At 49.9% G+C, this 56078-nt stretch carries 61 protein-coding genes, 1 tRNA gene and 2 rRNA genes (1 of these 64 running past the window's edge); 12 read left to right on the top strand and 52 right to left on the bottom strand.

What is annotated here, in order from left to right:
- Both WC490_04225 and WC490_04220 read left to right on the top strand, forming a co-directional pair.
- On the top strand, positions 1 to 494 hold the 3' end of the coding sequence (locus WC490_04225) for a chloride channel protein (GenBank protein ID MFA5097815.1). It extends 853 nt beyond the left edge of the window; only the last 494 of its 1347 coding nucleotides appear in the window; the start codon falls outside the window, past its left edge; it ends in the stop codon at positions 492 to 494.
- 5 nt (positions 495 to 499) lie between these two features.
- A complete protein-coding gene (locus WC490_04220; GenBank protein MFA5097814.1) occupies positions 500 to 757 on the top strand; it encodes a bacteriophage holin in 258 nt (85 codons plus the stop codon).
- A gap of 14 nt (positions 758 to 771) precedes the next feature.
- On the opposite strand, the gene WC490_04215 is transcribed toward WC490_04220, so the two are convergent.
- The 3 genes from WC490_04215 to WC490_04205 all read right to left on the bottom strand — a co-directional run bounded on the left by WC490_04215 (position 772) and on the right by WC490_04205 (position 4416).
- The gene (locus WC490_04215) at positions 772 to 993 is read right to left on the bottom strand and encodes a hypothetical protein (GenBank protein MFA5097813.1); all 222 of its coding nucleotides are present in this window, start codon (positions 991 to 993) and stop codon (positions 772 to 774) included.
- Between the two features lie 268 nt (positions 994 to 1261).
- Positions 1262 to 1377, bottom strand: a 5S ribosomal RNA gene (gene rrf / locus WC490_04210).
- Between the two features lie 117 nt (positions 1378 to 1494).
- Positions 1495 to 4416, bottom strand: a 23S ribosomal RNA gene (locus WC490_04205).
- Between the two features lie 326 nt (positions 4417 to 4742).
- On the opposite strand from WC490_04205, the gene WC490_04200 reads away from it, so the two are divergent.
- On the top strand, positions 4743 to 5090 hold the full coding sequence (locus WC490_04200; GenBank protein ID MFA5097812.1) for a hypothetical protein: 348 nt from the start codon (positions 4743 to 4745) through the stop codon (positions 5088 to 5090).
- On the opposite strand, the gene WC490_04195 is transcribed toward WC490_04200, so the two are convergent.
- Positions 5080 to 5349 (bottom strand): FmdB family zinc ribbon protein, encoded by a 270-nt coding sequence (locus tag WC490_04195; GenBank protein ID MFA5097811.1) that lies wholly within the window; start codon positions 5347 to 5349, stop codon positions 5080 to 5082. The two genes, WC490_04200 and WC490_04195, sit on opposite strands and share 11 nt — an antisense overlap.
- Before the next feature lie 90 nt (positions 5350 to 5439).
- On the opposite strand from WC490_04195, the gene WC490_04190 reads away from it, so the two are divergent.
- Entirely contained in the window at positions 5440 to 6486 is a 1047-nt protein-coding gene (locus tag WC490_04190) for a DUF692 family multinuclear iron-containing protein (GenBank protein MFA5097810.1), read from the top strand.
- Here WC490_04190 and WC490_04185 read toward each other — a convergent pair.
- The 7 genes from WC490_04185 to fusA form a co-directional block, all read right to left on the bottom strand.
- Positions 6464 to 6826 carry a DUF1667 domain-containing protein gene (locus WC490_04185; GenBank protein MFA5097809.1) on the bottom strand — a complete coding sequence of 121 codons (363 nt, stop codon included), beginning with the start codon at positions 6824 to 6826 and terminating at the stop codon, positions 6464 to 6466. The two genes, WC490_04190 and WC490_04185, sit on opposite strands and share 23 nt — an antisense overlap.
- Positions 6823 to 7896 (bottom strand): FAD-dependent oxidoreductase, encoded by a 1074-nt coding sequence (locus tag WC490_04180; protein MFA5097808.1) that lies wholly within the window; start codon positions 7894 to 7896, stop codon positions 6823 to 6825. The genes WC490_04185 and WC490_04180 overlap by 4 nt, the downstream gene beginning before the upstream one ends.
- A complete protein-coding gene (locus tag WC490_04175; GenBank protein MFA5097807.1) occupies positions 7883 to 9289 on the bottom strand; it encodes an NAD(P)/FAD-dependent oxidoreductase in 1407 nt (468 codons plus the stop codon). Before WC490_04175 ends, WC490_04180 begins: the two co-directional genes overlap by 14 nt.
- Positions 9282 to 10760: a glycerol kinase GlpK gene (gene glpK / locus WC490_04170; GenBank protein ID MFA5097806.1), complete on the bottom strand. Its 1479-nt coding sequence runs from the start codon at positions 10758 to 10760 to the stop codon at positions 9282 to 9284. The genes WC490_04175 and glpK overlap by 8 nt, the downstream gene beginning before the upstream one ends.
- A complete protein-coding gene (locus WC490_04165; protein MFA5097805.1) occupies positions 10757 to 11572 on the bottom strand; it encodes an alpha/beta fold hydrolase in 816 nt (271 codons plus the stop codon). The genes glpK and WC490_04165 overlap by 4 nt, the downstream gene beginning before the upstream one ends.
- Before the next feature lie 45 nt (positions 11573 to 11617).
- Complete coding sequence (locus WC490_04160) at positions 11618 to 12673, bottom strand: hypothetical protein (protein ID MFA5097804.1); 1056 nt, start codon at positions 12671 to 12673, stop codon at positions 11618 to 11620.
- 62 nt (positions 12674 to 12735) lie between these two features.
- Positions 12736 to 14817 carry an elongation factor G gene (gene fusA / locus WC490_04155; protein MFA5097803.1) on the bottom strand — a complete coding sequence of 694 codons (2082 nt, stop codon included), beginning with the start codon at positions 14815 to 14817 and terminating at the stop codon, positions 12736 to 12738.
- Between the two features lie 117 nt (positions 14818 to 14934).
- Here fusA and WC490_04150 point away from each other — a divergent pair, with 117 nt between their 5' ends.
- Positions 14935 to 15801, top strand: coding sequence for a hypothetical protein (locus WC490_04150; protein ID MFA5097802.1), 867 nt, complete (start codon positions 14935 to 14937; stop codon positions 15799 to 15801).
- A gap of 65 nt (positions 15802 to 15866) precedes the next feature.
- On the opposite strand, the gene WC490_04145 is transcribed toward WC490_04150, so the two are convergent.
- Positions 15867 to 16508, bottom strand: coding sequence for an SUMF1/EgtB/PvdO family nonheme iron enzyme (locus WC490_04145; protein MFA5097801.1), 642 nt, complete (start codon positions 16506 to 16508; stop codon positions 15867 to 15869).
- A 134-nt stretch (positions 16509 to 16642) separates the two neighbouring features.
- On the opposite strand from WC490_04145, the gene WC490_04140 reads away from it, so the two are divergent.
- The 3 genes from WC490_04140 (at position 16643) to WC490_04130 (ending at position 19835) form a co-directional block, all read left to right on the top strand.
- The gene (locus WC490_04140) at positions 16643 to 17188 is read left to right on the top strand and encodes a peptidylprolyl isomerase (protein MFA5097800.1); all 546 of its coding nucleotides are present in this window, start codon (positions 16643 to 16645) and stop codon (positions 17186 to 17188) included.
- Positions 17189 to 17262: 74 nt separating this feature from the next.
- Positions 17263 to 18720, top strand: a complete 1458-nt coding sequence (locus WC490_04135) for a saccharopine dehydrogenase C-terminal domain-containing protein (GenBank protein MFA5097799.1) — start codon at positions 17263 to 17265, stop codon at positions 18718 to 18720.
- The gene (locus WC490_04130) at positions 18717 to 19835 is read left to right on the top strand and encodes a type III PLP-dependent enzyme (GenBank protein MFA5097798.1); all 1119 of its coding nucleotides are present in this window, start codon (positions 18717 to 18719) and stop codon (positions 19833 to 19835) included. The genes WC490_04135 and WC490_04130 overlap by 4 nt, the downstream gene beginning before the upstream one ends.
- Here WC490_04130 and WC490_04125 read toward each other — a convergent pair.
- The 4 genes from WC490_04125 to argS form a co-directional block, all read right to left on the bottom strand.
- Positions 19832 to 20878, bottom strand: a complete 1047-nt coding sequence (locus WC490_04125) for an AI-2E family transporter (protein ID MFA5097797.1) — start codon at positions 20876 to 20878, stop codon at positions 19832 to 19834. The two genes, WC490_04130 and WC490_04125, sit on opposite strands and share 4 nt — an antisense overlap.
- 62 nt (positions 20879 to 20940) lie before the next feature.
- The gene (gene acpS / locus WC490_04120) at positions 20941 to 21291 is read right to left on the bottom strand and encodes a holo-ACP synthase (GenBank protein ID MFA5097796.1); all 351 of its coding nucleotides are present in this window, start codon (positions 21289 to 21291) and stop codon (positions 20941 to 20943) included.
- A complete protein-coding gene (locus WC490_04115) occupies positions 21291 to 22202 on the bottom strand; it encodes a branched-chain amino acid transaminase (GenBank protein ID MFA5097795.1) in 912 nt (303 codons plus the stop codon). The genes acpS and WC490_04115 overlap by 1 nt, the downstream gene beginning before the upstream one ends.
- 2 nt (positions 22203 to 22204) lie before the next feature.
- A complete protein-coding gene (gene argS / locus WC490_04110) occupies positions 22205 to 23770 on the bottom strand; it encodes an arginine--tRNA ligase (GenBank protein MFA5097794.1) in 1566 nt (521 codons plus the stop codon).
- Between the two features lie 67 nt (positions 23771 to 23837).
- Between argS and WC490_04105 the strand changes: the two genes are divergently transcribed.
- Positions 23838 to 24980 carry a hypothetical protein gene (locus WC490_04105; protein MFA5097793.1) on the top strand — a complete coding sequence of 381 codons (1143 nt, stop codon included), beginning with the start codon at positions 23838 to 23840 and terminating at the stop codon, positions 24978 to 24980.
- Positions 24981 to 24993: 13 nt separating this feature from the next.
- Here the strand turns inward: WC490_04105 and WC490_04100 are convergent, their stop codons facing one another.
- From WC490_04100 to nikR, 26 genes are all read right to left on the bottom strand, one after another.
- Positions 24994 to 26139: an ASKHA domain-containing protein gene (locus WC490_04100; protein MFA5097792.1), complete on the bottom strand. Its 1146-nt coding sequence runs from the start codon at positions 26137 to 26139 to the stop codon at positions 24994 to 24996.
- Positions 26132 to 26347: a YtxH domain-containing protein gene (locus WC490_04095; GenBank protein ID MFA5097791.1), complete on the bottom strand. Its 216-nt coding sequence runs from the start codon at positions 26345 to 26347 to the stop codon at positions 26132 to 26134. The genes WC490_04100 and WC490_04095 overlap by 8 nt, the downstream gene beginning before the upstream one ends.
- Complete coding sequence (locus tag WC490_04090) at positions 26334 to 26726, bottom strand: hypothetical protein (GenBank protein ID MFA5097790.1); 393 nt, start codon at positions 26724 to 26726, stop codon at positions 26334 to 26336. Before WC490_04090 ends, WC490_04095 begins: the two co-directional genes overlap by 14 nt.
- 7 nt (positions 26727 to 26733) lie before the next feature.
- Complete coding sequence (locus WC490_04085; GenBank protein ID MFA5097789.1) at positions 26734 to 27054, bottom strand: YtxH domain-containing protein; 321 nt, start codon at positions 27052 to 27054, stop codon at positions 26734 to 26736.
- A gap of 1 nt (position 27055) precedes the next feature.
- A complete protein-coding gene (gene pheA, locus WC490_04080) occupies positions 27056 to 27895 on the bottom strand; it encodes a prephenate dehydratase (protein ID MFA5097788.1) in 840 nt (279 codons plus the stop codon).
- Positions 27892 to 28167 carry an acylphosphatase gene (locus WC490_04075; GenBank protein MFA5097787.1) on the bottom strand — a complete coding sequence of 92 codons (276 nt, stop codon included), beginning with the start codon at positions 28165 to 28167 and terminating at the stop codon, positions 27892 to 27894. Before WC490_04075 ends, pheA begins: the two co-directional genes overlap by 4 nt.
- Positions 28167 to 28658, bottom strand: coding sequence for a cytidine/deoxycytidylate deaminase family protein (locus WC490_04070; protein ID MFA5097786.1), 492 nt, complete (start codon positions 28656 to 28658; stop codon positions 28167 to 28169). The genes WC490_04075 and WC490_04070 overlap by 1 nt, the downstream gene beginning before the upstream one ends.
- Positions 28658 to 29608: a transketolase family protein gene (locus WC490_04065; protein MFA5097785.1), complete on the bottom strand. Its 951-nt coding sequence runs from the start codon at positions 29606 to 29608 to the stop codon at positions 28658 to 28660. The genes WC490_04070 and WC490_04065 overlap by 1 nt, the downstream gene beginning before the upstream one ends.
- Positions 29605 to 30438, bottom strand: coding sequence for a transketolase (locus tag WC490_04060; GenBank protein MFA5097784.1), 834 nt, complete (start codon positions 30436 to 30438; stop codon positions 29605 to 29607). The genes WC490_04065 and WC490_04060 overlap by 4 nt, the downstream gene beginning before the upstream one ends.
- Positions 30439 to 30491: 53 nt before the next feature.
- Positions 30492 to 31400 carry a UDP-N-acetylmuramate dehydrogenase gene (gene murB, locus WC490_04055; GenBank protein MFA5097783.1) on the bottom strand — a complete coding sequence of 303 codons (909 nt, stop codon included), beginning with the start codon at positions 31398 to 31400 and terminating at the stop codon, positions 30492 to 30494.
- Entirely contained in the window at positions 31390 to 32820 is a 1431-nt protein-coding gene (gene murC, locus WC490_04050; GenBank protein MFA5097782.1) for a UDP-N-acetylmuramate--L-alanine ligase, read from the bottom strand. The genes murB and murC overlap by 11 nt, the downstream gene beginning before the upstream one ends.
- The gene (gene murG / locus WC490_04045; GenBank protein MFA5097781.1) at positions 32807 to 33898 is read right to left on the bottom strand and encodes an undecaprenyldiphospho-muramoylpentapeptide beta-N-acetylglucosaminyltransferase; all 1092 of its coding nucleotides are present in this window, start codon (positions 33896 to 33898) and stop codon (positions 32807 to 32809) included. Before murG ends, murC begins: the two co-directional genes overlap by 14 nt.
- Positions 33895 to 35013, bottom strand: a complete 1119-nt coding sequence (gene ftsW, locus WC490_04040) for a putative lipid II flippase FtsW (protein ID MFA5097780.1) — start codon at positions 35011 to 35013, stop codon at positions 33895 to 33897. Before ftsW ends, murG begins: the two co-directional genes overlap by 4 nt.
- A complete protein-coding gene (gene murD / locus WC490_04035) occupies positions 35003 to 36385 on the bottom strand; it encodes a UDP-N-acetylmuramoyl-L-alanine--D-glutamate ligase (protein MFA5097779.1) in 1383 nt (460 codons plus the stop codon). Before murD ends, ftsW begins: the two co-directional genes overlap by 11 nt.
- A gap of 4 nt (positions 36386 to 36389) precedes the next feature.
- Entirely contained in the window at positions 36390 to 37337 is a 948-nt protein-coding gene (mraY, locus tag WC490_04030) for a phospho-N-acetylmuramoyl-pentapeptide-transferase (protein ID MFA5097778.1), read from the bottom strand.
- 285 nt (positions 37338 to 37622) lie between these two features.
- Positions 37623 to 38288, bottom strand: a complete 666-nt coding sequence (locus WC490_04025; GenBank protein MFA5097777.1) for a hypothetical protein — start codon at positions 38286 to 38288, stop codon at positions 37623 to 37625.
- Between the two features lie 127 nt (positions 38289 to 38415).
- Entirely contained in the window at positions 38416 to 38961 is a 546-nt protein-coding gene (locus tag WC490_04020; GenBank protein ID MFA5097776.1) for a hypothetical protein, read from the bottom strand.
- A gap of 72 nt (positions 38962 to 39033) precedes the next feature.
- Positions 39034 to 39693, bottom strand: coding sequence for a hypothetical protein (locus WC490_04015; protein MFA5097775.1), 660 nt, complete (start codon positions 39691 to 39693; stop codon positions 39034 to 39036).
- 17 nt (positions 39694 to 39710) lie between these two features.
- Complete coding sequence (secG, locus tag WC490_04010) at positions 39711 to 39932, bottom strand: preprotein translocase subunit SecG (GenBank protein MFA5097774.1); 222 nt, start codon at positions 39930 to 39932, stop codon at positions 39711 to 39713.
- Between the two features lie 49 nt (positions 39933 to 39981).
- Positions 39982 to 40827 carry an SPFH domain-containing protein gene (locus WC490_04005; protein ID MFA5097773.1) on the bottom strand — a complete coding sequence of 282 codons (846 nt, stop codon included), beginning with the start codon at positions 40825 to 40827 and terminating at the stop codon, positions 39982 to 39984.
- 74 nt (positions 40828 to 40901) lie between these two features.
- Entirely contained in the window at positions 40902 to 42290 is a 1389-nt protein-coding gene (locus tag WC490_04000) for a hypothetical protein (protein ID MFA5097772.1), read from the bottom strand.
- A 27-nt stretch (positions 42291 to 42317) separates the two neighbouring features.
- Positions 42318 to 43253: a family 16 glycoside hydrolase gene (locus WC490_03995; protein ID MFA5097771.1), complete on the bottom strand. Its 936-nt coding sequence runs from the start codon at positions 43251 to 43253 to the stop codon at positions 42318 to 42320.
- Positions 43254 to 43318: 65 nt separating this feature from the next.
- Positions 43319 to 44065 carry a ZIP family metal transporter gene (locus WC490_03990; protein ID MFA5097770.1) on the bottom strand — a complete coding sequence of 249 codons (747 nt, stop codon included), beginning with the start codon at positions 44063 to 44065 and terminating at the stop codon, positions 43319 to 43321.
- Positions 44066 to 44096: 31 nt separating this feature from the next.
- A complete protein-coding gene (locus tag WC490_03985) occupies positions 44097 to 45083 on the bottom strand; it encodes a PDGLE domain-containing protein (protein MFA5097769.1) in 987 nt (328 codons plus the stop codon).
- Entirely contained in the window at positions 45080 to 45781 is a 702-nt protein-coding gene (locus WC490_03980; protein ID MFA5097768.1) for an energy-coupling factor ABC transporter permease, read from the bottom strand. The genes WC490_03985 and WC490_03980 overlap by 4 nt, the downstream gene beginning before the upstream one ends.
- Positions 45781 to 46197 (bottom strand): nickel-responsive transcriptional regulator NikR, encoded by a 417-nt coding sequence (gene nikR, locus WC490_03975; protein MFA5097767.1) that lies wholly within the window; start codon positions 46195 to 46197, stop codon positions 45781 to 45783. The genes WC490_03980 and nikR overlap by 1 nt, the downstream gene beginning before the upstream one ends.
- 110 nt (positions 46198 to 46307) lie before the next feature.
- Between nikR and WC490_03970 the strand changes: the two genes are divergently transcribed.
- Together WC490_03970 and WC490_03965 are read left to right on the top strand one after the other, a co-directional pair.
- A complete protein-coding gene (locus WC490_03970) occupies positions 46308 to 46853 on the top strand; it encodes a YbhB/YbcL family Raf kinase inhibitor-like protein (protein ID MFA5097766.1) in 546 nt (181 codons plus the stop codon).
- A 76-nt stretch (positions 46854 to 46929) separates the two neighbouring features.
- A complete protein-coding gene (locus WC490_03965) occupies positions 46930 to 47577 on the top strand; it encodes an ORF6N domain-containing protein (protein MFA5097765.1) in 648 nt (215 codons plus the stop codon).
- Between the two features lie 5 nt (positions 47578 to 47582).
- On the opposite strand, the gene WC490_03960 is transcribed toward WC490_03965, so the two are convergent.
- The 5 genes from WC490_03960 to WC490_03940 form a co-directional block, all read right to left on the bottom strand.
- A tRNA-Ala gene (locus WC490_03960) sits at positions 47583 to 47653 on the bottom strand.
- Between the two features lie 132 nt (positions 47654 to 47785).
- A complete protein-coding gene (locus WC490_03955) occupies positions 47786 to 48298 on the bottom strand; it encodes a nucleoside-diphosphate kinase (protein MFA5097764.1) in 513 nt (170 codons plus the stop codon).
- Positions 48299 to 48310: 12 nt separating this feature from the next.
- The gene (locus tag WC490_03950; protein ID MFA5097763.1) at positions 48311 to 49504 is read right to left on the bottom strand and encodes a phosphoglycerate kinase; all 1194 of its coding nucleotides are present in this window, start codon (positions 49502 to 49504) and stop codon (positions 48311 to 48313) included.
- Positions 49505 to 49569: 65 nt separating this feature from the next.
- A complete protein-coding gene (gene gap, locus WC490_03945) occupies positions 49570 to 50637 on the bottom strand; it encodes a type I glyceraldehyde-3-phosphate dehydrogenase (protein ID MFA5097762.1) in 1068 nt (355 codons plus the stop codon).
- Entirely contained in the window at positions 50627 to 51166 is a 540-nt protein-coding gene (locus WC490_03940) for a hypothetical protein (protein MFA5097761.1), read from the bottom strand. The genes gap and WC490_03940 overlap by 11 nt, the downstream gene beginning before the upstream one ends.
- Before the next feature lie 54 nt (positions 51167 to 51220).
- On the opposite strand from WC490_03940, the gene WC490_03935 reads away from it, so the two are divergent.
- The gene (locus WC490_03935) at positions 51221 to 52324 is read left to right on the top strand and encodes an LptA/OstA family protein (protein ID MFA5097760.1); all 1104 of its coding nucleotides are present in this window, start codon (positions 51221 to 51223) and stop codon (positions 52322 to 52324) included.
- On the opposite strand, the gene rodA is transcribed toward WC490_03935, so the two are convergent.
- From rodA to WC490_03910, 5 genes are read right to left on the bottom strand one after another with little or no spacing between them, the layout of a single operon-like run.
- Positions 52325 to 53584, bottom strand: coding sequence for a rod shape-determining protein RodA (rodA, locus tag WC490_03930; protein ID MFA5097759.1), 1260 nt, complete (start codon positions 53582 to 53584; stop codon positions 52325 to 52327).
- Positions 53581 to 55038: an anthranilate synthase component I gene (gene trpE, locus WC490_03925; protein MFA5097758.1), complete on the bottom strand. Its 1458-nt coding sequence runs from the start codon at positions 55036 to 55038 to the stop codon at positions 53581 to 53583. Before trpE ends, rodA begins: the two co-directional genes overlap by 4 nt.
- On the bottom strand, positions 55022 to 55396 hold the full coding sequence (locus WC490_03920) for a sulfite exporter TauE/SafE family protein (protein ID MFA5097757.1): 375 nt from the start codon (positions 55394 to 55396) through the stop codon (positions 55022 to 55024). The genes trpE and WC490_03920 overlap by 17 nt, the downstream gene beginning before the upstream one ends.
- Positions 55393 to 55680: a sulfite exporter TauE/SafE family protein gene (locus WC490_03915; protein MFA5097756.1), complete on the bottom strand. Its 288-nt coding sequence runs from the start codon at positions 55678 to 55680 to the stop codon at positions 55393 to 55395. Before WC490_03915 ends, WC490_03920 begins: the two co-directional genes overlap by 4 nt.
- 35 nt (positions 55681 to 55715) lie before the next feature.
- Positions 55716 to 56066, bottom strand: a complete 351-nt coding sequence (locus WC490_03910) for a 2-C-methyl-D-erythritol 4-phosphate cytidylyltransferase (GenBank protein ID MFA5097755.1) — start codon at positions 56064 to 56066, stop codon at positions 55716 to 55718.
- Positions 56067 to 56078: the final 12 nt, after the last annotated feature.

Raw genomic sequence — 56078 nt, 5'->3', positions numbered from 1 at the left:
CGATCCAGGCTAATCTAGGGGGAACGGTTTCCGTGTGGTATTCGTTCCTGATGAAGATGGTCTTCACCTCCATTACTCTTGGATTTGGCGGAAGCGGAGGCATAATTACCCCGATATTCTTTATCGGTTCAACGGCCGGCGCCCTTTTTGCCAACATATTCAGGCTTGATGTGGCAACATTTGCGGCAATCGGGCTAGTAAGCCTTCTGGCCGGAGCGGCAAATACTCCCATAGCAGCCAGCATAATGGCGGTGGAGTTATTCGGTCCTGTCGTGGCTCCTTATGCAACCATAGCCTGCATAATAAGCTTTCTCATGACGGGACACAGGAGCGTATATCCTTCGCAGATATTGTCGATAAAGAAATCCCAGTCTATCCAGGTTAAGACAGGAGAGATCATGGAAAATCTTAATATCGCTTTTATGCCTAGGAAGAAAAGCATTACAGGCACCATTTCCAACTTGATACGGAAAATAAAAGACAAAGGGAGGTGAGTTAAATGAAATTGGATTCTGTTAAGTTTGGGCTGACTTTGGGTATCATATGGGCCGGAGCGGTGTTTGCTCTGGCATTGATGAGCACTTACTTGAGCTGGGGAACGGGACTTATGAAAGGCCTGGGCTCCTTATATCTGGGCTATAAGCCTACTCTTATAGGAGCTTTAACCGGGATGATCTGGGCATTTTTTGACGCCGGCATCGGAGGATGGCTGGTTGCGGTCATTTATAACTGGATGCTGGATATGGGAAAGAAATAGGTCTTTGCGAAAGTTCATCTTTTCCAGAATGCGATCAATGTTATTGGTACCAGCAAAACCAGATTAAGCCATCCCGCAAGGGGCATCATCGCCTGAAAGTTTGCAGCGGCAAGCATAAGTACTCCGACAGTATATAGAGCCATAAATCGCAAGCTTATCTCCCGGTTGCCCCTATATACTTTCCACAACTGCATAAGCCAGCCCGCCAAAAGGAACAATAAGCCTAACTCTGCCATAAAATGGGGCCTCCTCCCTATTATTGATTATCAAGCCACGGAAGTATTATAGCATCCGGATGGTTTGGAATTTGTTATTTTGAATTTGCTTGGGATTTGGAGTTTGTGATTTGGGGTTTTGAAACCTGGGGAGAACTTAGAGCTTAGATCATAGAACACAGAACTCAGATCACCGAGCACCGATCACAGGCGCTATACTATTAACTATTTTCTTAACTGTGTTCTGTGGTCTGTGTTCTAAGTTCTGTGCTCTAAATAAATAATAAGGTCCTGGCATCTTCCTACTCTCCCTAGCCGCAAGGACTAAGTACCATCGGCCTCGGAGGGCTTAACTGCTGTGTTCGGAATGGGAACAGGTGTGACCCCTCCAGTATAAATACCAGGACCGCTTCGACTCTCACTCGACTCGCTCACGCTCGCTCGTGATCGCTCAGCGTGAACGCTCTTGATAACTAAATAAGGTGATCCACTACAGATCTTTGCTGCGCTAATATGTGGAAGTGGAACAAGACCTCGGGCGATTAGTACTGGTCAGCTGAATCCCTTACGGGACTTACACCCCCAGCCTATCAAACTCGTATTCTTCGAGTGCCCTTACTCCCGGTAAACCGGGATGGGAAATCTAATCTTGAGGTGGGCTTGACGCTTAGATGCTTTCAGCGTTTATCCCTTCCCGACATAGCTACCCGGCATGTGCCACTGGCGTGACAACCGGTACACTAGAGGTCAGTTCGTTCCGGTCCTCTCGTACTAGGAACGACTCCTCTCAAATTTCCTCCGCCTGCGCCGGATATGGACCGACCTGTCTCACGACGGTCTGAACCCAGCTCACGTACCGCTTTAATGGGCGAACAGCCCAACCCTTGGGACCTTCTACAGCCCCAGGATGCGACGAGCCGACATCGAGGTGCCAAACCTCCTCGTCGATGTGAACTCTTGGAGGAGATCAGCCTGTTATCCCCGGGGTAACTTTTATCCGTTGAGCGATGGCCCTTCCATTCAGAACCACCGGATCACTAAATCCTACTTTCGTATCTGCTCGACATGTACGTCTCGCAGTTAAGCTCCCTTATGCTTTTGCACTCTACGCTTGATAACAACCAAGCTGAGGGAACCTTTGAACGCCTCCGTTATCTTTTAGGAGGCGACCGCCCCAGTCAAACTGCCCACCTAACTCTGTTCCCAGAATTCAACATTCCGGGTTAGAATTCCAACGAGACCAGAGTGGTATCTCACTGACGACTCCCCCGAACCTGACGGCCCGGGATCAAAGTCTCCCACTTATGCTGCACGGATCACATCGAAACTCAAAGCTAGGATACAGTAAAGCTCCACGGGGTCTTTCTGTCCTGGCGCAGGTAAACCGCGTCTTCACAGTCATCTCAATTTCGCCGAGTCCCTCTCCGAGACAGCGCTTCTATCATTACACCTTTCGTGCGGGTCGGAACTTACCCGACAAGGAATTTCGCTACCTTAGGACCGTTATAGTTACGGCCGCCGTTCACCGGGGCTTCGATTCAAACCTTGATATGATCGCAGCTCTCCTCTTAACCTTCCGGCACTGGGCAGGTGTCAGCCCCTATACATCCCGTTACCGGTTTGCAGAGACCTGTGTTTTTGTTAAACAGTTGCAGAAGCCTGATGTCTTAGACCCCGACCTAAGTCGGGGCGCCTCTTCTTCCGAAGTTACGAGGCCATTTTGCCTAGTTCCTTAGAGAGGGTTATCTCGCGCGCCTTGGCTTATAAGCCAATCCACCTGTGTCGGTTTATGGTACGATCACCCTATGCAAACAGACATGGCTTTTCTCGTCAGAACGATTCGACCGCTTCCCCTTTGACAAGTCAAAGGATCGATGCCCCTTGCGGGACAAACAACAATCCAATAAGCTGCCGGTCTATCCTTCCGCGTCCCCATGAAAGTTAACTGCATAAGGCGGTACAGGAATATTAACCTGTTATCCATCGCTTGCCCCCGACAACCGTCGGGGATGGGCTTAGGTATCGACTTACCCTGGGCGGACGAGCCTTCCCCAGGAAACCGCAGATTTTCGGCGGACAAGATTCTCACTTGTCTTTTCGCTACTTATGCCGACATTCTCACTTCTATTTCGTCCACCCTTGCTTACGCAAAGACTTCATCCTACAATAGAACGCTCCCCTACCAATTTACCCTGATAAATCAAGGTATAGTCCGTAGCTTCGGTAATAAGCTTTAGCCCCGTGTATTTTCGGCGCGGAATTCCTCGACCAGTGAGCTGTTACGCACTCTTTAAAGGGTGGCTGCTTCTAAGCCAACCTCCTGGCTGTTTAAGGAACTCCACTTCCTTATCCACTTAGCTTATATTTTGGGACCTTAGCTGACGGTCTGGGATGTTTCCCTTTTGCCCACGAAGCTTATCCCTCGCAGACTCACTCCCGAGTAAAACTCTGCGGCATTCGGAGTTAGCCAGGATTTGGTAAACCTTCCGGTCTCCTAGTCCAAACTGTACTCTACCTCCGCAAAGATAACCTCGAGGCTGGCCCTAAAACCATTTCGGGGAGAACCAGCTATCTCTGGGCTCGATTAGCTTTTCACTTCTATCCTCAGGTCATCACATGACTTTTCAACGTCAACGTGTTCGAGCCTCCCCCCGATTTTCATCGGGGTTCACTCTGCCCAAGGATAGATCGCTCCAGTTTCGGGTCTACTACCAGCAACTATGCGCCCAAACACTTAGGACTCGCTTTCGCTGCGGCTCGGCTTTGAAGGCCTAACCTTGCTGCTGACAGTAAGTCGCCGGCTCATTCTTCAATAGGCACGCCATCAGGCCGACAAGTCGGCCCTCTGACTGCTTGTAGGCACACGGTTTCATGTTCTATTTCACTCCCCACCAGGGGTTCTTTTCACCTTTCCCTCACGGTACTAGTTCGCTATCGGTCTACTTGTAGTATTTAGCCTTGGATGATGGTCCACCCGGATTCCCACAGGATTTCTCGTGTCCCGTGGTACTTGGGAACTCCCCAAAAAGTCCTTACCTTTTCGCTTACATGGCTATCACATTCTATGGCGTCTCTTCCCAAAGACTTCTGCTAGGATAAGGATTTGTAACTTTTCTTCCCGTTTGCAGCCGGAAAAAGGGGGCCCCGCGACACCTCGTAAAAAACGCCTGCAGGCTATGATCTTACAAGGTTTAGGCTGTTTCCATTTCGCTCGCCGCTACTCTGGAAATCTCGGTTGATTTATTTTCCTCGGATTACTAAGATGTTTCAGTTCGTCCGGTTCGCGATTGTGACGCTCCGTTATTAAACGGAGCAGGTTGTCCCATTCGGAGACCTCCGGATCAAAGCTTGTTTGACAGCTCCCCGGAGCGTATCGCCGCCACACGCGTCCTTCTTCGCCTCAAGTAGCCTAGGTATCCTCCATGTGCCCTTAATATCTTGTCCCACAACCACATATTAACGCCCGCCTGCCACCGCTACGCGTAGGCGTTGCGGGCAGGCAGTTGTAAATAATCTGTATCTATCACACACAAAAATTGCGCGGATCACCTTATTTAGTTTTCAAGGTTCAAAGCCATCTGAAACGTTGAACTCCGTTCTCGGCTTCAGGACTTTTTGGCGAAGAAAAAGCGCCTCACGGCGCGTATTGCTGTCATCGGTCTGCCCGTGAGATCCTGAATTGTCAGGTGCTGTTTTTCACCATACAGATAATAATTTACTACATATCAGAGGACTTGTCAATAGACAATGCAAAAAAGTGAAATTCGGCAGTGTTTGAAGCGATATACGGCAAAGAGGTGGAGGCCATGGGCGAAGATATATTAGAGGTCCATCTTGAGGGAAAGTCGGCGCAGGCCAGGACGGTGGAGCCTCCCAAGAGCGGAGGCAGAAAATGCCTTTACTTTGACGAGGTTATCTGCACATACCCCTCCGATAGATATTTTTTCTGCAGAGGGTGCCCGAGAGCCCTTCTGTCAATAGCAAGGTCGGCTTTTGAAATTAACGGCAAATATGTGAACGCCGTAACAGGACTTGCAGGTCTTGTTATTGTAATAATTTTGCAGTTGCCTAATATAACAGCTTTCCTGGACAGGCTCTTTCCGGGTATTATTCCTTGACAGACGGCTTTACCGCTAGAGAAGCAGGTTTTGAGGGTATATTACTTTTACCGGAAGGAACGCTTTTAGAGGAGGCCGCGCTCTTTCTGCTGTCTGTCACATAGAACCCAGATCCCTTAAATGAGATCCCTACCGTAGAAAAAAGCTTCTGAAGCCTTCCCTTGCAAACGGGACAGTATTTAAGCGGCTTTTCATGGATACCCTGGAACTCCTCAAATATCTTGTCGCATTTTCTGCATTTGTATTCGTATATTGGCATTTCATTATTATTATAACAGATATGAAATCTTCTTAAAATGTCTCCGATAGATGTTTGTATTTGCATCGTTGAACAGATAAAGGGGAAAGCTTGAGAATTGCACGATCATACACGACAAAGCCGCTCAAAACAGGGTTTTTAGAAGCGCTGGCCTCAGCCAACATCAGGTTCAGTTTTACCAGGGACCTCAGGATGGACCTTAACCTTCCCGAGAACCGGGGAGCAAGGACAGCAGCACAAAAGTTTTCCCGACTTTTCGGGGATGACCCAAGGATAGTCCACAGGGAGATAGTCAACTGGAACCTTGCAGAAGATCCCGAACCCGGACCTCATTTTCTGCCGGATGACCAAACCAGCGTGCATGCCGTGTTCCTCTTTGATAATGAAGGCACCAGGTTCATGCCAAATCTTTGCTGCCCGCTAACTGCGGATTATCTTGGCAAGCCGCAAAGCCGTCTTTACAGGTTTTTGGAAGGACGGGACCTTGCAGCAATTTCATTTCATCTGTGCGATGCCTGCGAAACAACAAGGCTTGACTACGATCTTGGCATTTCTTACCCTGAATGCGCTATTCTTGACCAAAATGAGGTTTTCTTGAGATTCATTGACGCGCTGGAGGCTCTCAATAGCAATCTGCCCACTTCAGCGGGTTTTCCTATATTACTGGAAAATATGGATTATAAAACTCCAGCCGGATCGGGAGCCTGCTCATACGAACATGTAACACAACCTTCTTTTATCGCTTCGATCCTCAAAAGATCGGGGTGTTCCTTTTTGTTTGACATAGGGCACGCAATGGTAACGGCCAACAATGTAGCTGCAAGAGGAGGTTCCGTTAAATACGCTGAGGATCTGATAGATCTGATCGGAATAGAGCGTTTCAGGGAACTCCACATCGCACTGCCAGTAAAAGAAGATGAAGGCGTCTGGATCGATTGCCACAGGCCGTTGAGCAGCGCGCTTGATTCTCCCGAAGCTTTAGAGCTTCTTTCTGTGGTTAAACTTATTATTACTGAAAGGCACAGGGCAGGTAATCCATCGCCTCTGACCGTTAACTTTGAGGCTGCCGACAAAGCATCGGTCCACCGGGATGCCGAAGTAATGGCGACCTTTTTCAGAATGGTCCTGGGGTTCTAGTCGCAACCAGATCAACTCCTGAGATCACAAAATCCTTTTCTAAGACCTCTCCGGCTTTTATCGGCTTTATTAGCTTCATTTTCTTTATCCTCTCCATTGCCTCGAAAAGTTTGGACTTTGGAATAGGTTTATTGGTCCTGACAGGCACCATTCTTAGCTGAAGGCCTTCCGCCGAAACTACAGAGGTCAGTATCCTCTCGGGGTTTTCGACCTCGCTTTTCCCGTATTTGCCGCCTTTTGCACATTGATTGCCTGTCACTTTTACAGCTTTACCATTCTCCACTTCAACAGAAAGTCTGCAGCCCTTTGGGCATTCTATGCATGTCAATGTTTTTATCATCTCTTAGCCCCCTGAACCCTATACCCTTGCCCCTTGCCCCTGCTCAGATACTCCGCCGCCGTTCTGCCGCATTCATAGCTGTCTTTTGTGACGGAATCCACTATGTCATAGACCTTATACGAATTGCCGCAAACAAATATTCCGGGAACAGAGGTCTGGTTAAGTTGTTTTGAGACCGGGGAATTAGTTTTCTTGTCTATTTCAACGCCAGCCATTTCTATTAATTCATTCTCGGGAATTAATCCTACCGAAACGAGAATGGTATCACAATCTATCGTAAAGCCGCTGTTTGGAACCTCTCGCAAATCATCACCCACCTTAATAATATCAACACCTTCCACCCTGTCCTTGCCGTATATCTTTGCGACCTTATGGCGGTAATAGATAGGTATGTCAAAGTCTTCCACACACTGAGCGATATTTCTTGCAAGGCCTCTGGATCTATTCTCCACCTCTATAACAGCCTTTACCTGCGCCCCTTCCAGGGTTAACCTACGGGCCATTATCAGCCCGATATCCCCTGAGCCGATTATGATGACCTGCTTCCCGGGCAGCCAGCCCTCTACATTTATCATCTTTTGAGCAAGGCCCGCGTTAAAGATGCCCGCGGGGCGCGTGCCGGGGATATGGATCATCTCTCTTGTTCTCTCCCTGCACCCGGTAGACATTATAATAGCCTTAGCCCTGATCTTTTCCCTCTTTCCCGGTTTAATATAGGAAATAACTAGATCCCGACGCTGAAGCGTCGGCTCCCGTTCAGACCGTTGGAGCCGAACATTCATGTTCGGGTCACAAACTTTCAAACCCACAACAAATGTCTTAAGACTGACCTCGATATCCGCGACCGCTTTGACTTTGTTAATGAATCTGTCCGCGTATTCCGGCCCCGTAAGAACTTCCTTAAAATATTCCAGTCCAAATCCTGTGTGAATACATTGGTTCAAGATCCCTCCCAGATACTGGTCGCGCTCAAGTATCAGGATATCTTTGATCCCGTTTTCATATGCGGACAGGGCAGCGGCCATTCCCGCCGGCCCTCCGCCCACTATTACAAGGTCACGCTCTCTCATCTTTTATGACCTCTGACCCTTTGCCTCTTTTAGTTATCTGCTGCAAAGGGATCCCCGTTTCTTCGGACAATATCCGCATCGCTCTTGCTGTGCAAAATCCTCCGTGGCATCTTCCTGCCTGACACCGCGTCCTGAACTTTATCCCATCAAGCGTTCTTGCGCCCCGTTTTATCGCATCCTTTATTTGGCCGGCAGAAACCGTCTCGCACCTGCAGACAATGTCTCCGTCCGAACGCGGGACCGGCCTGCGATGTTTTTTAAAGAAGAGCTTTTTCTTTAATCGCAATCCGTTCTTTTTGAGCAATTCTTTTACCGTCAGAGCTATTGCGGGAGCCGCAGTAAGGCCGGGAGATTGTATCCCTGCCACATTAATAAAGCCGGGCACTTTATCCTCATGCCTGATAATAAAATCCTCTCCCGCAACGGGACGAAGCCCCGCAAAATATGCAATGATATCGTTCTCCTCAATAGAGGGCATCATTTTTTTCACATTTTCCAGAACGGTCTCAAGGCCTTTGGAAGAAGTTGAAAGATCTTCTTTATCCTCAACCTCTTCTGCCGTGGGGCCTATCATAGGATTGCCGTCAGAGGTCTTGATGATGAGAACGCCTTTTGAATGCCTGCCCGGCAGGGGAAAAAGGAGATGATTTGCCATATGCTCCTTTTTCTTATCCAGAAGAAATTCCTGTCCCTTTCTCGGCTTGATCGTAAAATCATCTATCCCGACCATGCGGGATATCTTGTCCGCAAACAAACCGGCACAATTTATGACATATCGCGACCTGTATTCGGCAAACGGGGTGGATATGATGAATTTATATTGATCTGGCGTACGGGCACGCGGCCGCGTGCCCCTATAATCAATGCGCACAACCTTGGCATCTGCGAACACCTCCACCCCGTTTGCAGCCGCGTTTTCCGCCAGAGCATAAACCAGCCGGTAAGGACTGATGATGCCCGCGGTAGGCGCATACAGAGCCGCAAGTACATTTGAAGAAAGATTGGGCTCGTTCTTATCAAGCCACTGCCGATCCACTATCCTTAGTCCCGGAACGCCCAGTTTTTCCGCTTCCTCTTTGATCTCTAAAAGTTTAGGGGCATCCGCCTCATCAAATATTACGATCAACTCCCCTACTTCCTTAAAATCCAGGTCCAGTTCCTTAGAGAGTTTTCTTGTCAATTTGTTGCCCAAGACACAGAGCTTTCCCTTGAGTAAGTTTGAAGGGTTCTGGGTTCCGGGGTGGATTATACCGCTGTTTGATTTTGAAACGCCGAAAGCAGGCTCAATCTCCTTTTCGAGCACAGCGATACTGAGTTTATATCTTGACAGTTCGCGGGCGATAGAGGTTCCGACAACGCCTGCTCCGATGATGACAACATCAAGGTCACTCATTTATTGTTCTGCTCACAGCGTTAATCCAGCCGCCATAAAGCATCTTAGCATTAGATCTATTCTTAGCCTGGTTAAAGACCTTTCCCTTTATCCAGCATTTTTTGATCTCATCCGTGTTTTTCCAATATCCAACCGACAGGCCCGCCAGATACGCGGCTCCCAGCGAAGTGGTCTCGATAACTTTTGGCCTTACGACCCGGCAGCCGAGGATATCAGCCTGGAATTGGCAAAGGAAGTCGTTTGCAGCCGCTCCACCGTCTATCTTCAATTCTTTTATTTTGAGGAGCGAATCCTTTTGCATTGCGGCTATAACATCTTTTGTGCTGTAGCACATGGCTTCAAGAGCGGCCCTGACCAGATGTTCCCTTTTTGTTCCTCTTGTTATCCCGGTTATAAGCCCTCTTGCATCCGGCCTCCAATACGGCGCGCCAAGTCCCGTCAGCGCAGGAACAAAATACACGCCTTCATTGTCTTTAAGAGAATGAGCCATTTTTTCTGATTCTGAAGATCTATTAATGATCCGCAGTCCGTCGCGAAGCCACTGGATAGCGGCGCCAGCTATAAAAATCGAGCCCTCAAGAACATAGCACGGTCTTCCTTTTGCATCACAGCCAAGCGTTGTTATGAGGCCGTGTTTTGAGTTTACCCGTTTCTTTCCCGTGTTCAACAGAAGAAAAGCCCCAGTCCCGTATGTGTTCTTTACCGAACCGGGCTCAAAACAGGTCTGTCCGAACAATGCCGCCTGCTGGTCACCCGCGATCCCGGATATCGGCACACCCGCAGGAAGCCTTCCGATCTTTACTGTATTTCCGAATAGACCGGAAGAGGGCTTGACTTCAGGAAGCATGCTTTTGGGGACCTTGAATAATTTCAACAGCTCTTCATCCCACTTTAATGTAGTAATATTAAACAGCATCGTCCGCGACGCGTTCGTATAATCCGTCGCGTGGACCTTTCCCCCCGTCAGCTTCCACAATATCCATGAGTCTGTTGTGCCAAATAAAAGATTTTCACTCTGCACCCTATACCCTACACCTTTGACCCTGTTTAGGATCCACTCTATCTTCGTCGCCGAAAAATATGCATCAATAGGAAGCCCGGTTTTGTCTTTGACCTTCCTACTTATGCCTTCAGCCTTCAGCTCTTCAGCTCTGCCCGCCGTTCTCCTGCACTGCCACACTATCGCGTTATAGACCGGTTTTCCTGTTTTCTTATCCCAGACAACGGTGGTCTCTCTTTGATTGGTGATGCCTATAGCCTTGATCGAGGACGGGTCGACCTTTTTCAAAACAGCCTGAATGGACTTGTTAACGCTTTCCCATATCTCTTCGGGATCATGTTCGACCCAGCCGGGCTTTGGAAAATACTGCGGGAATTCGTGGTATGACCAGGCCACGCTCTTTCCTTTTTTGTCATAGACAACCGCACGGCTGCCGGTGGTCCCCTGATCTATTGATAAGATGTATTTCATAAAACCCTCGCCCACCCCAATATATCACCAAAGACCTTTTCCCTTCCTTCATCTATAGAAAGCGCGTGCAGCATCTCGGGATACTGGATGAATTTGTTGGCAGGATCGTTCTTCTTTAACAGGCCAAATATCTTCTTTTCTGCGGCAACGCTCACCAGTTTATCCCTAATGTCCCCCGCAGCCAAAAACAGCACCGGGAGCTTGAGCCTTCTTGCGGCAAAAGGCGCCATGAGCTGAGCTTTAACTATCTCCCAGAGCGTGCCGGAAGTAGCGAACCGGTGTTCCCTTGGATCATTGTCCATGGCCTTTTGATAAGCCTCATCGCGCGTGCACATCTTCGAGGTAAAAGGCATCACAAAACGCTTTTTCTTGTTATAGAACAAGGACATGATCATCCTTAAGTAATCGGACAAGGAAATTGTCATGCCGTTGCCAAAGGCAGGAGAGATACAGATAAGGCCGCTAAAAAGGCCCTGATGCCGCGATGCAAAGATGAATGAGATCAGGGCCCCCATGCTTTCGGCAAGTATGCACACCTTTTTGCCTGGATTCTCGTTCTTAATGATCTGACAAAGGGCTAAAAGGTCCTTATAGTATTCCTTAAAACTGTCTATATGTCCCTTTGTCCCTTCTGTCTGCCCATAGCCCTGAAGTTCGATGGAATAAGATGAAATGTTGTGCTTAAGAAAATAGTCCGCGGCAAAATCCCATCTTCCGGAATGCGCCCCCATTCCGTGAACGAGGAGAAGGACAAAGTCAGGATCTTTAACTCTGCGCTCAAAATAGACCGGAACGCTAAGGCGGGTTTTCATGAAGGGATTATAACACAGGCGAGATTTTTGACAAATACAGCACTCTTAACGCATATTGTTATTAAAATGGTCCATGCCTACAACAGCGACGGTCATATTGGTATCCACATTGCCTGCCAGGGGAACGAGCCCCAACCTAAAGGCCGGGAACCGATCGCTGATATTCTGCAGGGCATTTGCATATCTGCTCACATGATTTGATTCAATTATAAAAACTCCCCGTTCCCTGTTCAACACTCTTACGGCTTCAAACATCAGGCGGCTCATGTCATCCAAGGACATCGCGAATTCCGAGTCGCCAAGCATCAGAATCACATTGAATGTTTCGTCCTCAAAAGGGACCCCGTGAAAGCCGGCCCGGGCATCTGAGAGGCACAGCCTGTATGTGTTAGGAGCCGATGTCCTTTCCCTGAAAGCTTTAACCGCGTCAAAATATCCCTGAAAGTCCGTGCTGATCATATTCAGACTTTGATCGGCGGACAGCGGCAATGGAGAGATTATCCCTGCAGCCGTTATCTCTGTACTGCAGCGCAATCCCGGTTCCTCCTCCGCAATTATGCCGCAAGAACCCTTGTCAAAGATATCAATAGCCCTGCTAATGTTGTCCGCATTTGCGTCAAGCAATACCATGTTTGACGATGAAAAGAACGGATCTACTTTTAGCAGGCCAAATCCGTAGCCTCCGCAAAGCGCCAGCACATCAGCCCCCGAAACAATCGGAGCAAATCCAGTCCGAGTCAAACACTGTTTTAGGTCCATTGCTCCCGATCTTGACCAACTTGCCCCGTTATTTACAGGATACCCGCGAAAGAACCTTTCATGGATCTCTCCGGAGTACATCGGCCTGTTCTCCAGTTCGTAGGAAAATGAATCGGGATCTATTCCAGCTCTTAGAATATCCGTCTCCAGTCCCAACAGGCACGACAGGTTATAAACCGTTATTTTTGGCAGGGACGCAAGGCTGTCAAAACGCTCCGTGCCGCTTGTAAGGATCCTGTCTATGTGGCGCGCTCCGCCGGCCGTCTCCCTTGGCGTAAATACACCCATCCGCTCTATTTGCCTCAGACGCGCAGTCAGGTCGATCCCCTTTATTGTTGTCATGCATATCTATCGAGGGATCTTGCGGATAATTTCAAGAAAACCTATTCGATTAATGGTGCTGTTCAGCTTCTTTCAGAAAGCTCCCCTGCCGCTTTTAATGCGGCATATTTTGATATAAGGTCCGCCTGCGTTTTTGCCGGGACTTCCTCATAGTGGGAGAACTTTGAGGAAAAATATCCTCTGCCTCTTGTGATAGAGCGCAGATCGGAGGCGTATTTTGCTATTTCGGAAAAAGGAGTAAGCGCCTTTACTATCTGGTGTTTGCTCGGGCCCGGGTCCATCCCCAGTATCTTGCCCCTTCTTTTGTTGACATCAGAAACAATATCGCCCACGCAGTCGTCGGGGACAACGATCTCTATGTTCATTATCGGCTCAAGTATCGTTGGCCTTGCCTCCGCAAAACCTTTCTTGAAGCCCATTGAGCCTGCTATCTTGAACGCCAGGTCCGAAGAATCCACTTCATGGTAGGAGCCGTCGTATACGGTTACCTTTACATCCATCACCGGATAGCCTGCCACTACCCCTGATAACATGGTCTCCTTTATGCCTTTTTCTATGGCCGGGATATAGTTCCTTGGGATGGCACCCCCTACTATCTTTTCAGCGAACTGGAAGCCCGAACCCCTTGGCAGAGGCTCGATCTCAAGCCAGCAATCCCCGTACTGCCCTCTTCCTCCGGACTGCTTTTTGTATTTGCCCTGCGCTTTGGTCTTTCCCTTTATCGTTTCCCTGTACGGTATCCTGGGAGCCCCTGCTTCTATCTCTATCCCGTACCTTCTTTTCTGCTTTTCGAGCATCACCTCCAGATGGACATCTCCCATGCCCGAAATTATGGTCTCCTTGGTCTCCAGATTGTGCGAAACCTTAAAGGTGGGGTCCTCGTGGGTTAGGGTGTTAAGCCCTGTCCCCATCTTTTCCTGGTCTGCCTTGGACTTTGGCTTGACCGAGATCGACATCAGAGGTTCAGGATACAAGGCAGGCTTATAAACCACTGCTTTTGCCTGTGTGCACAGAGTATTGCCGGTAGCTGCACTTTTCATTTTTGGCAGAGCAACAATATCTCCGGCGCTTCCTAAAGACAGCTCTTCCCTGTTCTTTCCCCTCATCGAGAGTATCTGCCCTACCCTGTCCGAGGTGTTCTTTGAAGCATTAAAGACGGCAGAGGAATGAGCCACTGTTCCCGTGCAGATCCTGGCAAAAGAAAGTTCCCCTATGTGCGGTTCGATCACTGTTGAAAAGACATAGGCCGAGAACGCTCCCGAAGGTGAACACTGAACTTTTTCTCCTGTCAGCGTCTCAAACTGCCTTTCATCCGCTCCCGGAAGCCACCTTATTATGTCGTCCAGAAGCAGCGTTATCCCTATGTTCTTTGCGGCGCTTGCGCACAGCACCGGATAGACCTGCTTGTGGTCCACGGATTTTTGAAAGGCTTTCACTATTTCTTCGTCTGAGATAGGCTTGTTGTCCATGAACTCCTGCAGGAGTTCTTCATCTATTTCAACAACCTCTTCTATCAGCATCTCCCTGTATTTTTCAACGGCATCCTTCATATCATCCGGAACAGGCGTCTCAATAGCGGCACCGTTCTCAAACTTATAGGCCTTTTTGGTCAAAAGATTTACCACGCCTAAAAATCCGGCTTCACTGCCTATGGGTATCTGCGCCGGAACAACATCCTTGCCGAATGTTTCCCTAAGCGTGTCAAGGACCCTGAAAAAATCAGACCTTTCCTTGTCCAGTTTGTTGACCACAATGATCCTGGGCAGATTGTACCTGTCAGCCAATTGCCAGAGCGAGGAGGCCCCCACGCCGAGCCCGTTGACGCCGCAGGCAACGAACACCGCGGAATCGGCAGCCCAGAGCGACGAGACAGCTTCCCCAATAAAATCCGAATACCCCGGCGTATCTATCAGATTGATCTTGTGTTCTTTGTATTCAAAGGGCAGCACAGTAGCCCTTATGCTTATCTTTCTCTTGATCTCCTCGGGATCAAAATCCGAAACGGTGCTCCCGTCCTCAGTTTTTCCAAGCCTGGTAGTGGCTTTTGCATCATACAAAAAAGCCTCCGATATGGAGGTTTTTCCCGATCCCGCGTGGCCTATTAGAGCCGTGTTCTTGATCTTGTCAGGAGAATACTGCTTCATAATGAATAAAGCTCCTTCCTGAAAATTTCATAAATTTTACCACAGCAGCCGCTTACTTGCAAACCCCGGCGCCCTATTGTAAAATAGTGCCAATAATAACTTGGAAAGGAGGATAAAGTGGATCCAAGAGGGGGTATTAAACGGTGTCTGTTCGCACTGTTCCTTGCGCTGATCATTCCCGTGCCGGCATCAGCCGCGGGAAGCGATGTCCTGAACGCTCCTCAGATCGTCAAAATAGGCAGTAATGCGGTCCTGGCAAAAGGAGTTCTGGCCGACAGCGTCACTGCAGTTGGAGGCTCCGCCACCATTGCAGGCGAAGTTATAAACGATGTTGTCGCCGTCGGAGGTTCGGTAATACTCAAACCGTCGGCCCGCGTACACGGCAATGCCGTATCTATAGGCGGGGTCGTAAAAAGAGAGCCCGGCTCAAAAGTGGCCGGAAGCACAACGGAGGTAAATATGCCGCATAATCTCGGGATCATAGTCGATACGGGAAGCCAGGTGGCCCCGCAGTTAATGTTTTTTGCAACAGCCCTGGCAAGCCTGCTGGCCTTTCTTGGGGTCCTGGCCCTTGGAGTTATCGTCTGCATTCTTTTCCCAAAGAGGATCGGTTGGACCTCGGTGGCAATAGAGCGCCATGCCTGGCAGACATTGGGTTGGGGACTTGCCTGGTGGGTCCTTCTGCTCCCGATAACCCTTCTGATGCTGGTCTCGATAATCGGGATCCCTGTCATCGCAGTCCTATGGCTGCTTTACGGCCTTGCAGTGGTCCTTGGCTATATCTCGGTAACACAGCTTATAGGAAAAAGGCTGCTTGCAGCTTTCAAGAGATATAATCAGCCGATAGTCACAGAAGTTATCTGGGGCGTGGTCCTTATGGCACTTGTCAACCTCATTCCCGTTCTCGGACAGCTCGTTACCGCCGTTATCTGCACCATGGGCCTCGGAGCCGCGTGGATGAGCAGATTGGGGGAGATGGGATAAGTTAAGCGGCAAGAAGCAAGTAGTAAGAAGTAAGGGGGCCCCGGCAGAGATGTCGGGGCCTTTGTTTAAAGTTCCTGCAATATACGGAATCCCACCTTTGGACTCTTGCTGCGCGGCCGGTCAAAATTCAGGTAAGCGCTCAATAAACAAAAAGTGTTCACATCCATCCATGAACCGCCTTTTAATACCCTGTAAGGTTCTTCGGGATTTTCTGTTGAAATTCGAATGCCGGAGGTCCATTCGGACACATTTCCTGCCATATGACGGACCCCAAACGGGCTTACATCATATAGATAGCTGTGGACATCACGGGTTCCGGAAGTTCTGATAACAGCCTTTGAGATATCCAGTTCATTGCCCCAGGGGTAGCTAAGGGATCTCGGCCCTCTGGCGGCATATTCCCATTCACAGGCACTTGGTAGCCTTATGACCTTTCCAAGCCTTTCCCCCAGATATTGGCAATATTGTTCTGCTTCAGAAAACAGAATATTTACCACAGGATGTCCAAAAAATTCAGGATCCTGCAATATGTCAGGTACTGGCATGTCCAAATTTAGCAAATAACTGCGATACTCTAAATTGGTGATCGGGTAAGTGCCTATCATGAACTGACGAACTTCGACCATTCTCTCGGCTTGTCCCAGCAAAGCACTACCCATCATGAACCTTCCTGCCGGGATCTTTCTCATTTGCGGAATAATTATCATACAAAGCTCCTGTCAATCATCTATCGCTATATTCTTGTCCGAATTTCTCTATTTTGACTTCCCCCCTTTTGTCTACTATAATATTTCCTATGAATAAAATAAGTTGTTTGGCGGCAGCAGTAGTTGCGTTCGTCATGTGTTTTGGCTTATACTCAAATGTGATGGCAAAACCAAAGAATATCTACGCGGTCATCGAGACCAGTCTGGGGAATATAACCTGTCAGCTATATCCTGACAAGGCGCCCCTGACCGTAAAGAATTTTGTCGGACTTGCAAACGGCACAGGCAAGTGGATAGACCCAAAGACTAACGAAGCAGGCAACGGACCTCTCTACAGCGGAGTGATCTTTCACCGGATAATACCGGACTTTATGGTCCAGACCGGAGATCCGCTTGGCAACGGCACTGGAGGCCCAGGATACAAGTTCGAGGATGAGATCGATGATTCTCTTGATTTTTCTTCCCCCGGCATCCTTGCCATGGCAAACTCGGGACCAAACTCCAACGGTTCCCAGTTCTTTATAACCGTTGCTCCCTGCCAGTGGCTTAACGGAAGGCACACCATCTTCGGCAAGGTGACAAAAGGCTATGATGTTGCAGTAAAGATCTCGCAGACGCAGACAAAGAACGACAGGCCGCTTTCCCCCGTCACTATAAAGCAGATCAACATAAGAGACTGATCCCCTCAACTGCCCCCTGTTCCCATTTGTGATATATTTGTTGATAGAAAGCACAAGGAGGGCCTATTGATATCATGAGCAAAAGAATAAAATTCAAAGGGAAAGTACTCGTTATCGGCTGCGGATATGTGTCAAGGTGCACAGTGCCGCTTATCCTAAAGCACATCGACATGCCGGCAGAAAAGATCACCGTGATGGATTTTGAGCCCCGCAGGGACTACATAGAAGAAGCGCTGGAACAGGGCGTCAAGTTCAAACTCGACAGAATAACTCCCAAGAACCTTAAGACAAAACTCGCAGGCTATGTGGGTAGCGGCGACATGATAATAGACCTGGCCTGGAATATAGAATGCACTGAGATACTTGAGTGGTGCCACGACCATGATGTCCTGTACATAAACACCTCCGTAGAACTTTGGGATCCTTATGCGGGAGCAAAAGATAAACTTCCGACCGAGAGGACCCTTTATGTTAGGCATATGGCCATCAGGAAAATGGTGGACGGCTGGAGGAACAAAAAAGGAGCCACTGCCGTAATTGAACACGGCGCCAATCCCGGGCTTGTTTCCCACTTTGTTAAGGTGGGGCTCATTGATATTGCGGAAAAACTCATCAAAACAAAAAAGAAAGGCAAAAGGATCCCCGAGATAAAGTCGGCTCTTAGAAAAAAAGACTACCCTGCCCTCTCAAGACTTTTGGGGATAAAAGTGATCCATATCAGCGAAAGGGACACTCAGATCTCGGACAGGCCCAAGGAGCTTAACGAATTCGTCAACACCTGGAGCATCGAGGGATTCCGCGAAGAAGGGATAGCTCCCGCGGAACTAGGCTGGGGGACGCACGAAAAAAGGCTTCCCAAAGGCGCCATGTTCCACCAGGGAGGACCGGGCAACCAGATCTGCATTTCGCAGATGGGCATAAAGACCTGGGTCAGAAGCTGGGTACCCTGCGGCGAGATAACGGGAATGATCGTGCGCCACGGAGAGGCCTTTACCATTTCGGACCATCTGACAGTGTGGGAGGGCAAAAAGCCAGTTTACCGCCCGACCGTACATTATGCCTATTGTCCGTCGGAGGCTGCCATAAATTCCCTGCACGAACTCGAGATGAGGAATTTTGACCTGCAGAAGGACCAGAGGATTATGACGGACGAGATAATCAGCGGCAGGGACGAGCTCGGTGTTCTCATGATGGGACACGATTTCAAATCCTGGTGGGTCGGAAGCCTTTTGGACATAGAAGAATCAAGGGAACTTGCTCCTCATCAGAATGCCACTACCCTGCAGGTGGCCTGCTCGGTAATAGCGGCTGTGATGTGGATGATAAGGAACCCCAAAAAAGGAGTCTGTGTGCCGGACCAGCTGCCGCACGACCAGGTCCTTGCTGTTGCAAAAGAATATCTTGGGCCTTTCGTATCCACTGCTGTTGACTGGACGCCTTTAAAAACAAAGGTTGATTTTTACAAAGGCTACAACAGCAATATAACCGACGAAAAAGACCCGTGGCAGTTCCATAATTTTTTGGTGCAATGAAAAAGAACAAACTGGAAAAGCTGATCAGGTCGCAGGCAAAAAAGCACTCAACCCCGCTGATGCTGATCAGCAAAGAGGCCCTTAACAGGCAGTACGCTTCCTTTAAGAAGTGCCTGCCGTTCGTTGAGCCCTTTTATGCCATAAAGGCCAATCCCGATCCTCAGATAATCAGGCACTTCGTTTCTCTGGGGAGCAGCTTTGACACGGCCTCCGCCAACGAAATGATGCTTGTACTCTCGCTTGGGGCAAAGCCTAACAAGATCATCTTTGCCAACACGATCAAGTCGGAAAAGGACATACGGCTGGCAAGAAAGCACGGGGTCAGACTGATGACCTTTGACAACGAGCCGGAACTCTACAAGATAGCGCGCAACTGCCCCAAAGCAAAGGTTCTTGTAAGGATAAAGGTCGAGAACATCGGCAGCATGGTGGAGCTTTCTCTCAAATTCGGCGCAGACACCGACCAGGCCGTGTTCTTTCTAAAGAAAGCAAAACAGCTCGGCCTTGAGCCTGCCGGAGTGGCTTTTCATGTGGGCTCGCAGTGCGTAAATGTGGACAATTATGTCAAGGCGCTCGAGATAACTTCACAGATCTTCCGCGAGTCAAAGCAGCACGGATTAAAGCTTAACATGCTGGATATCGGCGGGGGGTTCCCTATCAATCATTTTGACAGGGAAAAAATCGACTTCAAAAAGATAGCCGGGGTCATAAAAAGGGAGATAAAGCGCCTCTTTGACAGGAACATCAGGGTGATCGCCGAACCGGGCAGGTTTTTTGTAGGGCCGTCCGGCACTCTGGTCACCAGTGTTGTAGGCCGCACCTTCCGCAACAACAAGAACTATTATTATCTTGACGACGGGGTCTATGCTGATTTTTCGGGGACCGTGTTCGATCACTGCAAATATCAATTCAACGCCATCAAACGGGGGCAAAAATTCCTAAGCACACTGGCAGGACCCACCTGTGACTCATTTGACACGATCTCGGTAAGCGAAGAACTTCCCGAACTTGAGGTCGGCAATCTCGTGTATGTCAAGAATATCGGAGCCTACTCATCCGCTTCCGCGGTGCCGGGCTTTAACGGCTTTCCCAGCGCAAAGACCGTTCTGGTCTAATCCTCCAAAAACATAGGCCAGTAATACTTCAGAAATATCAGGACAACGCTGGTCAAAGGGACCGCCACTATCATGCCGACCATGCCTCCGAGCTCGCCTCCCGCTATAAGGGCAAGGATGACCAGTACCGGATGGACGCCTATTATCTCACCTATTATCTTTGGCGAAAGAATGCTGGTCACAAAGAACTGCAGCAGCGTCAAAAATAGAATAGTGTATACGCCGGGAGCCACCCCCTGGGAAAGAGCCATCACAGATGCCGGAATGCTGCCTATAAAAGGCCCCAGGTACGGGATTATTATTGTAATCCCTATCCACACAGAAAGAAGGAACGAATAGTGTACCCTTAGAAGCGACAGGCCTATCCAGCTGGAAAAAAACAGGATGAGCCCGAGTATGAACAGCCCCATAAAATATCCGGAAATTGAAGACACCATATCATGCCACATCTTCCTATTGAGAGTAAGGAATTTTTTAGGGAGCCTTTCTTCTATAAGGTCAAGTATCCTGCCCTCGTCAAGTATAAGATAGACCGAAATTATCAGCGCCATTACAAAAGAAAATGACATCGCCATTATCCTGAAGAGGGTCTGAGTGGAGTTGTTAAGGAATGCTTCGATCGCCCCGGAGTTAAGGAAACCCCCGAGCATTCTCTGCGATACGCTTGAGCCTTTGCCCGGAAAGAACTGGTCGACAAAAGAGAACTTAGAGTCAACCTGAGCCAGGATAGAATTAAAACTTTGAGAAAATGCAGGCAGCTGTTTTGAAAGGTCAGGGAGTTCGTTCATCATAAGGTAATTTGCAAGAGAAAGCAGCAGCCCTATAGAGAAGAAAGACAGGAGCATCACAAGCACCGTCCACAGAGGCCTGACATCATATATGCGGCAGAGCCTGTTGACCACTGGGCTGAGTATCATGTAGATAAGCAGGCCGACAACAAAGGTCCCCACAGTGCTAGGCACCTTAAAAAGGAGATAAAGGACCGAAAGGATGATGACCGGGATAAGGATCAATTTCCATCTAAAATGCAGCCTTGTGTCCATTTTCTACTCCTTGCTTCCTGTATGATATTACGCCCCCAAGAAGAAGTCAACAAAACACGGATTCATTCTATGATCACAGAGGCCACAGCGTATTTTTGGCTGTGCGAAAGCGTGAGATAAGACCTTTTTGCCTGTTTTTTTCTTATCTTAAGGAATGGCTTCCCCTTTTTGTCATTGTTAACTTCTATATCCTTCCAGTAGATGCCCCTCATCCCTGTGCCTATCGCCTTGGCATAAGCCTCCTTGGCGGCAAAGCGGACCGAAAGCTCCGGATAGCGCAGCTTGTTGAATTTGGTGCAATAGGCGATCTCGTGGGGAGTATAGATCCTTTCGAGGAACCTTGAACCGAACTGTTTTACAGCGGCCTTGATCCGGTCGATCTCAACAATATCGATACCGGTTCCCTTTATCATCAGTAAACCGGGGTCACCCAGTGAGGATATTTGTGGTCCTCGCCTCTTGCGGCGATAAAATAGGCTTTCTGGAGTTTTTGAGTAATGGGCCCCATTGCCCCGTCGCCGACCATGTGCCTGTCAACCTCAATTATGGGGGAAACTTGCGCCCCCGTCCCGGTAAAGAAAAGCTCGTCGGCCATATAGAGTTCGGACTTGTCTACGGACCTCTCTACGGTATCCAGTCCCAGTTTATCCTTTGCCAGCTCCATAATGGCCTCTCTGGTGATCCCCTCAAGGATGTTGTCAGTGACCGGAGGAGTGATGAGTTTTCCGCTTCGCACCATAAAGATGTTCTCCCCGCTCCCCTCGGCAACATGGCCGTCGTGGGACAGCATTATCGCCTCGGCAAAGCCGGACTCTATGGCATCTGATTTTGCAAGCGAAGAGTTAATATATGAGCCGGTCACTTTGGCCCTGGCTGGCACAGAAATGTCATCTATCCTGCGCCAGGTGGAGGTGCAGACCCGGATGCCCTTAGAGATATCAAGATATTCGCCGAACGGGGAAAGAAAAATGCACAGGTCGTCCCCTATCCCGGTAAGCCCGAGGCCTATCCGTTCATCTGATTTATAGGCCAGCGGCCTGATATATACATCCTCATGGTACGAGTTCTTTTTGGCCAGCTCCACGGTAACCTGGCAGAGCTCTTCGACAGTAAGTCTTGGCTTCATCTTGAGCACTCTGCAGGACCTTAAGAACCTCTCATAATGCTCCTTAAGCTTGAGGATATACATTTGCTTCTTTTCCGGATTGTAATAGCCTCTTATACCCTCAAAAACGCCCGTGCCGTAGTTAAAGGCATGGGTCATAACGGATATCTTTGCGTCCTGGAACGGGACTATCTCGCCTTTGAAGAAAGCGTATTTCATCTTTACATCCTTTCGGGGGCGCTGCTTCCCAACAATTTTAACACATTTGCCAGCACTATTCGAGTGCAAAAAAGCAGTGCCAGCCTCGCTTTTGTAAGCGCAGGATCGTCTGTTATCACCCTGCATTTGTGATAATAGGAATGAAAGAGAGCGGCCAGTTCCCTTGCATACCTTGCGATGTGGTGTGGCTCTAAAGAAGCCGCTGCTCTTTCTATCGCATCAGGAAGATCAGCCAGTTTCTTGATCAATTCCCGCTCCGAAGCATGGGACAGCAGATCAAGGCTTGAAAAGTCCGGCTCTGTTCTTGCCTCTTCAAAAACCGAGCAGATCCTGGCATGGGCGTACTGGACATAATAAACAGGGTTATCCATGGACTTTTTCTTGGCCAGTTCAATATCAAAGTCCATGTGTGAATCAGCCCCCGTCATCAGCAAAGAAAATCTTGTTGCGTCGCTTCCTGTTTCTTCTATAACTTCCCGCAGCGTAATCATGTCCCCTGTCCTCTTTGACATCCTAACCGGCTCGCTGCCCCTGTAAAGAGAGACCAGCTGGCCGATTATTATCCTAAGGCTGCCTTTGGGGTGTCCCAGGGCTTCAAGGCTTGACTCAAGCCTTTTGACATAACCGTGGTGGTCCGTGCCCCAGACATTGATCAAGAGCTCAAAGCCTCTTTTGAATTTATCTTCATGATAAGCCAGGTCAGCCGCAAAATAAGTCGGCTCTCCGCTCTCTCTTACCAGCACCCTGTCCTTATCGTCCCCAAAATCAGTGGACCTGAACCAAAGGGCACCTTCTTTTTCGTATGCAAGACCTTTATTCTTAAGAGTTTCGAGTGTTCCTTTGATTCTTCCGCTTTCATGGAGCGTCTGTTCTCTGAACCAATTGTCAAAGTTCACATTGATCAAAGACAATGTTTCTTTTTGTTCCTTTAAGATCATTTCAAGCACTTCAGCCTTCAGAGCCTCCGGCTTTATGTCCCTGCAGGCATCGGCTATCTCCTTGACATATGCCCCTGCATACCCGTCCGCAGGAAGAGGAGTGCCGTTGATATGAGAAAGGACCGACCGGATCAGGAGCTCAACCTGTCTGCCGACATTGTTCACATAAAACTCCGTCTGCACCCTGTACCCTGCGGCCTTAAGTATCCTTGCCATGCTGTCGCCGATGGCAGCCCACCTGCCGTGCCCGATATGAAGCGGCCCCGTAGGGTTGGCGCTGACGAATTCCAAGAGGACGCTTTTGCCTTTTTCTTCTTTAGAGTTGCCGTAGGATCGCCTTTCTTCGTTTATTTCGCTGAGCAAATCCGCCAGCTGTTCATCTTTGATAAAAAAATTGAGGTGGCCGGGCCCGGCTATCTCTGCCTTTTTCAGAATTTCCGATCCCGGGAGTTTTTCCAGTTTCTTAAGGATGCTTTCTGCAATTTCCCTGGGCTTTTTACCTTCCTGTTTAGCCATAGAAAGCGCAACAGAAGAGGAATAATCGCCATGGGCACCATCCTTTGGGATCACAACTTCCGCGCTGCTTGTGCCAAGCGCCTGTTTAAGCAGTTCTTCTATCTTCTTTTTCATCGCTTTTGCTGTGATTATAGCATGCGTAAAGTGAAATTTTGCCCTGGAATCTTCGATTAATAAGCGTATGGAACTGACAGGACCAAAATTCGCGCCCGCCGTCTCACTGGCAAGGATAGAGGCCTCTGCCAACCGGAGGATGCCGGTGACCGCAGAGCTTTTGGCCGAACCTTTGCCCGGGCTGCGTTCTATCCCTGTGGCTGTTGAAGGGGTGAAATGCCTGATGCATGTTAACAGGTTCTTCAGGTCCGACCTTACAAGCGATCTTGCCAGAGGCATCCGACAGTTTCTGGCCACTCCCGTCTATTTTAGGCCGCAGGACAACCTTATCATTCTCTCTTACAGGGGGGACGCACAAAAGGCATTTATGGAAGACGAGGTAAGCGGCTCCGAACCTATGTTCGCCAGGGTCGGAGAGCCGCTAACAAGGAGCAGGTTCGGCAACGGTTACAGGGTCATTACCGCCCGCGACATACCAGGGAACCTGATAACCGGTGAACAACTCGAGAGCGGAATGTCCGTAATAGCCCAGGCAAGAGATATAGGGAGATCCTCGGCCGGCAACTATTATGTGCTTGACCTTATAGAAAAGGATGATACCTTTGGAGAGATCGAAGATGCCAAAATGTCGGGAGCGTTTGTGGAAGCTGACATGCTGGGCTTTAACAGGCCTTCTTCCCCCACAACGGCCGTTCTGTCCTTTAAGACGGGCCTTCCCAACCTGTTCCTGCCGCTGTCACACACTTCAAGATACGCCGGACCCAACGCCGGCGACAAGATATCATTTCTTTCCCATTTCATAGATACGGGACTTACAGGTAAAGTGTTCGAGATAGATGCCGGCAGGTTCATCGGCAAATTCTCTACGGCTCTTGCCCAGGATGAGCTCCTTGACGGATTTCAGGGCGCGCTTGCCTGGCCTTTCCAGGTCATGGCAACAGAGGCATCCTATAAAAGGGACGGTTCTTTTGCGGGTTTTGAAGTCCTCTACAGGGAACTCCTCAAAGGTTTTCTCCCGGCCTCGGAATGGATCGGGCCTTCGGAGGCTGAGCCGGAGACCTTTGTCGGGGCCTCTCTTACAGTGACCCTGATGAGGCTGCAGCCTCACAGAGGCTACACGCAGCTAATAGTACGCTCGCACAAAGAAGAAAACGAACACTCGGAAGTTATGCTGGAAGCCTTCAGAAAAGCAATGGAAAGACGCGGCTGAACTCCGGCAGAGTTCAGGAAAAATTGATATTCTCCAGAAAAAGGTCCTGATATTTCTTTTCCAGAGAAAGCTCCACATGATTAACCGAAGAAGCCGCCGAAAAAGCCTTTTCGAGCAAGCCGTCCTTTAGCAGCACCAATTTTGCTCCGCCAAGCGATGAATTCCCGATGGAGCGCACTTTTGTCCTTTCAACCTTTGGGATAAGCCCGATATCCATGGCATCAGCGATCTCTATCCTTTCGCCAAAAAGCCCTGACAACAGGATCTTTCTGACATCCCCTATTTTTTTGCCTGCCTTTTCCAGCAGGATCTCTATCCCTGCCCTTATAGCGGCTTTGGCCAGCTGCAGGTTGCGTATATCATCCTGGGTTATAGAAATGTCCCGACGCTGAAGACCTCGACGAGCTCGGTCGAGTCGCGTCGGCTCTTTTTCAGAACAAACCGGAGCCGACCTTTTAAGGTCGGGACTTAGCACTCTCCCCGTCCGGTCTATTTCTCCCTTTCTCAGCATCCCTGCAACTTTTGAGATCATTTTTGAGCCAAGAAGCAGTTCACTGCCCCTAAAGGCGGGGCCTGCCGCCGCCGAGGCGGACCAGAGGCCTTTGCAACTGCCAAGGACCAGTTCCGCGTTGGTCCCAAGGTCTATCAAAAGCTTAAGCGAAGACACTTTGCTCATCCAGGTATAAAGCACCCCCGCAACCGCATCTCCCCCGACAAAAGCGCTAACTATGGGAAGAGTGATGAGTTTTGTATCTTTACCCGCTGTGATCCCTATTGAAGAAGCATCTATATTTTCGGAGCCTTTTATCTGGGGAGAGAACGGATAGGCTTTGAGCCCCGAAACATCCCTGCCCAGCAAAAAATGCAGCATCGGGGTATTTCCGCTGACAACAAGCCGGTCCAGCCTTTTGCGGTTGATCTTTATCCTCTTGCTCAATATCTGGATGATGTTGTTCACATCCGAAACGAGAAGTTTTTGCAGCACGGCAAGTTTTTCGCTGGATGAGGCAAAAGTAAGCCGGGTCACCAGATCCCTGCCGTGCTTTGCAAGCGAGCATTTTATCTGCGCCGCAAAGCGGTCTTTGGGCTTGTCAAGATCTATGATGAACCCGGCTAAATTGGTCGTTCCAAGGTCAAGAGCGATCCCGGTCTTAGCCATTAGACCCCTTGAACAGGTCTTTGGCCTTATCGGCCAGTTCTTTGGCCGTCTTCTTAACGGAGTCCGCCGTTTCTTTGGCCTTGGCGCTCCATTTTTCGGTCTCCCCTGACAGCTCTTTTCTGGTCTCCTCGCCTTTTTTCGGCGCAAAAAGCACGCCCAGAACCGCTCCGATCAGCCCGCCAGTAAGTAGGGTCTTAATCTTTCCCATCGCTGTCTCCTTTCGTTTTGAATAATACTTCGAGGCCTTTTTTTATGCCGGCTCCGATACTGGCCAGTTCAACTCTTGGATTATTAACAACCTTCTGGATGAACGAGACGGCTTTTTCGCTCCCCTGAGCCATCATATCGAACTTTCCGAGAAAAAGCCCGGATATTCTGTCCAGTCTTGCAAGAAAACTGTTGACGGTGCCGGTGATGCCGGAAAAGTCCTTTATCAGCGGCTTGAACTCGCCGTGGAACTCGTTGACCATTTTATCAATTGGCTTGATCATTTTTCTCACATCCACCAATATCATGATGGTATGCACCGCAAGGGCAACAACAGAGGCCGTAACTATGATCACACAGATAGAGATGACCAGGTTCATGTCCATATTACTCACCGCCTTTGCCCGGGGTGGCTTCTCCAAGCTCCCGTCTTTTTTCGTCAGAGGCTTTCTGCGCTTCCTGCGCCGCCAGCGTAAGCCGGTCTATGCCCTCTTCTATCGAGGATATCGTCTTCTGTATCATCTCCTGAGAGACGGTCTTGATGCCTTCCGAGGCCCCCGAAGAGGAAGCGCTCAGTTCATCTATCTTTTCTTTGATCTTTTTTCTGGTGTCTTCTCCTTTGGAAGGGGCAAAAAGCAGCCCCAGTCCCGCCCCTATTATCCCTCCCAAGAACAGAAGGTCAAGAAAAGAGCCTTTTTTGCCGGACATGCTATTTACCTCCTTTTGGATATGAGCCCAGTACTTTTATGAAAGACACTTTGTTCATGATATCAGCAAGCGCCCCGTGTATCTCTTTGTCCTGCCTGTGCCCTTCCATATCTATAAAAAAGTAATAGTCGCCCAGGGCTTTTTTTGACGGCCTTGACTCTATTTTAGTAAGGTTGATGTTCCTTATCGCAAATTCCCCGAGAATGGTGTGCAGGCCCCCCGGCTGATCCGTGATAGCCGAAAAAACGATGGAAGTCTTGTCCGCGCCTGTTTTTTTATGGTCGGCTTTGCCCAGTATAACGAAGCGGGTGGCATTGTCTTTGTAATCGGCTATATCTTTAACGATGACCTTAAGCTCGTAGAGTTTGGCCAGGCCTGCCGGTCCGGCGCACGCGATATCGTCCCTGTCAGAAAAGGCGACAAGCTTGGCGGCTTCGGAAGTACTGTATGAGAGGCTGACGGCGGCCCTGGGCAGGTGTTTTCTTATCCAGCCTCTGCACTGCTCTATCGGCTGGGGGTGAGAGATTATTTCTTTTATATCCTTAAGTTCCAGGTGCTTTTTTGCCATCAGAGCATGATGTATGGGAAGTATGATCTCCCCCCTGATCTTGAGGTCCACTTCCTTGGCAAGCATGTCATAAACGATGCCGATAGAGCCCTCTATTGAATTTTCTATCGGAGTTATGCCTTCGTCAACTTCTTCCCTGTCCACGGCAAAAAGAAGATCATGGTGGGTCGAATACGGTATGAGGTCAGCTTTGACTTCCAGCGCCTTCACATAAACTTTCCCGGCTTCCTGCGAAAAAGTCCCTTCAGGCCCCAGATAGCCTATTTTTTTCATAATATCCGAAATCCCTTGTGCCTATTTTCGCACTTTGTCCAGGTTATATCAAGTGCTTCGACCCTGGAACTGTAGGACCCCCTCTTTAACTTGTCGAGCAGTATCTCAAGGTCCTCTTTCTGCCCCTCGGCCACCACTTCCACTTTTCCGTCCGGCAGGTTCTTGGCATATCCGTTCAGTTTAAGGATGTTGGCGGTGTCAAGCACATAATACCTGTATCCTACGCCCTGGACAAAACCGCTGACAGAGGCTTTTACACAGGCTCTGTCCATTATTTCTTTTTCCGTGATTTTTTTCTGTTGTCGTCTATCTTGCAGATCTCAAGCCCCGATTCGATAAGCATGTTGGCAGCTAGGTCATCGGGATAGTCGCCTTCAAAAACGACCCTCCTTACCCCTGCATTTATCATCATCTTTACGCAGATCACGCAGGGCTGGTGGGTGCAGTAGAGGGTGGAATCCTGGATCTTTACTCCGTCCCACGCGGCCTGAATTATGGCGTTCTGCTCGGCGTGAAGTCCTCTGCAGAGTTCATGCCTCTGCCCCGAGGGGACATTGCTTTCGTTCCTTACGCATCCCACGGTATCACAGTGGGCAAGACCCTTCGGCGGGCCGTTATAACCCGTAGAAAGCACCCTTTTGTCCTTTACAATGACCGCCCCCACCTGCCTTCTTATGCAGGTGGACCTGGTTGAGACCACCTTGGTGATCTCCATAAAGTACTTGTCCCAGGACGGCCTCTCGGGTTTTGGTTTTTTCTTCATCAGCGTTTCTTGTTGGAAACAGCCTGTTTTGCGGCTTTTATTATGTCATTTGCGGTGAGCCCATATTTTTCGAGCAGGTCGGAAGGCTTGCCGGATTCAGCAAAGGTGTTTTTTACCCCGATGCGGACGACAGGGACAGGGAAAGTTCCGGCTACGATCTCGCAGACAGCGCTTCCCAGGCCTCCCGAGATCTGATGCTCCTCCGCGGTAACGATGGAGCCCGTTTCCTGTGCCGCTCCTATCACGGCATCCTCATCCAGGGGCCGCAGGGTGTGCATATTTACGACCCTGGCGCTTATACCTTCTTTTTCCAGCTGCTCCGCAGCAACAAGCGACTGCTCCACCATAAGGCCGCAGGCTATTATCGACACATCCGAACCGTTCCTCATGAGAACGCTTTTGCCTATCTTGAACTCATAGGACTCGTCCTCATAAACGATCCCGGTAGCCTGCCTGCTTAGTCTAATGTAGACAGGTCCGTTAAAGGCGGCAGCGGCCTTTACGGCTTTATACGCCTCCACAGAATCCGCAGGTACTATCAGTGTCATATTCGGCATGACGCGTATTATGCCAAGGTCCTCGAGCGCCTGATGGGTAACTCCGTCCTCTCCCACTGTTATTCCGCCGTGGGTAGCCACTATCTTGACATTGAGCCTTGGATAGGCAACCGAGATCTTGATCTGGTCCCAGGCCCTGCCGGAGGCAAAGGCCGAAAAGGTGGAGGCGAACGCTGTTTTACCGCAGGCCGCCAGACCGGCCGCGGTCCCTATCATGTCCTGTTCGGCTACTCCGCAGTTAATGAACCTGTCCGGAAAGGCTTTGCAGAACATGCCTGTTTTTGTGGAACAGGCCAGGTCTGCGTCAAGCACCACTACCCTGGGATCTTCTCTGCCAAGGTCCACAAGAGCCTTGCCGTAAGCGTCCCTGGTCGCCGCAAGTTTTTTGCTCATAGATGGCACTTCAATTCTTCAAGGGCGGTGTCGGTCTCTTCTTTGTTGGGAGCCTTGCCGTGAAAGTCCACATTGTGTTCCATAAAAGAAACACCCTTTCCCTTGACGGTGTCGCAGATTATGATGGTGGGTCTTCCTTTTGTCCTTGATGCCTCGTCCACGGCTCTCATAAGGGCTTCTATATCGTGTCCTTTTACATCATCTATGACATTCCACCGGAACGCTCTCCATTTGTCGGCGATCGGTGTTATTCCTTTGATATCCTCCACCTTGCCGTCTATCTGCAGTTTGTTATGGTCAAGGAACACCGTCAGATTGTCGGTTTTGCGCTGTCCCGCCGACATAGCGGCTTCCCAGATCTGACCTTCCTGGGATTCGCCGTCCCCTATTATGCAGTAGACCCTGTATTTTTTTCCGTCCATCTTTGCCGCCAGCGCCATTCCGTGAGCGGCCGAAAGCCCCTGCCCCAGAGACCCTGTTGTCATATCTATCCCCGGAAGGCTGAGCCTGCAGGGGTGTCCCTGAAGAGAAGATCCTATCTGACGCAGGGTCTTAAGATATTCTTTTGAAAAGAACCCGGCGTTGGCCAGGCAGGAATAAAGCGCGGGCGCCCCGTGCCCCTTTGAAAGAACGAACCTGTCGCGGTCAGGGTCCTCCGGTTTCTTGGGATCCACATTCATCTTATAAAAATAGAGCACCGCCATTATATCGGCAATGGACAGAGAGCCTCCAGGATGTCCCGAGCCGGATTTGCCCAGCATGGCTATAATATCCGTCCTTACGGCGGCTGCTTTCTTTTGGAGTTCTTTTACTTTTTCTCTGTCAGGCATTTTGTCCTCTTTATAATATAAAGAATATCAGAAACGCTCCATGGTGTCAAAAATCAGTCCCCCACGACCCGGATCTCGGGCTCAAGCCGTACAGAAAATTTTTCTTCCACGGTTTTTTGCACCTTTTCCATAAGACAGATCACATCTGCGGCCGTTGCGCCTTTTGAGTTCACTATATAATTCGCGTGGAGTTCCGACACTCTTGCCCCTCCCGCAGAAAGCCCCTTAAGTCCTGCCTTCTCTATCAATTCACCCGCACTTTGTCCTTTTGGGTTCTTGAACACACAGCCGGCAGAGGCCTCTTTAAGCGGCTGAGCGGCTGCTTTTTTCAGCAAAACCCGGTCGATCTTTGCTTTGATCTTTTGCGGATCTGTCTTTTCCAGGTCAAATTGAACACGGCATATGATCATTTTGTTGCTTAGAAAAACAGAGGTCCTGTAATCAAAACCGCACTGTAAATGGTCAAAGGAGTGTTCTGTCCCGTCATAAGAAACCGCACTTACCTTTGACACCCTGTCCCCGATAGAAGAACCAAAGGAACCCGCGTTCATGGCAACGGCACCTCCAACGGTGGAAGGAATACCCGCAAGCTCCTCAAGACCCGAAAGGCCCCTGACATAGCACCGATTTATGAGTTTTGGAAGCCCCGCTCCCGCGCCGCAAGACACACGGCTGCCTTCAACACTTATAGTCTCAAGATCACCCGACAGCCTGATGACTGCGCCTTTTATCCCTTTGTCCCTGACAAGAAGATTTGAGCCTCTGCCAAAGACAAGCACCGGCACTCGGGCTCCTGCAAGGATAGAAAGGACTCCTCTTAATTGATCAATATTTGACACCCTGACAAAAAGTTCCGCGGGCCCGCCCACTCCAAAGGTCGTGTGCTTTGACATCGGCTCGTTTACAGAGACAGCCGCTGCGGTCTGTCTGATCTGGTCAGTCAGGCTGTTATTATTTCCCATTTGGAGAATTCAACTTTCGCTGGGTTTCCCTGAGCCTTGCGTACAGTTCTTTCCCGATAAGGTGAATGTCCCCGGCGCCTGCGGTGAGCACAAGGTCGCCTTCTTTGACAAGTCCGGCCAGATGGTCGGTTATATCCTGTTTTTTTGCTATGTAGGTCACATCCCTGTGCCCGTTATTTACTATCTCATCGGCAAGCGTCTGGCCGGAAATGCCAGCTATCGGAGCTTCGCTTGCCGCATAGATGTCGGTGATTATCACCTTGTCGGCATCCGCAAAACAGGAGCCGAACTCTTTTTTGAGGTGCATAGTCCTGGTATATCTGTGCGGCTGGAACACGCAGATAAGGCGCTTGACGCTGGCCCAGCTGCTTCTGGCAGACCGCAGAGTGACGGCTATCTCGGTTGGATGGTGCCCGTAATCATCATATATCAGAACCCCCATGGCTTTGCCAATGAGCTGGAACCTTCTTTTTACTCCGGTAAAGCACCTGAGGGCCGAACTGATGCTAAGAAAATCTATCCCCGCCTCCAGTCCGCAGGCAACGGCGGCAAGGGAATTTTCCACATTGTGCCTTCCTGGAACATTCAGTTTAATTTCTCCAAGCAGTTTACCCTTGTCATAGACCTCGAACTTGGAACTGCCCTCGCCAGGGACTATGTTCCGTGCCATGAGCTGAGCCTCTTTTTCAAGCCCGTAAGTGATTATTTTTGCCTCCGTTTCGGTCTCGTCAAGCAGTTTTCTGTTATATTCGCTGTCAGTGCATATTATCAGCGTTCCTCCCGGAGGAAGAAGCGCGGTAAAGTCAAGAAAAGCCTTAAACACAGCCTCTATCCCGCTGTAGTGGTCCAGATGGTCAGCTTCTATATTGGTCACCACTTCGATCCTGGGACGGAGGAACAGGAACGAACCGTCGCTTTCATCCGCCTCTGCTATAGAATACTGCCCTCCTCCAAGCGCAGCATTGCCGCCCACATCGTTATTTTCCCCTCCTATCAGAAAAGTCGGCTTTTGTGCCGTGCGGTCAAAAACAAGAGAGACCATGGATGTGGTGGTTGTCTTCCCGTGCGTACCTGCAACCGCGATCGGGACTTTGGACTGGCTCATGATCCAAGAAAGCATCTCTGCCCTTGGAACGATCTGTATTTGTTTTGCCTGCGCTTCTTTTAGCTCAGGGTTATCCTTTGAGATGGCGGAAGAATAGACCACAAGGTCCGCCTCTCTCACATTGCTTTCTAAGTGGCCGAAAAAGATATGGCCGCCCATGTCCCTAAGTCTTATGGTGTTGGCATTCTCCTTAAGGTCGGAGCCGGACACTTTGTAGCCCATCTCTATAAGTATCTTGGCGATGGCGCCTACCCCGCAGCCGCCTATTCCCATCAGGTGGACATTCTTTATCCTTCCCATATCAAAGGTCTTCAAGTATAAGCTCCGTTATCTTTTTTGCCGCGTCCTGTCTGTAGAACGAGCCCGCGGCCCGGCCCATTTTTTTTAAAGCATTATCATCACCCATTAATTCTATGATCATATCTGATATTTTTTCCGGGCTTAAACTATCATCACACCCAACAAAACATGCTCCTTTTTTCTCGAGGGCCCGCGCGTTCAGCTCCTGATGGCCTTCGGCTGAATAAGGGTACGGAATAAGAATGGACGGCAGGTTTTTGCAGGCAAGTTCGCTTATCATCGTGGCCCCTGCCCTGCTTAAGACAAGGTCCGCTGATGCAAGAGCGTCCCATATATTTTGGAGAAAAGGATAGCACCGGTAAAAAGTGCCCCCCAAAGAAAGCCCTGACACGGCTTTTTTTACTCTGTCAAAGTCCGCAGAGCCGGTAATGTGCACCAGGTTGTAATTGCCGCAAGAAAGAAATGGGAGCATTTTTACCACGAGCGAATTTATAGAGACAGAGCCCTGGCTTCCCCCCGTGACCAACAGTGTTCTTCTTGAGGGATCCAGACCAAGGGCCTTTGCAGCAATGTCTCTTGAAGATGTGAGGACCTGCTCCCTTACCGGGTTGCCTGTTAACAGCGCCCTGCCGCTCTTAAAATATTTGAGGCTTTCCTCAAAGGACACTGCCGTGATCCGTGCAAATCTTGATGAGGACCTGATCCCCCTGCCCGGCAGAACATTTTGCTCATGGAGGACTATCCTTTTCCCAAGGAGGAACGCGGCCAGGCAGCACGGAAGGCTCATGTACCCGCCGGTAGAAAAAACAGCATCCGGATCAAAGCGCTTCATTTCCTGAAAGACCCTGATGAACCCTGATATCACTGAGAACAAAGCAGGCAGATAGTCCAGCGGCCGGCCTTTTTGAAAGCCCCGCAGAGGAAGCCTGACCGTGGCATAAGGCTGGGCTTTAAGTATAATGTCTTCCACTTCTTTTGACGAGGTCAGAAAAAGCAATTTGACCGACGGCAGCTCCTTTTGCAGCTGCTGTGCCACGGCAACGGCCGGGTAAATGTGCCCGCCGGTCCCTGCCGCGCAGATAAGGACCTTCATTTTATTTCTCCGCGCCCTGACTCTGAGGATGAAATATTCATTATTACACCGATACTGAACAGCGTAAGGATAAGCGAAGTGCCTCCATAGCTGATAAGAGGAAGTGGTATCCCGGTGGTAGGCACCAGCCCTATCACTACGCCCATATTGATGACCACCTGGAGAAAGATAGAAGAAGCAAACCCGCAGGCAAGCAGATAAGCATATTTATCTTTACAGCTTAAAGCTATCTGAAAGCACCTAAAGATAAGCGCGGTAAAGGCCGCGATCAGCACAAGAGCCCCTATTAACCCGGCTTCTTCACAGATGACCGCAAAAATGAAATCCGTGTGGGGTTGAGGGATATAAAAGAATTTTTGCCTGCCCAGGCCTATGCCCAGTCCGAACAGGCCTCCTGAGCCCACCGCGATAAGAGATTGTATTATATGATAGCCGATGCCTTTGGGATCGCTCCACGGGTCCCTAAAGGCAAGCAGCCTGGCCAGCCTGTATGGCTCTATGATGCTAAGCACAAGTACGGCCCCGACAGAAAAAGCTGCCAGAACGCCAAGATGCAGGAATCGCGCTCCGGCAAGAAAGAACATCAGAAAGGAAGACCAAAAAATGACAAGTACGCTTCCAAGGTCAGGCTGCTTCATTATCAGAACGCATATCATGACCACAATCGCAAGCAAAGGAAGAAATCCCGAAATCAGGTCTTTTATCCTTTCGCCCTTGTTGGAAAGGGCGCTGGCAAGATAGACGACAATAGCGAATTTAACGAATTCCGAGGGCTGGAACTGAACAAAGCCCAGGTCTATCCATCTCACAGCTCCTCCCACCGACTTGCCCAGAAAGGGCACAAAAAGGAGCAGCAACGATAGGATTCCCGCCGCAAGGATAAAACCTGACCATTTTTTGTAAAGATTATGATCCAGCAGGGCCCCCGCAGTAAGCGCGCCCAGGCCCAAAGCAGTAAAGATCAGCTGTCTGATAAGATAATAGAATTGGTTCCCGTATTTTATAGCTTCTGCTGCGCTTGCGCTGAATACAGAGACAAGGCCGGCAGCCGTAAGGAACAGAGCCAGAAAAAGCAGGTAGTAGTCGGGCCGGCGCCTTAAAGTTCTAGCGTTCACTTGCATCTTCCATTCTTTTTACCGCCTCTTTAAACGCCCTTCCCCTGTGCTCATAATCATCGAACATGTCAAAACTGGCGCAGGCCGGAGACAGCAGCACCACATCTCCAGGCTGAGAAAGGCCGAAACTTTGTTTAACGGCCTCGTCAAGGCAAGAAGCCCTGCTGATGGAGTTAAAGCCTTCCTTAAGCAGCGCTTCTTCAAATCTGGAAGAAGCCTCCCCTATCAGGACCGCCGCCTTTGCCTCTGCCTTGATCAGGCGGCACATTTGCGCAAGGTCAACTCCTTTGTCCCTGCCGCCGAGTATGATCACTATGTTCTTTTTGCCTGCCAGGGCCTTAAGAGCGGCCTGCGTCGAATCCGGATTTGTGGCCTTTGAATCATTTACGAATTCAACGCCGTTGATCACGCCCGCAGTTTCGATCCTGTGCTCCACTCCCGCAAATTCCATCAGGACCGAAGCAATGGCTTCTTTTGGAACATCAAGGGCAAGGCAGGCGCTTGAGGCAGCCAGGCAGTTCTCCAGATTATGCGAGCCCCTCAGTTTGATAGCATCGACCGGACAGACCGCATCCACAAAATTGCCCCTGAGCCTGCATAGATAGCCCTCGTTAATAAAGGCCCCTTTTTCCGAGACAACTCCCTGGCCAAAAGGTATTTTTTGGCAGCGGGCTTGCTTTGCCAGCGCCTCAACAAGAGGATCTTTTGCATTGTAGACAAGAGCATCCTGCATGGTCTGGTTGGCAAAGATCCGCCCTTTGGCGGCACTGTAATTTTCCATGGTTTTGTGCCTGGCAAGATGGTCCGGAGTAAGGTTCAGAATCACACTGACATGAGGTTTGAACTTAAGTATGGCTTCCAGCTGATAACTGCTTACTTCAGCCACAACATAGTCGTATTTAGTATCGTCGACATTTATCAAGGGCTCTCCTATGTTTCCCGCAACCGCGGCCTTGTATCCGGCTTTTTGCAGGATCATTGCGATGAGAGTGGTGGTAGTGGTCTTGCCGTTGGTCCCTGTCACAGCGATCACGGGTTTTGTAAAGAAACCAAAGGCCAGTTCTATCTCGGAAATGACAGGTATGCCTTTTGCCGATGCGCCCTCCACGGCTGCATCATCCAGATGCACTCCCGGGCTTACGACAATAAGATCGCAGCCGGACAAAAACTCTGGGGTGTGGCCTCCGGTCTCAAGAGGAACATTAAGCGTCCTCAAAAAGTCTGCTGTCCCTGCCGGGATCCCGTTCAACGGTTTGCTTTCTGAGGCACAGAGCTGTGCTCCCAGCCCCGAGAGCTTTTTTATGACGGCCAGACCGCTTTTGCCGAGCCCGACCACACAGATCTTTTTGTTTGAGAGTTCTTCTATTTCCATTATCCTATCCTACGATCACCGCCAGGACAGCAAGCGCAAATGACGCCAGCCAAAAACCCGCGACCGTTCTTTTTTCTCCGGCCCCGGACAGTTCATAATGGTGGTGCAGAGGGCTCATCTTCAAAAGCCTTTTCCCCGTAAGTTTAAAATATGCCACCTGGGCCATTACTGAAACGGTTTCTGCAACATACACGCCGCCTATAAGCAGGAGCAGCAGCTCTTTGTGTAATATGACCGCTGCCGCGCAGAGCACAGCTCCCAGCGCAAGCGATCCGGTATCTCCCATAAAAATACGCGCCGGATTGCGGTTAAAAACAAGAAAAGCGCCCAGGCTTGCGCCTGTTGCAAAACAGAGCGCGGCCGTTTCGATATTGCCCTGCAGCAGCGAGATCAGGGTAAGTGCGCCAAAAGAAAAGATCAGGCAGCCGGCCAAAAGACCGTCGAGCCCGTCGGTAAGGTTGGCAGCGTTAGAGAACCCTACGGTCAAAAATACGATAAAAGGCAGATAAAGCCAGGCATATCCAAGGCCTATCGTTCTTAAAAAGCCTTCTACCGAGGCTTCGTGCCCGAGAAATATCAGGTATGAGCCAAAAGCAAGAGCAGCAAAGATCTGGAGCCCCATTTTCTGCGAAGGAGAGAGCCCTGCGTTCTTCCCATGGAGCAGACCAAGCAGATCGTCCAAAAAGCCTATCAGGCCGTATGCAAGCATAAGAAGCAGCACAGCAGTAAATCTTGCGTCAAAATCGACAAAGATGAGACAGGCTGCTGCAGCAGAGACCACTATGGCAACGCCTCCCATTGTAGGAGTGCCTGCTTTTGAAAGGTGGCTCCTGGGCCCTTCTTCCCTAATGCTCTGCCCCAGGCCAAAATGCCTGAACACGGCTATCAGCGCATAGGTAAGCCCAAAGCACAGCACGAACGAAAATCCGCCAAGGAGGATAAAATATATCACAGATAGATTATAACAAAAAGCGTATTGCATATCTCGAACCTTATCACGAACACGCTTCGCGAATGATCTCAAACACTTCCCGCGAAAGGAGACCGCAAACAGCTCGAAATATCGCTAAAGAAAAGACTCTGCTAAGCACAAATCTTCTGCATTCGAGTATGTTCGAGGAATTCGCGCGCCTGATTTCGAGGAAGATCTTTCGCATTAATTCGTGTCCGGGTGTTAGAGATGTTGAGGCCTTCACTTACGACAATAAATGAAGGCCCCTGATGCATCAAATGGGGGCTATAATTTGGCTGTGTAGCCCAAAGAGATCTGCGTGTCCGAGACACTGGCGCCGCCGATAGTGATCGAGTTCAGCGCCACTTCGCCGATGATCGCGGACGATGTTGACAAAGCCATCTGCGAGCCAACAGCGATTTCTACATTGGACCCCGTAACACCTGCTCCCTGATTCAAGCTGTGATACACAAGAGCTCCGTACGGAACCCATGGAACTATGACCTTGCTCACGATTGCGCCGACACCTATATCACCCTGGACTGTCTGGAACGATCCCAAACCTGTGATATTGGATGTTACCGTTGAAGACTGGTAACCAAGAACACCTGCAACCGATACGGGCATGTCTTTCTTGTTTTCCGCCAAAAACTGGTATCTGGCCGCAAGCCCCATCATGATACCGCTTGACGAAGACAATCCCACAGGCAGACCGGACTGAGTACCGTATCCCACCTTTGCAAAAACGTCCAGTTTGTCCATGACTCCGTATCCCAAAAAGCCGCCGCCCGAGATCTGCGTCACATTTGCTCCGATATTGGTATCATACCGCCCTGCTGCCAGCCATCCCATCTTACCTGCTCCCAAAGGACTTGCGGTGAGAAGGATTTCTGCGCTTACAACGGATGATAGAGCAACAACAACTGCAATAGCTAATACTATTCTTTTCATTTGTTCACCCCCTTTTCTTGAGTGATTTTAGTCGAGGTTTGCGGTTTTGTCAAGAAGTTTTGCGCGCAAAAAAAAGGCCTTTGTACCCCTAGAATACAAAAGGCCTTAATATGAACCCGTTTTTAGACTACAGATAGATGTGGGCTCCAACAGTCCCGGCGCCGAGGATCGAGAAAGTCGTGGTCCCCGCCGTGGATGTGATCGATATCGGCCACACCTTGAATTCTACAACCAATCCCGAATTGATCTTTGCGTCAACTCCGCAGGTTATCGCTCCGGTCCATGTTGTAGCTCCTGCTGTTGAATTCAGATAAAAAGCGCCTCCCATATTGACCTCGTTTCCCGAGATCCTTGTCAGGTCAGCGTCTCCGGCCAGCATTAGGTTGAAAGTGCTGGTCCCCGCAGCAGAAGTGAACGAAAGCCCTCCGTAGCCGCGAGCATCATCAGAGAAATTATACCTTGCAGAAGGCATCCCTCCCGAAAGTCCCAGTCCCCACTTGCCCGCATCTCCTGAATGCATCACTCTTGCAGGAGCAGCGGACAGAGCCGGAGGAGCCGGCACTGCTTTTACGGTAGTTTTTGTGGAACTCTTGGTCGTGGCAAAAGGCAGTGCAAAGGCGGTTGATGTAACCACCAGCAAAGACACCATCGCCACTCCTATGATCTTCTTCATTTCTTCACCCCCTCTCATAATAACCTTGTCCTCGTCCTTGTCCTTGTCCTTTTCTGATCTCTGACCTATCCCTTATCTGCTTCCCCTCAAAAAATTCGCCAAAAAATTAGCCGCGATATCTTTGCAGCCCAGGCCAAAGGCGATAGCACCCGACAGGGCAAAGAAGCCCAGTATTATGTCTGGCCTGAAGATGTCTGAAGAAGGTATTCCCAGTTTTTCCAGCCCGGCCACCGCGCCAAAGATCACCACTACATACAGATTGATCCTGGCTATCAATTTGTAGCCGGGAAGATATATGAGGGCTCCTATAAAAGAGATGAGCTGCGAAAGGAGAAAGGCAAGCAGAACCGCGAGCATGAACACAAAGACCGCGCTGACCACATTTACACTGATATAGTGCAGCGTAAAGCGCAGGATAGAGATGGCGCGCAAAAATCTGAAGGCATAGATTATCCAGACTACCGAGGAGAACAAAAATGCCCAGAAAGCGATATCGCCTGCCAGCTCCGAAAAAGGGTTCTTTATCTCTGCCTTTCTAAGCAGCTTTTCCAGCCCAATCCTCTCCGACAGTGAATTGACCCCTGTCAGGCTAAGCAGATATACAACAGAGGCCTGCAACGCCTTGCCTATAAGCACAGCGATAACAAGAGCGGCCAGCGCCCAGGAAAGTTTAACTATATGGATGCCCAGAGGAGTAGAGAACAGGGAAAAGATGTCAGCGGCTCCTGTCATGAAAGGCCCTCCTTTTGTCAGCCGGCGGTTATCGTCAGGATAAGAGAGACCGTCACAAAGGTGACGGCGGCTACCATCGTAAGCCTGTCGAGTCCCTTTTCAAGTCCCTGTTGGGAGCCGAACATGTGGGCAGAGCCACCGATGCCTCCAAGCCCCTCGCCCTTGGCGCTGTGCAGCAGCACAAGGATGATGAGCGAAAGCCCCGAGATCAATTGCAGACCCAGAAGTAGTAGTTTCATACTGCCCCATTATGACAGACTGTTTTTTTAGAGTCAATCGGAGAAGACTTCATTTTATGGGAGCCACTCCGGCCAGTTCTCCTATGACATTGACAAGTTCGGAATTGGTCGGCACCACTATTTTAGAGTTGCTTGCCAGGGACCTTTCTACGGTCTCGAGTTTTTTAAGCAGCTGGGCGTTGCCGACAAAATACTTATCAGCCGCTTCGTTGACCAGCTTTATCGCCAGAGCCTGGCCCTCTGCCTCAAGGATGCTGGCCTGCTTTTTGCCCTCGGCCATCTTTATTTCGGCCCTTCTCTGTCCGTCGGCCATCGTCTCCGTTGCGGAGGCAAAGTCAACAGCCGCCACTTTTTCGTTCTCCGCCTTAACTACCTTGTTCATGGTCTCCTGCACATCTTTGGGAGGATCTATCTCTTTCAGTTCCGTTCTTACTATCTCTATGCCCCAGTTCTTGGTCTCTTCCCTCATCGTCTTCTGCAATTCGCTGTTTATCTTGCCTCTTTCGCTGTTGGCCTCTTTAAGGGTAAGTGTTCCGATTATGTTCCTCAGAGTGGTCCTTGCCAGGTTCACTATCTGATACCTGTAATCGTTGACATTGTACTGGGAGTTCTTAACGCTTTCTTCGTCGGACTTCACCTTAAAATAGATCTGCGCGTCCACCCTGGCATTAAGGTTGTCGTTGGTTATTATTTCCTGCGGAGCGGCATCCACCATTACTTCAGTGATGTTGACCAGGTACAACTGGTCTACAACTGGGATGATCCAGTTAAAGCCCAGGTTGGCAAACTTCCTGTATTTCCCAAATCTCTCAACCAGCCCCCTGTGCGTGGGGCGCACTATCCTGATCCCTGCCAAAAAAATGATGATGACAGCGGCCAGCAAAAAAGAAAGCATAAAGGTCCCTCCTATGAACTAAAGGTTAGCAGAAGGCCTTTGGCCGTGTCAAACCGCTTCAGAAGACCCGGCAGTTATTTTGCTCTGCCTTTTTCGTCCCAATCCAGACTCATTGTTTTTTTGCCGTTCACCCTCACATAGAATTTTTTTATCTGGCCGTTGGGATACCATTCTTTCTCGATATATTCGCCCTTGTCAGTGGAGCTGCCGTGGTATTCCTCAATTGCCCTGCCGGAAGTGGAAGGGGTCCATTTGCCCTTGACCCTAAAACCAAAATTATATGATGATCTTGGCGATCCCACCAAAATGGCCGTGACTTTTCCGCGGTCCCTGCCAAAATAATTGACGACCACCCGGCTTTCTAATCCTTCGTAGTAAGCATCGTAATCCGCTCCGGCGGAACTTCCCTGCACCTTTTTCCAGCCCGGCTTGACATGTCTGCCAAGGACTTCGCTTACAGTAGGAGCAACCCGGCTGTCCCTGTAATTGCCTCCGGAAGCTGCTGTTTTTTCGGAAGGCGCGGAGGTTTTTTTCGGCTCTGCAGCTGCTGGAGCGGTTTTTTCGGCCTCGGGAGCGGGAGTCGCAGCGGGCTTTTCACTTTTATCTGCAGATGGTTTTTCTTCCGGGTTTGCCGTCATTTTCTCTTTTCCAAGATAGATGTTGAACGCTTTTATGTGGCTGCATTTTTCCCTGACACTGATCTTCTGTATCTGTGAGAGCATGTTCTTAACGGCAGGCTGGGCCTCGTCCCACAGCACATATTTCTGCACCATATCAACGGTGAACTCGGCCGCGTCCAATGCGCCTCCCACTCTTTTTGCGATAGCCTCGCCGTATTCCTGAAGCTGTTCCTTTGTTCTGCTCTTTGCCTGCCTTTTGACCTCCTCGACATAGGCATCCTTAAGAGCGTCTTTTGCCTTGCCAAAAGCCTGTTCCGCCAGTTCACGGACCTTTGATTTGTCCAGCTTTGGCAGAACAAAGTTATCAATGATATGGTCCTCTATCTGTTCGTATGTTTTGCCGCCGAATTCGTCTCTCATCATTTTTCTGAGCTTTTGCCTCATAAGGCTGTCAGCGGCATCCTTCATAAGGTCGCTCCATTTGGCTTCGTATACTTTTGACAGAAGGTCCTCCGACTTTTCCCACATTATGGAGGACATCTCGGCAACATCCTGCGCCGACCATACTGCCGTGTTCTTGATTATTTCCCATGCGGTGGACCTGTCGATCTGGGCTTCCCTGTAGTAATTTTCCCAGTAGTCAGCCTTGATTATCTGTTTTGTGAGGTCCGTGTAGCGCGGATCTAACGGTTTTACAGAGTTTCTCTGTGCCATCAAAGCCTTGCCCTTGCTCTCCCATTTGTTCTGCAGTTTTTTGAACATCTCAATTTCATGGCCGGTCAGGGCAAAAGCCATGGAAGAAATAAGTGACGCCGCAAGCAAGACAGGTATTATTTTTTTCATATTGTTTTTCTCCGCTACCCGGTCCTTTTAAGACCGTTCCAGAGGAATAACGACATTCTTTGCTTCTTCGGGAAAATTGAGGTCTATCACTGTGCCTCCGTGTTTGCCTCTGCCGGCGCGCCAGTCTCTTTCGTCAACCCCGGCCTTTATCATATACTGGCTTCCCTGAGCTAAGTCCAAGGCAAACTTTCCGCTCCCGTCTGTCACTACCCCTCTGTCGTACACAACACGCCTTGCCTTAAGATCACTTATTAGATAGGCTTTCACCTCTATTCCCGGCACCGGCTTGCCGCTTTCGGTCACCATACCGCTCACCAAAGTCCTTCCTGCGGCAACGGCCTTCATCGTCTGCGCAGGAGCTGATTTTTCCACTGAACCTGTCTGCCCGTCCTTTTTCAGCCACACCTTTAGGTTGTCAAAAGAGGCCGAGGTTTCTTTTCTGGCATAAAATCCGATCTTTCCCGACCTGATCGTCCTGTCCGTGACCTGGAAAGCCTGCTGCCCGTTCACCGTAACAGTTATGAGATTGTCTTCCACATCCACGACCACTCTGTTAAAAGTTGAAGGATGCGCCTTTACGCTTTTCCATCCCGTCAGGTTCTTGATGTCGCCGTTCACAAGGATAAGAGCGCACTTGGCTGCACGGTTGAACAACACCATATAGGTGTGGCTGTTGTCCCTGTACTTGAACATGAGGCCGTAGGTGCTTTCATGAGCACCGCCGCGGAATTTCATATCAACTTCTATTCTTCCTTCTGAAAAGACCAGCCTGTTCCAGGTTATGGACTGGGAAATGTCTTTGTTATAGACATAGTACTCCCCGTTCTTTACCTGGGTGTCCCCCATTGAGTACCATTTGTTGTTATTGCTCTGGAAATCGTCCGCAAAATCGGGGAGTTCAGCCGCGGACAGAGGTGCAGAAACGGACAGAGCCAACACAACAGCAAGGAACAGTTTCATCATTGCCTATCTCCTTTTGGTAAATTTTTTCAATTATATGACAAAGCCGCGGGACTGTCAAACCGCTTTTATCCGTGGCGCAGAAGGAGCATCACAAAAATGCCGAGCAGAATGAACAGGAGCTGGAGCCAGGCCCTGGGAAAATCCCTCTGCCCGTGCAGCGAGGGTATGAGGTCCGAGGCAGCTATATAGATAAAGCCTCCCGCGGCTATCGGCAGCAGAAAAATGATCCCTTCTTTAATACTGGCGCCAAAGAGGAGAACGAACAGCGCCCCTGCAACGGCAAAAAGGCCTGACAATAAGTTCATCAAAAGCGCTTTTTTGGGCTCGAGGCCACCGTGAACAAGAACTCCGAAGTCCCCTATCTCCTGAGGGATCTCGTGGAGGATGACCGCGACAGTGGTGGCTATCCCGACTGGAATGCTTATCAAATAACTGGCAGCAATGGCAAGCCCGTCAAAAAGGTTGTGCGCGCCGTCCCCGATTATGTTCATAAAAACTACAGGGTGAGGATGGTCCTTAGATGTCGGGACATGGCAGTGGCGCCACAGGACAAACTTTTCGAGAACGAAGAAAAATAGTATGCCCGCAAGCACCAGAAGAGACGCTTCTGTTATGCCTCCTATCTCTTCAACGCTTTCAGGGATAAGATGTACAAAAGCACCGCCCAAAAGGCCTCCCACGGCAAAACTGACCATATAAAAAAGAAGTTTTTTGAGGAGCTCGGGTTTGAGAGCAAGAGTAAAGGCCCCGATCAAAGAGATGGAACTGATCAGAAAGACGGATACAAACACATATATCCAGACATTGATCATTTTCCAGATTATACCACATTAACGGGCAGGCTCAGAATTCTAAGGTCAAGCCCGCCGTTGCTATGCTGCTGGAAACATCGCTCATGGCAATTGAATAACCCGCGTCCAGCCTTAAAGAGCGGGTAGCCTGCCAGCGACCTGCCACCTGAACATTGTTAAGCAGTCCTCTCTGAAGACAGCACGAACCGGTATATTCTATCGCCGTCTCTATACCAGAACAGATCTCTTTTTCAAAAGCGGCGCCGTAGACAAAAGTATCGTCATGGGAAGAATTGGCTGCATCACCGATCACCGTATAGCCGGCATTAAAATGGGACCTTATCCCTGCCAGGTCTTTTGACAGGATAAGCAACAGAGCATAATCCGTAAATCCGGAGCCCAGGCCTGTTGCTGCATCTCCGTTGGTGAGTTTCACATCAAGCCTTGCGCTCACTCCCTCTTCCTCTGAAAGATCCTTAATCCTCAGTTTTGCGTGAAGCACGGCATCAGCAAGCCCTGATACAGCGGATGTGTTGTAAGGAAGTTCCAGCCCCAGGTCAAATCCGGGAAAGAAACCTCTCTTTAACTGACAAACCAAACCCTGAGAATCACCGCCGCCGGCCTTAGGCGAAATGAAGTTATATCCGGCCTCAAACTCGTATGCGCCGGGGTCCAGAGTGCCGTAGTCATCTGTCACAAGAGGCCTTGCAGCAAAAGCCGCGGAGGACGTCAACATAATTAACGCAACCAAAAACACCGACATTTTGTTCATTCCGTTATTTCCTTTCTTCATAATATAGACAGCCAGCCAGAACACCGCCAGGGTTATCATGACACCGGCTATCCCTGCTGTAGCAGTGGACAGTCCTCCTTCGGGAACTCCGGGAGTGCTGTAATCGGGCAGAGGAGCGCTTCTTTCCTGCGCGCTCTCTATGAACCCAAGATTTTCCGCCACCTTTTCGAGGCCGTCCGGATGGCTTGAGGCAAAGAACGAAGCCGCGACCGCAACAAGAAGGACAGCAAAAAATACTTTCTTCATTTAATATCCTCCTTCTTCGGCCCGTCGGTGAGAGCTCTAAAAAGATAAACAAACGCAACTGTTATGGCAGCCTCAGCCAGGCCTATCAGAGCATGCACCTTGAGCATTGCAGAAGATACTGCTCCGAGCTCTATAGTACCCGAGAACCCTATCTGAAGCGAACACATCAGAGATGCAAAAAATACCGAACACCAGGCCGCAACAGCTATGGAGAGCCACTCGGGCAGCGCCTTATTGAGCCAGTAATATATGTAGTAGCAGCCCAAAGACCCGATAACGGCCATATTTACAATATTGGCCCCCAGGGCCAGGGCTCCGCCGTCGGCAAAAAAAAGCATCTGCACAGCAAGCACCACCGAGATCACAACAGCTCCTGCAAAAGGGCCTACTATCACCGCGGCCAGAACTCCTCCTATAAGATGCCCCGAGGTGCCGCTTTCTATGGGAAAATTGAACATCTGCGCCGCAAAAACAAGAGCGGCAACCATTCCCATTTTATAGATCTGCTGTTCCCCAAAGCCCGTAAGCACTCTTTTGCCGCCGCCAAGGACCTTATTGACACCCGCCATTGCCGCAGCGGGCATCACAGCGGTTACCGCCTGTCTGACCCTGGCAGCACAATATGCCAGAGCCACTGCGGCCGCCCCCATCATTCCTGCGGACATTTTTGGGTCCAAAAAACCATCCGGAATATGCATTAGAGTCCCTCCCCTGTTGAAGTCATGACAAGCTTGCCGTGCTTAACTCCTTTTGTGGCAATAAGCCTGTCCGCAATGGACGAGATAATATCCCCCTTTCCTTTAAGGATTATCACTTCAGCGCAGTTATGCGCGTCAAGATGAATGTGCGTGGAAGCAATTATATTCTGATGATGATCGTGCTGTATGTCCGTCAATTTGTCCGAAAGCAGCCTTGCGTGGTGATCATAAACCAGTGTCAGCGTCCCCACGACCTCCTTTTTCCTGTCCTTCCATTCTTCCTCGACCAGATGCTCCCTGGTAAAATCCCTGAGAGCTTCTGAACGATTGGCATAACCCTTAAGCCTGACAATGCGGTCCAGCTTGGCCAGCAGTTCCTTTTCCATAGAGATCCCGAACCTTTTTATTTTTGTCATAGTAGCACTATTATTACATTGTTGCTACCGGATGTCAAGACAGGGACATTCTTGACTTTCGTCCCGGCATGCTTATAATTATGTAGACAGAACTTGAAAGGCTACTGACAATGAAAAAAATGCTTCCGGGCGCTCTTGCGCTTGCCATTATAATGCTCAGCACAACTGCCTTTGCCTTAACCAAAGAAACCTTTAAGCTGTCTTCTTCCGCCTTTGAGGACGGAGAAGTTATTGACCTTCAATACGCCGGCCCCGGGATAAAAGGAGGAGGGAATATCTCGCTGCCTCTGACCTGGGAAGGCGCACCCAATGATACCGTTTCCTTTTCTATCTCTATGGTGGACCTGACAGATAATAACCTCATCCACTGGGCGGTACTTAACATCCCCTCCTGGGTAACCAACATAAGCAGAGCGGCGTCTCCCTGGTACATGCCATACGCCTGCTCGGAGCTGCGCAACGCCTTCGGCACCATCGGCTATGCCGGACCGGACCCGGAAAAGGGCTCGGGCCCTCATGTTTATGAGATCACACTGTACGCCCTTAACAGAACAATAGACATAAAGGGCAACCCCTCGTTTGAAGACATAAGGCACCACGTTTTTGGCGCAGTGATGGGCAAAGCGTCTATACGGGGAAAGTTCGAGAATAAGTGATCTCGCCTGTGATCTGCGGTCTGCAGTCTACGATCCCCGGTCTGCCGTCTCCCTGCCTCCATTTGGACGCTGGAAATTGGACATTTTCCCCTACTGCTCCCTGTCTGCAGTCTTCGGGCTGCTATTCCTGTGGCGCGAAAATTGCTGTAAATACGGGGATAAGGAGGGTTTTCATATGGAACGAGCTCACGGACATGAGGGATGTGTTGAAAAACACCACAGTGAGGCCTTGGTTCCCGCAGAAGTCATTGAAAAGAGGATTCTATTGATAAGGAAACAAAAAGTTATGATAGATTCTGATCTTGCAGAATTATACTGCGTTGATACTAAACAGCTTGTCAGACAGGTGAATAGGAATATCAAACGATTTCCGAATGACTTCATGTTCCGGCTTAACAAAGAAGAGTCCACAAACTTGAGGTGCCAATTTGGCACCTCAAACTGGGGAGGCAGAAGACACCTGCCATATGTCTTCACAGAACAGGGAATTGCCATGTTATCGAGTGTGCTAAAGAGTTCTCGGGCGATCCAAGTCAACATTCAGATCATGCGAACTTTTACAAGACTGCGCGAAATGCTCATGCATCACCAGGACTTAAAAAGGAGGATCGAAGAAATGGAAAAGAAGTACGACGGTCAATTCAAGATCGTTTTTGATGCCTTGAGGCAAATGCTGCATGAAAAAGAAAAACCCAAAGCCAAGATCGGGTTTTTAAGGGATTAAATCAATGGACCTACCGAGAGTCGAACTCGGATCTCGGCGTTGCGAACGCCGCGTACTACCACTATACGATAGGCCCGGACTCGCAAAAGCAGCTCCTTAATCAATGAATTGGAATCCATATTTTGCGAGTCCCCTTGTCCTTGTTCTTGTCCTGCTCAAGAGGAGCTTTTGCTCCTAGGACAAGGACGAGAACAAGAACAAAACTATGCTATTTCTTCCAAACTCTCTTCTTGACTTTGACCTCAACTTCTTCCGTCGGATAAATGTCCTCAACTATCTCATCCGGCTCAAACCAGAGCTTTATCTCGACCTCCGCTTCTTCGGGGGTCGCGGAACAATGCACAACATTCTCAAAGATCCCTTTTGAGGTTATCCTGCCGTACTGTCCCCTGATGCTCGAAGGATCTGCCTCTTCCGGATTAGTTATGCCGGCAAGTTTTCTGACCTTGCCCACGGCGTCCTCGCCCGTATAAACAAGAGCAAGGACCCTTCTGTACGGCTTATCATAAACATCGCCGCAGATATAATCCACCACGTTCTTGAAAAAAGGCTGGTCTTTCAGATGCGCATAGTGTTTTTCAGCCAGTTGCCGGCTTACATGCATCACTTTGGCCCCCAGGATGCGCAGTTTGGTTTCTGACAGCCTGGAAAGAATGTTCCCAGTAAGTGATTTTTTTATGCCGTCCGGCTTGATGATGACCAGGGTCTTGGTGTTTGCCATTGTATCCCTTTCTTATTTGTCCTGAAGTATCGCGATACCGGGAAGGACCTTGCCTTCCAAAAATTCCAGCGATGCCCCGCCTCCTGTAGAAATGTGAGTTATCTTATCCGCCACTCCTGCTTTGTCAACTGCCGCTGCGCTGTCCCCTCCCCCGACTATAGTGACCGCCTTTGATTCCGCAAGGGCTTTTGCTATCTCTATCGTGCCCCTTGCGAACTTGGGGTTCTCAAAAATACCCAGAGGGCCGTTCCAGACCACGGTACCGGCGCTCTTTACCGCGTCTTTAAACAGTTTTATCGTATCGGGACCTATATCAACCCCCATCATGTCGGCCGGGATCTGTCCTGCCGGCACGGTCTTAGCGGGTGCATCAGTAGAAATGTCAGAAGTAACAACATCATCGACCGGGACCAGGAGTTTTAAGCCTTCCATCCCCTTGAGTTCGGCCCAGATGAGCTTGGCCTGGTCAAGGAACTTGGCCTCCACAAGCGATTTGCCGACCTCTATCCCCTGGGCCTTCAAAAAGGTATAGATCATTCCTCCGCCTATGATGAGAACATCAACTTTTTTTGCCAGGTTCTTGATGACGCTTATCTTGGTGGACACTTTGGCCCCGCCTATTATGGCAACGAACGGCTTTTTGGGATTTGAAAGCGCTCCGCCGAGGAATTTTAGTTCCTTCTCTATAAGGAACCCGCAGACCCCGGGAAGCAGGTGGGCAACTCCCTCTGTTGAAGCATGCGCCCTGTGGGCGGTGCCAAAAGCATCATTGACATAGACATCCGCCAGCGCCGCCAGTTTTTTTGAAAAATTCTCGTCGTTTTCTTCCTCTTCCTTGTAAAACCTTACATTCTCAAGAAGGGTCACATCGCCTTCGGCCATCTTTGCAACGGTGTTCTCCACTTCTTCGCCGATGCAGTCGTCAAGCTTAACGACCTTTTTCCCCAGCAGAGAGCTCAACCTTTCGCCTATGGCATTGAGGCGCAGTTCTTCCGTAACTCCGCTGGGCCTGCCAAGATGCGACACAAGGATCACCTTTGCCCCTTTGCCCGCCAGGTATTTTATGGTGGGAAGGGCTTCCTTTATCCTGCGGTCGTCAGTTATCGCTCCGGTCTTTTTGTCCCTGGGCACATTAAAATCCACCCTGACAAGGACCCTCTTGCCTTTAAGTTCGCTGTCTTTGAGGTCTGCTACGGATTTTTTCATCTTCCCCTCCTTTTTGGCCATAAGACCAAAAAGGGCGCTTGCGCGCCCTTTTGATCGAACAAAACCTACAGCCCCTTGCCTATCATCTTGACAAGCAGGTCAACCACCCTGTTTGAATAGCCCCATTCGTTGTCGTACCAGGACACGAGTTTGAAGAACCTTTTTTCTCCCTTTAGATTGTTCTGAAGGGTAGCGAGAGAATCATAGATGGAAGAGCGCTCGTCGTGGATAAAGTCCGTTGAAACGACCTCTTCGGCGGCCACCCCGAGGATGCCCTTGAGATATGAGCCGGAAGCCTTTTTAAGCAGAGAATCGATCTCCTCTATTGAGGTGTCCTTGGCCGAGCGGAAGGTAAGGTCAACCACCGAGACATCGGCTGTAGGCACGCGGAAGGACATTCCGGTCAGCTTTCCTTTGGTGGAGGGAAGGACCTCTCCTACCGCTTTTGCGGCACCGGTAGAGGACGGAATGATGTTGATGGCCGCAGCCCTTCCGCCTCTCCAGTCCTTTTTGGAAGGACCGTCAACTGTCTTCTGTGTTGCTGTGTAAGCATGGATCGTGGTCATCAGTCCTGTTTCGATACCGATGCCTTCTTTAAGAAGCACATGCACCAGAGGAGCAAGGCAGTTGGTGGTGCAGGAGGCATTGGATACGATGTGATGCTTTGAAGCATCATATTCACCGTCATTTACCCCCATGACGATGGTCTTTACCTCTCCTTTGCCGGGAGCGGAAATTACCACCTTTTTTGCGCCTGCATCAAGATGTCCCTTGGCCTTGTCGGAGCTGGTAAAAAGCCCTGTGCATTCCAGCACAACCTCTACTCCAAGTTCTTTCCAGGGAAGCTGTGAAGGCTCCTTGGTGGCCATTACGCATTTTACCTTTTTACCGTTAACCACCAGAACATCGTCCTGGGCGGCCGAGGGGCTGCTTTTTTCGGTCTTAATGTCGGCCTTGAACCTGCCGTGCACCGAGTCATACTTTAACTGGTACGCAAAATACTTTGCGTCAGTGCTTATATCGACTACAGCAGCCACTTCGACCTCTTTACCGATCACGCCCTTTTCCACCAGGGCCATATAGACCAGCCTTCCTATCCTCCCGAACCCGTTGATCCCGACTTTAACCGCCATCATGGTCTCCTTTCATTCTTTTAAGTTTTGCGGCAAGCCCATTATAACATACGGAACTGAACCTTTTCAGCGGCAGCGACCTGCCGGCGGCCAGCAGTCCCGTCATCACAAGAAGCGCCGCGGCAAGAGCCCCAAGCAGCTCGGCGCCCTTAAGCGCATAGCCTTCGGCAACAAGCAGTTTGGCCCCTCCTATCACCTTTTGAGTGTCCGATTCCATTATTCTGACCAGATGAGTGCCCCTGCGCGCGGTATCCCCGTACTCGCTTTTACCGCTCCACTCCACCTGGTTAAAACCGGCAGAGCCTCCTGTCTGTCCCGCGCGGTACTCCTTTTTTGCCAAAAGCCTTCCGCCGGGGCCGAAAATATAGACAAAAACATCCGTATCTTTTTCCAGCACATAGGAGATCATGGCGCTGCCCCTTCCCGGGTCAAAAGGGTCCGGACTTACAATAACGCCTTCCTGGCAAAGCGCCTGCGCCGAAAATACGGCGATGATAGCGGCTGTTATTGCGACAACTGTTCTTTTCACGGCAATATAAATATAGCATAATACAGGCACGAACTGATACAATTGTGAGCGTACATGAACAGGACCACACAGATCGCCGCCGCTGTTTTTTTTGCCGCTGCCGCGGCGCTGGGGCTTTTGTACCTTATCCTTCCGGACATAGACCTTATGGGCGACAAAAGAGCCGAAAAAGTGCTCGAGATCTACGGCACCAGGGCCGTGGGCTGGTCGCAGGGTAAAAAGACCTTTGAGCTTACCTCCTCATACGGCTGGGCCAACCGCTTTCAGGACAAGGCCTGTTTTGAAGAAGTTAAGGACGGCTCCGTATTTCAGGACAACAAGGTCGTGATCAAGAACATTAAGACGGGAAGGGTCGAGGTGAACACTTCGCTCAAAGAGACCTCCGCTTTTGGAGGCCCGGGCTCTGCAAAAAGGGCCTCCGCGCTCGTGGACCTTAAGGGCAAAGGGGATTTTTCCCGTTTTTCTTTTAACTCCATGAAGTATGACCACAGGACCGAAAGAGCCTCTTTTTTCGGCAGCCCTCTGGTCCTGGGAAAGGACCTCACGCTTTCCTGCACGACACTTGAAGTATTCTATCTTGAGAAGAGGTCCCGTCTAATGGGAAATGTCCTGATGAAGACAAAGGGAACAAGAAAGAAAAATACCGCTGTGCGCTCATCCGCAGCCGAGGTCTTTAACGAGACCGGCAATATCAGTTTTTTTGACGGTGTTTCTGTAATTCAAAAAGACAAAAAAGCTTTCTGCGACCTGATGAGCTACGACACTTCTGCCAGCAGGATGGTCCTGACGGGAAATACAAAGATCGTCTTTAAAAGCGCACCGCTCATAAAAAAAGAAAGGCTCAAAAGCCTAAGGAACCCCGAAACCAAAAAAGCGCTTGAGAGCGAGACCGAACTTAACTGTTCGTCCTTTGACCTCTCTCTTGAGAGCGGCAACGCAGTTGCCCGGGGCGGCGTTACCGTAAAGCAAAAGGGACAGCAGGCAAAGTCTGACAGCGCGCTTTACAATGAGGATAAAGAGACCATCTCGCTTTTTGGCAATGTGCTGTTAAAGCGCAGGGACGAATGGCTCAAGACAAAAAAGGTCGTGGTACATCTTAAGGGCGAGAGGTTCGAGGCCGAGGGCGATGTGGAAACACTTTTCAAACTTAAGAAATGATCAGAAGAAAAGTTTGACCCTGCGCATGGAAATGCTCTGAAGCACGCCTATCGAGGCCAGGTTCATAATTAGCGAGGTCCCTCCAAAACTGACCAGCGGCAGAGGAATGCCGACAACGGGAGCCATCCCCAGCGTCATGCCGATGTTGACAAAAACATGGAACAGGTACATCGAAGCTATCCCCACTGCAACGAGCGAGCCAAAGAGGTCCCTGGATCCCAGGGCAATGGCAAGCGCCCTCCAGATGATAGTTAGAAAAAGGAGAAGCACCAGCATTGTGCCGATAAGCCCGAACTCCTCGCCGACAGCCGAAAATATGAAATCGGTCCACTGCTGGGGAATGAACTGCAGCTGGGTCTGCGTGCCCCGCAGGAATCCGGAGCCGAAAAAGCCGCCGGAGCCTATGGCTATCTGCGATTGTATAGTATGGTAACCTGCGCCAAAGGGGTCCGCCCCCGGGTTAAGAAAAGAAAGAAATCTTTCTTTCTGGTATCCCTTGAGCATATTCCACAGCTGCGGCAGAAGAAGCCCTGCCGCAAGGCCGGCGCCAAAAACGGAGCAGCTTTCCCAGAGCCCGGGTTTGAGCACCCACAGGAGCCCGCAGAGCGCAATAAGATAAACAGCCCACAGGACGGGATGAAAGCAAAAGACCACGCTCAACAAAGGCGCTATTAGAGCAAGAACAACTGCAAGGGACGGAGCTCCGGTCAGCGCCATGCCGTAGGTTATCGCCACGAGGACAAGGGAAGTCCCCAGGTCCGGTTGCTTAAAGATGAGAAGGAACGGGACCCCTATCAAAATGCCCAGCAGGAGCAGGTCGGAAAGGGTCTTTAAGCCTCCTCTTACGCTGATGAACCTTCCCACCGCAAAGATCATCACCAATTTGGCTATCTCAGAAGGCTGAAGGGAGAAAAAGCCTATCCCGATCCACCTTTGCGCCCCGTAAGTTTGCGACCCTGCAACAGCAACAGCCCCCAGCAAAAGAAGCATCCCCCCATAGAACCAGAGCCAGGTGTTCTCAAAGTGCGAATAGTCCAGATAGGAAAAGAGCAGCAGCGCCGCAAGGCCAAGCAGAAAAGAGACCAGATGCCGCTCGACGAACATGAAAGGGTCCGGCCTGATATCGTCAAATACCGTGCTCTTTTTTGAAAGCATCGAAAAAGTTGAGGAATAGATGGACAGAAAACCGATAATGACAAGCAGCGCCGCGCAGATCCACAGCGCGGTATCAGAATTCCTGAGTAGCCTGAAGTTTATCATTTTAGCGCCCGGATAAGAGCCCTGGCCTTATTGCAGCTTTCCTCGTATTCTTTTGAAGGCGAAGAATCAAGGACGATCCCCCCCCCCGCCTGAACATAAGCGGTCTTATTTTTTACCAGGATCGTCCTGATCGTAATGCAGGTGTCAAGGTCGCCGTAAAAATCAAAGTACCCCACCGCTCCCGCGTACGGCCCGCGTTTAGTGTTTTCCAGCTCATCGATTATCTCCATCGCCCTTATCTTTGGAGCGCCGGACACGGTCCCTGCTGGGAACGCGGCCTTAAAAAGGTCAAAAGCGTCTTTTCCTTTTTCGAGCGTTCCTTCAACATTCGAAACTATATGCATGACATGGGAATATTTTTCTACATCCATTAGCCGGGTGGCCTTAACGCTGCCCTTTTCACAAACCTTTCCGAGATCGTTCCTTGCCAGGTCCACCAGCATTATATGCTCCGCTTTTTCCTTTTCATCGCTCAAGAGCTCTCTTTCAAGGGCGAGGTCCTCTTCTTCTCCGGAGCCTCTTTTGCGGGTCCCGGCAATGGGACGGACGGTGGACTTTGTTCCTTCCAGTCTTACCATGACTTCGGGCGAGGACCCGATAAGCTTTACATCATCGAACTTCAAATAGTACATGTACGGCGAGGGATTTATTGCGCGCAGGATCCTGTAGACGGTAAGAGGTTCTCTTTTAAGCGGCGCCGTAAACCTTTGAGAAGGTACTACCTGTATGATATCCCCTGCCTTGATATACTCTTTTGCTTTTACGACATTTTGCTCAAACTCGATCTTAGTAAAATTGGAGGACAGGCGGAACTCCGGCGGCTCATCCGGGAGCTCAAGCTGTTTTAATTTTACCGGCGCTTTTAGCCTGCGGATGATCTCTTCTATCTTTTTCACGGCCAGATCATAAGAAGCGGAAGGATCATTTTTTATCCTGGCATTTGATATCACATTTATCATGTGTTTTACATGGTCAAAAGCGATTATCGTATCGGTGAACAGGAGCTGGATATCGGCAAGGCCAAGGTCATCCGGATTCTTGTCGGGTATGTTTTCGATAAACCTTACGGCATCGTATGCAATATATCCTACCGCCCCGCCGTGGAACCGGGGAAGCCCTTCCACTTTCATGGGCCTGTGTTCCTTCATCAGTTTTTTTAGGACTTCAAAAGGATCTCCTTTTAACACTTCGGTCCGCTTTTTTTTATCAAAGGCCGTTATCCTGATCTCATCATTCTTGCTCTGAAAGAGCATATACGGCTCACAGCCAAGGAATGAATAGCGGCCCACATTCTGCCCCCCTTCGACGCTTTCGAGGAGGAACGAATAGCGGCCTTCTATCTTGGCAAAAGCCGAGACCGGGGTCTCGATATCGGCCATGATATTGCGGCATATCGGGATAAGATTGCCTTTTTTGGCCAGCTTCAGGAAGTCTTTTTTATCTGGATAGTACATCTTTTAATAATTTTACCGCGGTCGCGATCAAAAATAAACCGAAGATCATTTTGAGGTCCCTTGAGCAAAAAGAGCAGGCAAGCGCAGACCCAAGATAGGCTCCAATAACCGAACCAAGGATAAGGTACAGTGCTTTTTGAAGATCCACCTGATCTCTCATATAGTAGGCGTAAGCGCCCATAAAAGCCGTCGGGATGATGACGGCAAGGGATACTCCCTGAGCAAGATGCTGCGAAGCGCCAAGTATAAAGACGGCCGCAGGTATCAGGATGGTGCCCCCGCCCACTCCCAGAAGCCCGCTAAAGACCCCTGTAAGACCCCCCGCCGCTATCACCAGCAATAGTGTTGCTGTGCTCATAAGAACATCTTTATCCCTACAGCGATCATGAAGACCGCATAAATTATCTTGAGCGAGCGCTCCGAAAGCTTTCCCGCCCAAAAGCTGCCCAGATAGGCTCCGGCAAAACTCCCGATAGACAGCCAGATCACATAATGTAAATTAATATGGCCGGCCCGTCCGTAATACATTGCTCCCACCGCCGCTGTCGGTATAATGACCGTAAGGGATGTCCCTTGCGCCCTGTGCTGTGTCATGGACAAAAAATACACCATGGCAGGCACCATGATGATGCCCCCTCCTATGCCGACGAGCCCGCTGAGGAACCCGGCAGCCAGCCCTATTGCCGCTGTCTTGAGCTTAATATCGCTTCTCCCAGTATAAGGTCTTCCTGCGTTGTTATTTTAATGTTCTCGTAAGAGCCGTTTATCATCTTAACTTTTTCACCGAGGCGCTCCACCAGTCTTGCGTCATCGGTTGCAGTTATCCCGAGTTTTTCCGCCCGCTCATAAGCTTCCTTGATAAGAGAGGCCTCAAACACCTGCGGCGTCTGTACCTGCCAGAGCAGTTCGCGGTCAAGGGTATTGGATACCAGTCTTTCATCATTTACCAGTTTAATAGTGTCCTTGACAGGCATCCCCACAATAACCGCTCTGTGGGCCCTGGTCTCGCTGACCGCGTCCAGTATCATTTCCCTTTAAAC

The organism is Candidatus Margulisiibacteriota bacterium, from assembly GCA_041650635.1.
Classification (GTDB): Bacteria; Margulisbacteria; WOR-1; order JAKLHX01; family JBAZKV01; genus JBAZKV01.
This window is presented reverse-complemented; position numbering and strand designations above follow the sequence as displayed.

Coding starts and splice junctions, on each gene's coding strand:
- WC490_04005 (MFA5097773.1), bottom strand. CDS start 40,827: ATGCTTTCTTTTTTGCTGGCCGCTGTCATCATCATTTTTTTGGCAGGG.
- WC490_03910 (MFA5097755.1), bottom strand. CDS start 56,066: ATGATACTGGACGCGGTCAGCGAGACCAGGGCCCACAGAGCGGTTATT.
- glpK (MFA5097806.1), bottom strand. CDS start 10,760: ATGAAATACATCTTATCAATAGATCAGGGGACCACCGGCAGCCGTGCG.
- pheA (MFA5097788.1), bottom strand. CDS start 27,895: ATGAAAAAAATAGGCTATCTGGGGCCTGAAGGGACTTTTTCGCAGGAA.
- WC490_04085 (MFA5097789.1), bottom strand. CDS start 27,054: ATGTCCGGCAAAAAAGGCTCTTTTCTTGACCTTCTGTTCTTGGGAGGG.
- WC490_04160 (MFA5097804.1), bottom strand. CDS start 12,673: ATGACAACAATAAAGGGGATCGACCTGACTGCGCGTCTGAGGCAAATA.
- WC490_04020 (MFA5097776.1), bottom strand. CDS start 38,961: ATGAAGAAGATCATAGGAGTGGCGATGGTGTCTTTGCTGGTGGTTACA.
- murB (MFA5097783.1), bottom strand. CDS start 31,400: ATGGGAAATAATAACAGCCTGACTGACCAGATCAGACAGACCGCAGCG.
- acpS (MFA5097796.1), bottom strand. CDS start 21,291: ATGATAAAGGGAACCGGTATCGATATTGTTGAGATCGACCGGATCAAG.
- WC490_04060 (MFA5097784.1), bottom strand. CDS start 30,438: ATGCCTGACAGAGAAAAAGTAAAAGAACTCCAAAAGAAAGCAGCCGCC.
- WC490_03980 (MFA5097768.1), bottom strand. CDS start 45,781: ATGCATATTCCGGATGGTTTTTTGGACCCAAAAATGTCCGCAGGAATG.
- WC490_04105 (MFA5097793.1), top strand. CDS start 23,838: ATGGAACTGACAGGACCAAAATTCGCGCCCGCCGTCTCACTGGCAAGG.
- WC490_04125 (MFA5097797.1), bottom strand. CDS start 20,878: ATGGACACAAGGCTGCATTTTAGATGGAAATTGATCCTTATCCCGGTC.
- WC490_04095 (MFA5097791.1), bottom strand. CDS start 26,347: ATGGGAAAGATTAAGACCCTACTTACTGGCGGGCTGATCGGAGCGGTT.
- WC490_04100 (MFA5097792.1), bottom strand. CDS start 26,139: ATGGCTAAGACCGGGATCGCTCTTGACCTTGGAACGACCAATTTAGCC.
- rodA (MFA5097759.1), bottom strand. CDS start 53,584: ATGATAAACTTCAGGCTACTCAGGAATTCTGATACCGCGCTGTGGATC.
- WC490_04135 (MFA5097799.1), top strand. CDS start 17,263: ATGAGCAAAAGAATAAAATTCAAAGGGAAAGTACTCGTTATCGGCTGC.
- WC490_03935 (MFA5097760.1), top strand. CDS start 51,221: ATGAACAGGACCACACAGATCGCCGCCGCTGTTTTTTTTGCCGCTGCC.
- secG (MFA5097774.1), bottom strand. CDS start 39,932: ATGAAACTACTACTTCTGGGTCTGCAATTGATCTCGGGGCTTTCGCTC.
- WC490_04140 (MFA5097800.1), top strand. CDS start 16,643: ATGTGTTTTGGCTTATACTCAAATGTGATGGCAAAACCAAAGAATATC.
- WC490_03995 (MFA5097771.1), bottom strand. CDS start 43,253: ATGATGAAACTGTTCCTTGCTGTTGTGTTGGCTCTGTCCGTTTCTGCA.
- argS (MFA5097794.1), bottom strand. CDS start 23,770: ATGAAAAAGAAGATAGAAGAACTGCTTAAACAGGCGCTTGGCACAAGC.
- WC490_04145 (MFA5097801.1), bottom strand. CDS start 16,508: ATGATAATTATTCCGCAAATGAGAAAGATCCCGGCAGGAAGGTTCATG.
- WC490_04130 (MFA5097798.1), top strand. CDS start 18,717: ATGAAAAAGAACAAACTGGAAAAGCTGATCAGGTCGCAGGCAAAAAAG.
- WC490_04185 (MFA5097809.1), bottom strand. CDS start 6,826: ATGATAAAAACATTGACATGCATAGAATGCCCAAAGGGCTGCAGACTT.
- WC490_04175 (MFA5097807.1), bottom strand. CDS start 9,289: ATGAGTGACCTTGATGTTGTCATCATCGGAGCAGGCGTTGTCGGAACC.
- WC490_04090 (MFA5097790.1), bottom strand. CDS start 26,726: ATGAACCTGGTCATCTCTATCTGTGTGATCATAGTTACGGCCTCTGTT.
- WC490_04025 (MFA5097777.1), bottom strand. CDS start 38,288: ATGAAAAGAATAGTATTAGCTATTGCAGTTGTTGTTGCTCTATCATCC.
- trpE (MFA5097758.1), bottom strand. CDS start 55,038: ATGTACTATCCAGATAAAAAAGACTTCCTGAAGCTGGCCAAAAAAGGC.
- WC490_03955 (MFA5097764.1), bottom strand. CDS start 48,298: ATGGCAAACACCAAGACCCTGGTCATCATCAAGCCGGACGGCATAAAA.
- WC490_04180 (MFA5097808.1), bottom strand. CDS start 7,896: ATGAGAGAGCGTGACCTTGTAATAGTGGGCGGAGGGCCGGCGGGAATG.
- WC490_04015 (MFA5097775.1), bottom strand. CDS start 39,693: ATGACAGGAGCCGCTGACATCTTTTCCCTGTTCTCTACTCCTCTGGGC.
- WC490_03970 (MFA5097766.1), top strand. CDS start 46,308: ATGAAAAAAATGCTTCCGGGCGCTCTTGCGCTTGCCATTATAATGCTC.
- murG (MFA5097781.1), bottom strand. CDS start 33,898: ATGAAGGTCCTTATCTGCGCGGCAGGGACCGGCGGGCACATTTACCCG.
- WC490_04115 (MFA5097795.1), bottom strand. CDS start 22,202: ATGAAATACGCTTTCTTCAAAGGCGAGATAGTCCCGTTCCAGGACGCA.
- WC490_03990 (MFA5097770.1), bottom strand. CDS start 44,065: ATGATCAATGTCTGGATATATGTGTTTGTATCCGTCTTTCTGATCAGT.
- WC490_03985 (MFA5097769.1), bottom strand. CDS start 45,083: ATGAAGAAAGTATTTTTTGCTGTCCTTCTTGTTGCGGTCGCGGCTTCG.
- WC490_04220 (MFA5097814.1), top strand. CDS start 500: ATGAAATTGGATTCTGTTAAGTTTGGGCTGACTTTGGGTATCATATGG.
- murD (MFA5097779.1), bottom strand. CDS start 36,385: ATGGAAATAGAAGAACTCTCAAACAAAAAGATCTGTGTGGTCGGGCTC.
- gap (MFA5097762.1), bottom strand. CDS start 50,637: ATGGCGGTTAAAGTCGGGATCAACGGGTTCGGGAGGATAGGAAGGCTG.
- WC490_04165 (MFA5097805.1), bottom strand. CDS start 11,572: ATGAAAACCCGCCTTAGCGTTCCGGTCTATTTTGAGCGCAGAGTTAAA.
- WC490_04065 (MFA5097785.1), bottom strand. CDS start 29,608: ATGAGCAAAAAACTTGCGGCGACCAGGGACGCTTACGGCAAGGCTCTT.
- WC490_04195 (MFA5097811.1), bottom strand. CDS start 5,349: ATGCCAATATACGAATACAAATGCAGAAAATGCGACAAGATATTTGAG.
- WC490_03920 (MFA5097757.1), bottom strand. CDS start 55,396: ATGAGCACAGCAACACTATTGCTGGTGATAGCGGCGGGGGGTCTTACA.
- WC490_04215 (MFA5097813.1), bottom strand. CDS start 993: ATGGCAGAGTTAGGCTTATTGTTCCTTTTGGCGGGCTGGCTTATGCAG.
- fusA (MFA5097803.1), bottom strand. CDS start 14,817: ATGAAGCAGTATTCTCCTGACAAGATCAAGAACACGGCTCTAATAGGC.
- WC490_04000 (MFA5097772.1), bottom strand. CDS start 42,290: ATGAAAAAAATAATACCTGTCTTGCTTGCGGCGTCACTTATTTCTTCC.
- nikR (MFA5097767.1), bottom strand. CDS start 46,197: ATGACAAAAATAAAAAGGTTCGGGATCTCTATGGAAAAGGAACTGCTG.
- WC490_03950 (MFA5097763.1), bottom strand. CDS start 49,504: ATGAAAAAATCCGTAGCAGACCTCAAAGACAGCGAACTTAAAGGCAAG.
- WC490_04070 (MFA5097786.1), bottom strand. CDS start 28,658: ATGAAGAAAAAACCAAAACCCGAGAGGCCGTCCTGGGACAAGTACTTT.
- WC490_04075 (MFA5097787.1), bottom strand. CDS start 28,167: ATGGACAGAGCCTGTGTAAAAGCCTCTGTCAGCGGTTTTGTCCAGGGC.